The sequence below is a fragment of the Geomonas oryzae genome (assembly GCF_004117875.1).
GTDB classification, from domain to species: Bacteria; Desulfobacterota; Desulfuromonadia; order Geobacterales; family Geobacteraceae; genus Geomonas; species Geomonas oryzae.
The window spans coordinates 1-55,795 of record NZ_RAHW01000001.1; the positions used below are offsets into that span (position 1 = coordinate 1).

58 protein-coding genes (1 of these 58 cut by a window edge) are annotated in these 55,795 nt (G+C 60.7%); 13 read left to right on the plus strand and 45 right to left on the minus strand.

Annotated features, from left to right (window positions below):
* Window positions 1-559: 559 nt before the first annotated feature.
* Entirely contained in the window at window positions 560-1,159 is a 600-nt protein-coding gene (locus D6Z24_RS00005) for a helix-turn-helix domain-containing protein (RefSeq protein WP_129124493.1), read from the minus strand.
* Between the two features lie 168 nt (window positions 1,160-1,327).
* Between D6Z24_RS00005 and D6Z24_RS00010 the strand changes: the two genes are divergently transcribed.
* The 5 genes from D6Z24_RS00010 to D6Z24_RS00030 all read left to right on the plus strand — a co-directional run bounded on the left by D6Z24_RS00010 (window position 1,328) and on the right by D6Z24_RS00030 (window position 6,114).
* Window positions 1,328-2,761, plus strand: coding sequence for a DegQ family serine endoprotease (locus tag D6Z24_RS00010; protein ID WP_129124494.1), 1,434 nt, complete (start codon window positions 1,328-1,330; stop codon window positions 2,759-2,761).
* A gap of 59 nt (window positions 2,762-2,820) precedes the next feature.
* A complete protein-coding gene (locus tag D6Z24_RS00015; protein WP_129124495.1) occupies window positions 2,821-3,084 on the plus strand; it encodes a hypothetical protein in 264 nt (87 codons plus the stop codon).
* 99 nt (window positions 3,085-3,183) lie between these two features.
* Entirely contained in the window at window positions 3,184-4,152 is a 969-nt protein-coding gene (locus D6Z24_RS00020; protein ID WP_129124496.1) for an RluA family pseudouridine synthase, read from the plus strand.
* 50 nt (window positions 4,153-4,202) lie between these two features.
* Complete coding sequence (gene pgeF, locus D6Z24_RS00025; protein WP_129124497.1) at window positions 4,203-5,006, plus strand: peptidoglycan editing factor PgeF; 804 nt, start codon at window positions 4,203-4,205, stop codon at window positions 5,004-5,006.
* 73 nt (window positions 5,007-5,079) lie between these two features.
* On the plus strand, window positions 5,080-6,114 hold the full coding sequence (locus tag D6Z24_RS00030; protein ID WP_129124498.1) for a hypothetical protein: 1,035 nt from the start codon (window positions 5,080-5,082) through the stop codon (window positions 6,112-6,114).
* Between the two features lie 72 nt (window positions 6,115-6,186).
* Here D6Z24_RS00030 and D6Z24_RS21560 read toward each other — a convergent pair whose 3' ends face one another.
* The 7 genes from D6Z24_RS21560 to D6Z24_RS00060 form a co-directional block, all read right to left on the minus strand.
* Window positions 6,187-6,351, minus strand: a complete 165-nt coding sequence (locus D6Z24_RS21560; RefSeq protein WP_198419395.1) for a hypothetical protein — start codon at window positions 6,349-6,351, stop codon at window positions 6,187-6,189.
* A gap of 1 nt (window position 6,352) precedes the next feature.
* Entirely contained in the window at window positions 6,353-7,813 is a 1,461-nt protein-coding gene (glgA, locus tag D6Z24_RS00035) for a glycogen synthase GlgA (RefSeq protein WP_129124499.1), read from the minus strand.
* Between the two features lie 83 nt (window positions 7,814-7,896).
* Window positions 7,897-10,089, minus strand: a complete 2,193-nt coding sequence (locus D6Z24_RS00040; RefSeq protein ID WP_129124500.1) for a glycoside hydrolase family 57 protein — start codon at window positions 10,087-10,089, stop codon at window positions 7,897-7,899.
* A gap of 42 nt (window positions 10,090-10,131) precedes the next feature.
* Entirely contained in the window at window positions 10,132-12,642 is a 2,511-nt protein-coding gene (locus tag D6Z24_RS00045) for a mannose-1-phosphate guanyltransferase (RefSeq protein WP_129124501.1), read from the minus strand.
* A gap of 144 nt (window positions 12,643-12,786) precedes the next feature.
* A complete protein-coding gene (locus D6Z24_RS00050; RefSeq protein WP_129124502.1) occupies window positions 12,787-13,161 on the minus strand; it encodes a response regulator in 375 nt (124 codons plus the stop codon).
* Between the two features lies 1 nt (window position 13,162).
* Window positions 13,163-14,785, minus strand: a complete 1,623-nt coding sequence (locus tag D6Z24_RS00055; RefSeq protein WP_129124503.1) for a sensor histidine kinase — start codon at window positions 14,783-14,785, stop codon at window positions 13,163-13,165.
* Between the two features lie 215 nt (window positions 14,786-15,000).
* Complete coding sequence (locus D6Z24_RS00060) at window positions 15,001-15,684, minus strand: Crp/Fnr family transcriptional regulator (protein ID WP_129124504.1); 684 nt, start codon at window positions 15,682-15,684, stop codon at window positions 15,001-15,003.
* A gap of 99 nt (window positions 15,685-15,783) precedes the next feature.
* Between D6Z24_RS00060 and lptF the strand changes: the two genes are divergently transcribed.
* From lptF to D6Z24_RS00075, 3 genes are read left to right on the plus strand one after another with little or no spacing between them, the layout of a single operon-like run.
* Window positions 15,784-16,947, plus strand: coding sequence for an LPS export ABC transporter permease LptF (lptF, locus tag D6Z24_RS00065; RefSeq protein WP_129124505.1), 1,164 nt, complete (start codon window positions 15,784-15,786; stop codon window positions 16,945-16,947).
* Entirely contained in the window at window positions 16,944-18,026 is a 1,083-nt protein-coding gene (gene lptG / locus D6Z24_RS00070) for an LPS export ABC transporter permease LptG (RefSeq protein WP_129124506.1), read from the plus strand. The genes lptF and lptG overlap by 4 nt, the downstream gene beginning before the upstream one ends.
* A gap of 57 nt (window positions 18,027-18,083) precedes the next feature.
* The gene (locus tag D6Z24_RS00075; RefSeq protein ID WP_129124507.1) at window positions 18,084-18,974 is read left to right on the plus strand and encodes an IPT/TIG domain-containing protein; all 891 of its coding nucleotides are present in this window, start codon (window positions 18,084-18,086) and stop codon (window positions 18,972-18,974) included.
* Between the two features lie 4 nt (window positions 18,975-18,978).
* Here the strand turns inward: D6Z24_RS00075 and D6Z24_RS00080 are convergent, their stop codons facing one another.
* The 7 genes from D6Z24_RS00080 to D6Z24_RS00110 all read right to left on the minus strand — a co-directional run bounded on the left by D6Z24_RS00080 (window position 18,979) and on the right by D6Z24_RS00110 (window position 24,499).
* A complete protein-coding gene (locus tag D6Z24_RS00080) occupies window positions 18,979-19,383 on the minus strand; it encodes a VOC family protein (RefSeq protein ID WP_129124508.1) in 405 nt (134 codons plus the stop codon).
* Window positions 19,380-20,096 (minus strand): cytochrome c biogenesis CcdA family protein, encoded by a 717-nt coding sequence (locus D6Z24_RS00085; protein WP_129124509.1) that lies wholly within the window; start codon window positions 20,094-20,096, stop codon window positions 19,380-19,382. Before D6Z24_RS00085 ends, D6Z24_RS00080 begins: the two co-directional genes overlap by 4 nt.
* 55 nt (window positions 20,097-20,151) lie before the next feature.
* A complete protein-coding gene (locus D6Z24_RS00090) occupies window positions 20,152-20,667 on the minus strand; it encodes a TlpA disulfide reductase family protein (RefSeq protein WP_129124510.1) in 516 nt (171 codons plus the stop codon).
* The gene (locus D6Z24_RS00095) at window positions 20,667-22,028 is read right to left on the minus strand and encodes a sigma-54-dependent transcriptional regulator (RefSeq protein WP_129124511.1); all 1,362 of its coding nucleotides are present in this window, start codon (window positions 22,026-22,028) and stop codon (window positions 20,667-20,669) included. The genes D6Z24_RS00090 and D6Z24_RS00095 overlap by 1 nt, the downstream gene beginning before the upstream one ends.
* Before the next feature lie 289 nt (window positions 22,029-22,317).
* The gene (locus tag D6Z24_RS00100) at window positions 22,318-22,578 is read right to left on the minus strand and encodes a hypothetical protein (protein ID WP_246014521.1); all 261 of its coding nucleotides are present in this window, start codon (window positions 22,576-22,578) and stop codon (window positions 22,318-22,320) included.
* A 229-nt stretch (window positions 22,579-22,807) separates the two neighbouring features.
* Window positions 22,808-23,776, minus strand: a complete 969-nt coding sequence (locus D6Z24_RS00105; protein ID WP_129124512.1) for a polyprenyl synthetase family protein — start codon at window positions 23,774-23,776, stop codon at window positions 22,808-22,810.
* A 252-nt stretch (window positions 23,777-24,028) separates the two neighbouring features.
* Complete coding sequence (locus tag D6Z24_RS00110) at window positions 24,029-24,499, minus strand: hypothetical protein (RefSeq protein ID WP_129124513.1); 471 nt, start codon at window positions 24,497-24,499, stop codon at window positions 24,029-24,031.
* A 368-nt stretch (window positions 24,500-24,867) separates the two neighbouring features.
* Between D6Z24_RS00110 and D6Z24_RS00115 the strand changes: the two genes are divergently transcribed.
* From D6Z24_RS00115 to D6Z24_RS00125, 3 genes are read left to right on the plus strand one after another with little or no spacing between them, the layout of a single operon-like run.
* Window positions 24,868-26,463, plus strand: a complete 1,596-nt coding sequence (locus D6Z24_RS00115; protein WP_129124514.1) for a glucose-6-phosphate isomerase — start codon at window positions 24,868-24,870, stop codon at window positions 26,461-26,463.
* A 31-nt stretch (window positions 26,464-26,494) separates the two neighbouring features.
* A complete protein-coding gene (gene ltaE / locus D6Z24_RS00120; protein WP_129124515.1) occupies window positions 26,495-27,514 on the plus strand; it encodes a low-specificity L-threonine aldolase in 1,020 nt (339 codons plus the stop codon).
* 1 nt (window position 27,515) lies between these two features.
* Entirely contained in the window at window positions 27,516-27,851 is a 336-nt protein-coding gene (locus D6Z24_RS00125) for a tRNA-binding protein (RefSeq protein WP_129124516.1), read from the plus strand.
* A gap of 19 nt (window positions 27,852-27,870) precedes the next feature.
* On the opposite strand, the gene rsmI is transcribed toward D6Z24_RS00125, so the two are convergent.
* The 15 genes from rsmI to D6Z24_RS00200 form a co-directional block, all read right to left on the minus strand.
* Window positions 27,871-28,701 (minus strand): 16S rRNA (cytidine(1402)-2'-O)-methyltransferase, encoded by an 831-nt coding sequence (gene rsmI / locus D6Z24_RS00130; protein WP_129124517.1) that lies wholly within the window; start codon window positions 28,699-28,701, stop codon window positions 27,871-27,873.
* A 96-nt stretch (window positions 28,702-28,797) separates the two neighbouring features.
* Window positions 28,798-29,619, minus strand: a complete 822-nt coding sequence (locus tag D6Z24_RS00135; protein WP_129124518.1) for an NAD+ synthase — start codon at window positions 29,617-29,619, stop codon at window positions 28,798-28,800.
* Window positions 29,619-30,470: a nitrilase-related carbon-nitrogen hydrolase gene (locus D6Z24_RS00140; protein ID WP_129124519.1), complete on the minus strand. Its 852-nt coding sequence runs from the start codon at window positions 30,468-30,470 to the stop codon at window positions 29,619-29,621. The genes D6Z24_RS00135 and D6Z24_RS00140 overlap by 1 nt, the downstream gene beginning before the upstream one ends.
* A 68-nt stretch (window positions 30,471-30,538) precedes the next feature.
* Complete coding sequence (locus D6Z24_RS00145) at window positions 30,539-30,979, minus strand: DUF4149 domain-containing protein (protein WP_129124520.1); 441 nt, start codon at window positions 30,977-30,979, stop codon at window positions 30,539-30,541.
* Between the two features lie 92 nt (window positions 30,980-31,071).
* On the minus strand, window positions 31,072-31,449 hold the full coding sequence (locus D6Z24_RS00150; protein WP_129124521.1) for a YraN family protein: 378 nt from the start codon (window positions 31,447-31,449) through the stop codon (window positions 31,072-31,074).
* A gap of 88 nt (window positions 31,450-31,537) precedes the next feature.
* The gene (locus tag D6Z24_RS00155) at window positions 31,538-32,227 is read right to left on the minus strand and encodes a ribonuclease HII (protein ID WP_129124522.1); all 690 of its coding nucleotides are present in this window, start codon (window positions 32,225-32,227) and stop codon (window positions 31,538-31,540) included.
* 203 nt (window positions 32,228-32,430) lie between these two features.
* Window positions 32,431-32,787, minus strand: a complete 357-nt coding sequence (gene rplS, locus D6Z24_RS00160; RefSeq protein ID WP_129124523.1) for a 50S ribosomal protein L19 — start codon at window positions 32,785-32,787, stop codon at window positions 32,431-32,433.
* Window positions 32,788-32,881: 94 nt separating this feature from the next.
* The gene (locus D6Z24_RS00165; protein ID WP_129124524.1) at window positions 32,882-33,451 is read right to left on the minus strand and encodes an RNA methyltransferase; all 570 of its coding nucleotides are present in this window, start codon (window positions 33,449-33,451) and stop codon (window positions 32,882-32,884) included.
* Window positions 33,448-34,200 carry a tRNA (guanosine(37)-N1)-methyltransferase TrmD gene (trmD, locus tag D6Z24_RS00170; RefSeq protein WP_129124525.1) on the minus strand — a complete coding sequence of 251 codons (753 nt, stop codon included), beginning with the start codon at window positions 34,198-34,200 and terminating at the stop codon, window positions 33,448-33,450. The genes D6Z24_RS00165 and trmD overlap by 4 nt, the downstream gene beginning before the upstream one ends.
* Window positions 34,197-34,715 carry a ribosome maturation factor RimM gene (gene rimM, locus D6Z24_RS00175; RefSeq protein ID WP_129124526.1) on the minus strand — a complete coding sequence of 173 codons (519 nt, stop codon included), beginning with the start codon at window positions 34,713-34,715 and terminating at the stop codon, window positions 34,197-34,199. Before rimM ends, trmD begins: the two co-directional genes overlap by 4 nt.
* 3 nt (window positions 34,716-34,718) lie before the next feature.
* On the minus strand, window positions 34,719-34,949 hold the full coding sequence (locus tag D6Z24_RS00180; RefSeq protein WP_129124527.1) for a KH domain-containing protein: 231 nt from the start codon (window positions 34,947-34,949) through the stop codon (window positions 34,719-34,721).
* A gap of 51 nt (window positions 34,950-35,000) precedes the next feature.
* Window positions 35,001-35,267 carry a 30S ribosomal protein S16 gene (gene rpsP / locus D6Z24_RS00185; RefSeq protein ID WP_129124528.1) on the minus strand — a complete coding sequence of 89 codons (267 nt, stop codon included), beginning with the start codon at window positions 35,265-35,267 and terminating at the stop codon, window positions 35,001-35,003.
* A 107-nt stretch (window positions 35,268-35,374) separates the two neighbouring features.
* Entirely contained in the window at window positions 35,375-36,739 is a 1,365-nt protein-coding gene (ffh, locus tag D6Z24_RS00190; protein ID WP_129124529.1) for a signal recognition particle protein, read from the minus strand.
* 151 nt (window positions 36,740-36,890) lie between these two features.
* A complete protein-coding gene (yedF, locus tag D6Z24_RS00195) occupies window positions 36,891-37,487 on the minus strand; it encodes a sulfurtransferase-like selenium metabolism protein YedF (RefSeq protein WP_129124530.1) in 597 nt (198 codons plus the stop codon).
* On the minus strand, window positions 37,484-37,747 hold the full coding sequence (locus tag D6Z24_RS00200) for a DUF3343 domain-containing protein (protein ID WP_129124531.1): 264 nt from the start codon (window positions 37,745-37,747) through the stop codon (window positions 37,484-37,486). Before D6Z24_RS00200 ends, yedF begins: the two co-directional genes overlap by 4 nt.
* Before the next feature lie 92 nt (window positions 37,748-37,839).
* On the opposite strand from D6Z24_RS00200, the gene D6Z24_RS00205 reads away from it, so the two are divergent.
* Together D6Z24_RS00205 and D6Z24_RS00210 are read left to right on the plus strand one after the other, a co-directional pair.
* Window positions 37,840-38,103 (plus strand): hypothetical protein, encoded by a 264-nt coding sequence (locus tag D6Z24_RS00205; RefSeq protein WP_129124532.1) that lies wholly within the window; start codon window positions 37,840-37,842, stop codon window positions 38,101-38,103.
* On the plus strand, window positions 38,093-38,566 hold the full coding sequence (locus D6Z24_RS00210; RefSeq protein WP_162605050.1) for a DUF721 domain-containing protein: 474 nt from the start codon (window positions 38,093-38,095) through the stop codon (window positions 38,564-38,566). The genes D6Z24_RS00205 and D6Z24_RS00210 overlap by 11 nt, the downstream gene beginning before the upstream one ends.
* A gap of 13 nt (window positions 38,567-38,579) precedes the next feature.
* On the opposite strand, the gene D6Z24_RS00215 is transcribed toward D6Z24_RS00210, so the two are convergent.
* From D6Z24_RS00215 to D6Z24_RS00285, 15 genes are all read right to left on the minus strand, one after another.
* Complete coding sequence (locus D6Z24_RS00215) at window positions 38,580-39,320, minus strand: tRNA1(Val) (adenine(37)-N6)-methyltransferase (protein WP_129124533.1); 741 nt, start codon at window positions 39,318-39,320, stop codon at window positions 38,580-38,582.
* Window positions 39,321-39,647: 327 nt separating this feature from the next.
* On the minus strand, window positions 39,648-40,028 hold the full coding sequence (locus D6Z24_RS00220; protein WP_129124534.1) for a GxxExxY protein: 381 nt from the start codon (window positions 40,026-40,028) through the stop codon (window positions 39,648-39,650).
* A 177-nt stretch (window positions 40,029-40,205) separates the two neighbouring features.
* A complete protein-coding gene (locus D6Z24_RS00225; RefSeq protein WP_342782598.1) occupies window positions 40,206-42,617 on the minus strand; it encodes a YfhO family protein in 2,412 nt (803 codons plus the stop codon).
* Between the two features lie 172 nt (window positions 42,618-42,789).
* Window positions 42,790-44,013 (minus strand): glycosyltransferase family 4 protein, encoded by a 1,224-nt coding sequence (locus D6Z24_RS00230; RefSeq protein ID WP_129124536.1) that lies wholly within the window; start codon window positions 44,011-44,013, stop codon window positions 42,790-42,792.
* Window positions 44,010-44,966, minus strand: a complete 957-nt coding sequence (locus tag D6Z24_RS00235) for a glycosyltransferase family 2 protein (protein WP_129124537.1) — start codon at window positions 44,964-44,966, stop codon at window positions 44,010-44,012. The genes D6Z24_RS00230 and D6Z24_RS00235 overlap by 4 nt, the downstream gene beginning before the upstream one ends.
* Window positions 44,960-46,147, minus strand: a complete 1,188-nt coding sequence (locus D6Z24_RS00240; RefSeq protein ID WP_129124538.1) for a glycosyltransferase family 4 protein — start codon at window positions 46,145-46,147, stop codon at window positions 44,960-44,962. Before D6Z24_RS00240 ends, D6Z24_RS00235 begins: the two co-directional genes overlap by 7 nt.
* A 2-nt stretch (window positions 46,148-46,149) precedes the next feature.
* A complete protein-coding gene (locus D6Z24_RS00245; RefSeq protein WP_129124539.1) occupies window positions 46,150-47,325 on the minus strand; it encodes a glycosyltransferase in 1,176 nt (391 codons plus the stop codon).
* 1 nt (window position 47,326) lies between these two features.
* On the minus strand, window positions 47,327-48,517 hold the full coding sequence (locus D6Z24_RS00250; protein ID WP_129124540.1) for a glycosyltransferase family 4 protein: 1,191 nt from the start codon (window positions 48,515-48,517) through the stop codon (window positions 47,327-47,329).
* Window positions 48,514-49,569 carry an ATP-grasp domain-containing protein gene (locus tag D6Z24_RS00255; RefSeq protein WP_129124541.1) on the minus strand — a complete coding sequence of 352 codons (1,056 nt, stop codon included), beginning with the start codon at window positions 49,567-49,569 and terminating at the stop codon, window positions 48,514-48,516. Before D6Z24_RS00255 ends, D6Z24_RS00250 begins: the two co-directional genes overlap by 4 nt.
* A 28-nt stretch (window positions 49,570-49,597) precedes the next feature.
* Window positions 49,598-50,959: a DUF362 domain-containing protein gene (locus tag D6Z24_RS00260; protein ID WP_129124542.1), complete on the minus strand. Its 1,362-nt coding sequence runs from the start codon at window positions 50,957-50,959 to the stop codon at window positions 49,598-49,600.
* Between the two features lie 55 nt (window positions 50,960-51,014).
* Entirely contained in the window at window positions 51,015-52,349 is a 1,335-nt protein-coding gene (locus D6Z24_RS00265) for a flippase (RefSeq protein ID WP_129124543.1), read from the minus strand.
* A gap of 13 nt (window positions 52,350-52,362) precedes the next feature.
* Window positions 52,363-52,968 carry a winged helix-turn-helix transcriptional regulator gene (locus D6Z24_RS00270; RefSeq protein WP_129124544.1) on the minus strand — a complete coding sequence of 202 codons (606 nt, stop codon included), beginning with the start codon at window positions 52,966-52,968 and terminating at the stop codon, window positions 52,363-52,365.
* 323 nt (window positions 52,969-53,291) lie between these two features.
* Window positions 53,292-54,470 carry a glycosyltransferase family 4 protein gene (locus tag D6Z24_RS00275; RefSeq protein ID WP_129124545.1) on the minus strand — a complete coding sequence of 393 codons (1,179 nt, stop codon included), beginning with the start codon at window positions 54,468-54,470 and terminating at the stop codon, window positions 53,292-53,294.
* Window positions 54,463-55,407, minus strand: a complete 945-nt coding sequence (locus tag D6Z24_RS00280) for a glycosyltransferase family 2 protein (RefSeq protein ID WP_129124546.1) — start codon at window positions 55,405-55,407, stop codon at window positions 54,463-54,465. The genes D6Z24_RS00275 and D6Z24_RS00280 overlap by 8 nt, the downstream gene beginning before the upstream one ends.
* A gap of 157 nt (window positions 55,408-55,564) precedes the next feature.
* On the minus strand, window positions 55,565-55,795 hold the 3' end of the coding sequence (locus D6Z24_RS00285) for a glycosyltransferase (protein WP_129124547.1). The gene runs 756 nt beyond the window's last position; the window shows 231 of its 987 coding nt (coding positions 757-987); its start codon lies beyond the right edge, outside the window — the gene reads right to left on this strand; it ends in the stop codon at window positions 55,565-55,567.

Below are 55,795 nucleotides of genomic sequence, written 5' to 3' on the forward strand. Positions count from 1 at the left end.
CCGGAAAATCCGATTCTAGTTTGAAACAACTGACTTACTTAAAAACCTACATTACTGTTTCGTCTACTATTTAGTTTTCAAAGACCAAGCCGCCGTTTGCGACAGACTCAGCACCCTACCTGAACCGTTCCAACCTGTCAAGACTTTCTTTTCTTAAATCTTTCTCAGATTCGCCGCCGCCGCAACTTTCCCGCGGTGACTGCCGGTTCAAATATTCGGTTGAAGAGAACGTCGTTGCTGCGGAGTCCAGCTTTATAACAAAGCGCACCCGACCCGTCAACGACTTAATGAATAATTTTCTCTAACCTGTCATGCATATCAGGCACAGCCAGAAAGAGCACTGTAGCAACCTGCCGAGGACACTCTTCTATTTCGGGAACGGAAGACAGACAGGAAATGGGCAGTTGTCTTTAGCGGGGAGGGGTGACAGTTTCAAATACTAACCGCACCAGAGAGTTTGTCAAACGAAGAAAGCGCTGCCAGTCGTCCCGTCAATGGATCACGGATCCGGACGATTCGAGGGCAGCGCTCTCTTTTATACAGTTACAGTAGAAGATCGTCAGCTCTTCGTATAGAGAACGGCGACGGCCCGGGCCCGAATCTCACCGACAGAAACATAACCATGCGGCTCGGAGGACTCATAGTATATGCTGTCCCCGGGGTAAAGGCGCATCACCTCGTCCGCATAGTGGAACTCCAGCTCGCCATCGAGCAGATAGAGGAACTCCACCCCCTCGTGACTATAGAAGAGGCTGCTGTCCCATTCACGTTGCTCGAACTCGATCAGGAAAGGCTCCACCTTTTTCTGGCGCATGCCAGGTGCGAGCGGCTTGTACATGTAGCCCTGCTGGACATTCTCCTTGCCGGGGCGACGCTGGCTTCCCAAGGGAGACTGGTCTCCGCGGGTCAGCATGAACTTCTGCCGGTCTCCCGCCTCCTCAAAGAAGTAGTGGATCCCTACTTTGAGTCCTTTGGCGATCTTCAGCAAAGTGGCAATGGGCGGAGTGACCTGATCGTTTTCGATCTGAGACAAGAGCGGCTTCGACAACCCGGTCATGTCAGCCAGGGCCTGGAGGGTGAGCCGTTGTTCCTGGCGCAGTCCACGCACCTTCTCACCCAGCTTCATCTCTTTGATTTCCTGCTTGATCTTCTCTTGCACGCAGCACCCCCGTTCAGCATATATATTCAAATAGCGATCTGCCGTCAAGGGGTAATTAGTTATTCTTACAGTGTCTGTATGACGAGGTGGAAGGGGTTGACATCAATCTGGTTTTTGGCTAGGCTTTTCCCTTCCTTCTACCAGTTTTCTCCAAAAGGGAGGGACTAAATGAAAAGCCTAAGACTACTCGCCGTACTCCTCATCCTTTCAACCGTCCTCACTTCCTGCAAAAAGAAAGAAGGCGCCATGCTTTACGAGTCGAACAGAAAAGAATCTGTTCCGGCTCCGGTCCAGGAAGTCCCCAAGGACATACTCGTCACCCAGCAGGCCTTCACCACCCTTGTCAAAAAGGTCACCCCGTCCGTGGTGAACATCTCCACGATCGGGAAAAAGAAACTGGTGCGTCCGTTCTTTGAAGGCTCCCCCTTCTTCGAAGACTTCTTCGGCGACATGGGGCGCCCGCAGTACAGAAGGGAAAGCAGCCTAGGCTCAGGCTTCATCCTGAACCAGGAAGGGTACATCGTCACCAACGACCACGTGGTCAGGGACGCGGAGACCATCCAGGTGAAGCTCTCCAACGAAAGCGTATATACCGGCAAGGTGATCGGCTCCGACCCGAAGACCGACATCGCCGTCATCAAGATCAACGCGAAGGAACCGCTGCCGGCGGCGGTCCTCGGCGATTCGAACAAGCTGCAGGTGGGACAGTGGGCCATCGCCATCGGCAACCCCTTCGGCCTTGACCGCACCGTCACCGTCGGGGTCGTCTCGGCGACCGGCCGTTCCAACATGGGGATCGAGACCTACGAGGACTTCATCCAGACCGACGCCTCCATCAACCCCGGCAACTCGGGCGGACCGCTCCTCAACATCTACGGCGAGGTGATCGGGATCAACACCGCCATCGTCGCAGCGGGACAGGGGATCGGCTTCGCGATTCCGGTGAACATGGCGAAGCAGGTGGTGACCCAGCTCATCAGCAAGGGGAACGTGAGCCGCGGCTGGCTCGGCGTATCGATCCAGTCGGTCACCGAGGAGATGGCCAAATCCTTCGGTCTGCCCCGGGCAAGCGGAGCCCTCGTCAACGAGGTGATCCCCGGCGGCCCCGCCGCGAAAGCGGGCATCATGCAGGGGGACATCATCACCGGTTTCAACGGCACGGCCGTAAAGGACGTGCGTCAGTTGCAGCGGCTCGTCGGGGAAACCCCGATCGGCAAGAAGGCGGAGGTGGAGCTCTACCGCGACGGCAAGCAGCTGAAGGTCCAGGTCACCACTGCACCGGCGGAAAGCGCGCAGGCCCAGCCTCAGGCGCAGAGGCCGGATCGCGAGGCGGGGGTTTTGGGCCTCTCGGTTGAGGAATTAGGCCCCGATGCCCGACGCCGCGGCATAACCGGCGTGGTGGTGAGTGACCTCGAACCGGGGGGAATCGCCGAGGAAAGCGGCATCCAGCGCGGCGACGTCATCGTCTCGGTGAACCAGAGGAAGGTGCGCAACCTCGCCGAGTACCAAAAAGCCATGAAGGATGCCGCCAACCGCGGCGCCGTGGCATTGCTCGTGCGCCGGGGCAACGCCAGCATCTATTTCGCCTTAAAATTAAGATAGAATCTTCGGCAAAAACTGCGTATAGTGTCGCCTGACATTTGCCCCCCCGGGAGAGATCGATGAGTCTCATAGAAAACCCAGATCAGGCCAGAAGACTTGCCAGGGCCATCATTTCCGATGTAGCTCTGTACAACCGCGAGAAGGTCGAACAGGGCATCAAGGATGACAACATCTTCGAGCTCTTGCAGGATCAACTAAACGAGGGAAGGGAGCACTTCCAGTCCCGAGTGACCAAGGATCTGGCGGAATCGAACATCTTCGACATTGCCGTAGTCGACGTACTGATCAAACGGGCGGGAAAGATCGAATCATCCATCTGGTAGGCAGGTCAATACAACACTAGACAGTCCCGGGCGCGCTTCCTTTCGAAACGCGCCCGCGCTTTTTTTACCGAATCTCTCTTCCGGGAAACAGGGCCTTATATGCAACACCCAATCGAACTAACTTTCCCCATGGACACCGATGCCGAGCGGCTGGACAGCTTCATCTCCCGCAGCGTCCCCGAACTCACCCGCTCCGCCGCGGCAAGGCTCATCGATAACGGCTGCGCCACGGTGAACGGCCAAAAGCAGAAGGCCTCGCTCAAGCTGAAGGGAGGCGACGCCGTCACCGTCGTCGTCCCCCCTCCCACGCCGGCCGAGCCGCAGCCGCAGGAGATCCCGCTCGAGGTGCTGTACGAGGATCCCGACGTCATCGTGATCAACAAGGGGGCCGGCATGGTGGTGCACCCGGGAGCCGGCAACGAGGACGGCACCCTTGTCAACGCGCTGCTTGCCCACTGCAAGGACCTCTCCGGCATCGGAGGCGAGCTGCGTCCGGGGATCGTGCACCGCATCGACAAGGACACCTCAGGCGTCCTCGTCATCGCCAAAAGCGACCGCGCGCACACCTCCCTGTCCGACCAGTTCAAGGTGCACAGCATAAAGAGGATATACCTGGCCCTCGTGTACGGGAACCTGAAGGAAGACAAGGGGCGCATCGAGTCGGTCATCGGCCGGCACCCGGTGGACCGAAAGAAGATGTCGGGCAAGGCGCGGCACGGCAAGAACGCCATCACCCACTGGCGCGTCGAGGCGCGTTTCCCCGGCATCACGCTGGTGCGCCTGAGGCTTGAAACCGGCCGCACGCACCAGATCCGGGTGCACCTATCCGAGGCGGGGCACCCGCTTCTGGCTGACGAGGTCTACGGCGGGGGAAGCAGGGTCGCCCAGGTGAAGGACCCGGTACTGAGACAGATGATCAAGACGATGGGGCGCCAGGCCCTGCACGCGAAGACCCTCGGGTTCCTGCACCCGGTGACCGGGCAGTACCAGGAGTTCGACACCGAGCTCCCCGCAGACATGGCTGGGATCATCGCCTATATGGAAGAAAAATTCGGGGTTACGGAGTAAGGACGGGAGGCTGTTCGACAGCTCCCATATACATACAAGAGGTGCCATTCATGGAAATGCAGAAGGCAGGAAAAATCCAGTATCTGAAGCCGCGTTTCGCGGCAGCGGGGGGTGCCGTCGCCGGTTTCACCACCCGCCACGAAGGGGTCTCGCGCCCTCCGTACAACTCGCTCAACCTCGGCAGCAACACGCTGGACTCCTCGCACAACGTCGAGGGGAACCGCAGCCTGCTCGCGAGGAGCCTCGGCTCCACCCTGGACCGTTTCCTCACCGTGAACCAGGTGCACGGCACCGACCTCCTGGTGATCGACGCGCCCAACCCCGAGCTCTCCCACTTCCTTAAGCTCGAGTGCGACGGCATCGTCACCAACCAGCCCGGCATCATGATCGCCGTCTGCGTGGCGGACTGCGTCCCCATCCTGCTGCACGACCCGGTGCGCAAGGTGGTAGCCGCCCTCCACGCCGGGTGGCAGGGTACCGCCGGGAACATCGCCGGAAAGGGTATCGAAGCGCTGGTGAACCTCTTCGGCTGCGACAAGAAGGACATCCAGGCCGCCATAGGTCCGCACATCGGGGCATGCTGCTACGAGGTGGACGCCCCGGTGCGAGACGCCTTCAAGAAGGCGGGGATCCCGTGGGAGCTCTGCACCACCGAGAAGGGCGAAGGAAAGTGGATGCTCGACCTCGGCGCCGCGAACCGCATGCTTCTTACCGACGCAGGGCTTTCCGCCGACCGCGTCCAGGTGAGCGAGCACTGCGTGAGCTGCAACCAGGAGCTCTTCTTCTCCTACCGCCGCGACGAGGGAGACACCGGCAGGCAGGTCGGCTTCATCATGCTGGATGACGAGCAATAAGCTGTAGCGCTCGCCCCAAGCTTCTGATATAAGACGGCAAACAGTTAGAATCCTTTACAGGAGGCGTCCACAGATGCGGAACTTGTTCAGACTTGCCCTGCTCGTGATGGCGGTGAGCGCGCTTTTCGGCTGCGCCCACAACTACTACAACATCCCCCAGGAGACCCTGGAGAAAAAGGTGCGCACCATCGGTGTCGCCCCGATCTTCACCGACGCGGAATCGGACATCCGGCACCCCGACAAGGCGTCCATCGTCTCCATCGTGCGCACCTACAACATGAAAAACGAGAAGGAGCTTGTCGCCAGGCTGAGAAGCACCGGCATCTTCTACGCGGTCCGTCCGGTGGAGGGCGACGCGACGAGGCTCTTCGAGACCCTGGTCTGGAACCGCGAGCGGCGCGACGACGCGGGGATCGTCTACAACAAGTACTTCGTGAAGAAGGAAGAGCTGAAGCAGCTCCTCGCCCAAAACGGGCTCGACGCCATGCTCTTCGTCACCGTGAGCGGCCTCACGAAGCCGGGGAAGGTCTACTCGAGCAACCTACTCTCCTACCTGGAGACCGACTTCAACTACCTCTCCATGACGGCCCAGATGCTGGACCGCGAAGGGAACACCATCTGGGAGTACCCGAACTTCAAGACGAACAGGCTCTCCTACCCGATGTTCTTCGCGCTTCAGTACCCGGACTTCGACGAGGCGGCGGCGAACCTCACCGAGAAGGTCGACGTGAAGTTCAAGACGGTCGCCGGCGTGAACGCCGCGTTTGCGAAGACCGAAGCATCATCGGTCCCGAACGCACCGGAGGTTTCCACCCTTTACGTGAAGCAGTTCGACGAGATGCTTGCGCTCATGAGCACCTACAAGCCGCTCTTCGGCGGCAAGGAGAAAGAACGTGAACCCGCTCCCGCCCCGGGGGGAGGAGCTCCGGTCTACTACAACCCGCCCGCGAAACCTGCCGCGGCCCCAGTAGCTCCGGCGGCTCCCGCGGCCACGGCACCGGCAGCACCGGCAGCCCCGGCGGTCCAGGCCGCACCGGCACCGGTACCCACGACACCGGTGACCGTCACTCCGGGCGACATCGTCCCGGAACAGCCTCCCGCGAAGTAACAAAAAGGCGGCGCCAGGGTTTCCCCGGCGCCGCCTTTCTCATCCGCCCCCGCCGTTTCCCCCGGGCGGTGCCTAAAGCTCTTCAAACTCTTCCGGGTCCTCGGCCTCTTCCTCTTCCGCCTCCCCTTCCTCTTCGTCTTCGTAATCCTCGTCGCTCACCCGCTTCAGGAACTCCTTGTTGCTTTCGATGAGACGGCGGATCTCTCCGGCAAGTTCGTCAAGATCTTCGTGTTCCACCCTACGCCTCCCCTCCCTTGCGCAGCAGTGCCTTTCTGTACAGGTCCAGGTACTTGTGCACCGAGTTCTGCCACGAGTAATCGCTGCTCATGCCGCGCCGCATCAGCTTTTTCCAGAACGCCTTGTCCTGGTAAGCGGTGATGGCCCGGTTCATCGCTTCCCACAGTGCCTCCGCGCCGTACTCCTCGAAGACGAAGCCGTTCGGGGTCTTGTCGTTGTCGCGGGGATCGAAGACGCTGTCGGCGAGCCCGCCGGTCCGGCGCACCACGGGGACGGTGCCGTAGCGCATGGCGATCAGTTGCCCCAGCCCGCACGGCTCGAAGAAGGAGGGCATGAGGAACATGTCGCTCCCGGCGTAGATCTTGGGTGCGAGGCTGTGATCGAAGCCGGCGGCGAAGGCTACGTTGCGCGCGCCCGCGGCCTTGATGTCGGTGAAGGCCTTGACGTAACGCTCCTCACCGCTGCCAAGCATGACGAACTGCATGGGTGCCTTGGCGATCTCGGGCAACAGCTCGGCGATCAGGTCGAAACCCTTCTGCGCCACCATGCGCGACACCATGCCGAAGACCGGGGTTTCGGGGGCGCTGGCAAGCCCCATGAGGCGCTGCAGGCCGATCTTGTCCACCATCTTTCCGGAGAGGGAGGCATGACTGTAGTTCTTCATGATCTCCTTGTCCATGGCGGGGTTCCACTCCTCGTAGTCGAGCCCGTTCAGGATCCCTACCAGGTCATCCTTCCTCGTCTGCAGCACGCCATGCAGTCCGCACCCCATCTCCGGCGTGCAGATCTCGCGGCAGTAGTTTTCCGAGACTGTGGTGACGATGTCGGCGGCGAGGATCCCCGCCTTCAAAAGGTTGATCTTGCCGTAGAACTCAAGCCAGTCGATGGTGAAGCACTCCTTGGAGAGCCCCATGGTGGAAAGCTCCTCGCGGGGGAAGAGCCCCTGATAGGCGAGGTTGTGGATGGTGAAGATGATCCCTGTCCTTGCGAAGAAGGGATCGTTCTTGCGCTCGTGCTTCAAGTAGTGCGGGATGAGTGCGGTCTGCCAGTCGTGGCAGTGGATGATGTCGGGCCTGAAGTCCATCTTCTTCAGGAGCTCCAGGACGCAGCGGCAGAAGAAGGAGAAACGCTGGGCGTTGTCCGGGTAGTCGCCGCCGGGGGTGCCGTAGAGCTCGTCGCGTGAGAAGTACTCCTTGTTCTCGATGAGGTAAACCGGTATCTCGCCGAGCGCCGCCTGGCGCAGGAAGCCCTTTTTCTCGACGCCGTCCACCATGACCGAGGCGCTCTTGCGCCCCTTGCGCACCGCCATCCCCCCCCGCTCGACCACCGAGTAGAAGGGCATCATGATCCGTACGTCATGGCCGAGCGTCCTGAGGGTCTTGGGAAGGGCGCTGGCAACATCCGCCAGACCTCCCGTCTTGGCAAAGGGAGTGACCTCCGACGCAACAAACAAAATCTTCATGTAAAACCTCTAACACCCTGGAATTATAGGGACATTCTAGATTAAGAGCGCCCCCGGGTAAAGTTTTTTTGTAGAAGAAAAATTTAAGAACCTTCGGGTACGCCCCCATCCACCCCGAGCCCCGGGCCTGCGTAGGCAATGGGGAGCGGGGCCTCGGCGGGCCATCGCCCGAGCGGACTGCCGACCCTCGAGAGGGTAAGGTAGCAGGAGAGCCGGTCACCGGCATCGAGCCCGAGACCGGTTAGCGGGACGCGCAGTTCGGCGCTGCGCCCGACCGCGTAGCGGGCGAGGGCACCGCAGGGGAGCCAGCGTCCCTCTTCGAGCAGCTGCAGCTCCCCCTCCCCGGTACCCGGCCGCATCTCGACACGGTACTCGCGCCCCCGGATCAGGTGCAGCGACAGGGCGTCGCCCGGCTGAAGCACCTTTTCCATGGATTGCACGCCGTCGATGCGGAAGTAAAGGTACTCGAGGTCGTAGCCGTAGAAAAAGGACTGCAGCACGCTCTCGGCGGCATGCATCGCGCCTCCCTGGCGGGTCAGGTCGTAAAGTCCGGCGCAAAGCCACTCGAGGTAGTCCCCGGCCGCGGTCTCGAGCGACGGGGTGATGAGCCGCGACGGGGCCCGCACGAAACCGGCCGGGCGCTGGCGCTTGATCGGCTCGTGCAGCTCCCCCGGCACTTCCAGCGAAAGGAGGCTGTAGACGCTGATCAGATGGCTTCGGAACAAAAGATCGAAACTGCCGGAGTGGGCTGAACTGTGATCGTCGCCGTACCACCAGAACCAGTCGCTCCCCTGCGCCGCGTAAAGTGCCCGGCAGGCGCGCCGCGCCGTATCGTCCGAGCTCTCGCCGCCGGTTAAAAGACGCGCCGCTTCCGGACTCCCCTTGGCCGCCGCCTCCCTCGCCCGCGCCAGGTACTCCCACCCCTTGTTCTCCTCGGGATGCCCGATCCAGATGCCGTAGTCGGCGTTGATCCAGGAGCCGGGATGGATGTGACCGATGGAACGGCGCTCCGGGACCCGTTCCAGCACCTCGGCGAAGGTGGCGAGCTCAACCCCGGCGGTCTGGGTGAGTGCCGCGTAGAGCCTCGAGAGGAACGGGAGCCCGTTTTCCTGGTAGTGCTCCCAGGCGTTCTCGCCGTCGAGGATCACCGGGACCACCCGGGCCTCGGGACAGTGCCGGCGCACCTCCTTGACCCGCGTCACGAAGTCCGCCGCGGCGCGCTCCGGGTCCCAATCCGAGTAGGTGAAACCGATCTGGTCCGAGAGGACCTGGTCCCGGAAGAAGAGCGCGACCTCCCGGTCCCCCTCCTGGAAGAGGTAGGGGTGGTAGAGCGCCTCCCGTTCGCGCCCAAGTCCCCCGGGGAGGGTGCGGGAGAGGAGCCGCTCGTCGGAAGCGGTCCACGAGAGCCCCCCCTGCGCCATGATCCCCAGTACCTCGTCGCTCAAGGCCCCCTCCGAGGGCCACACCCCCGCCGGGTCGAAACCGAAGAGCCTGCGGAAGCTCTCGATGCCGTGCCTTAGCTGACTCTTCGCGTCTTCGGGGCAGCGAAAGGGGATGCCCGGGAGGTTCACCCCCGGCTGCGCGATGCGGGCGACGCGGGAGTCGCAAAGAAGAGGGAGGATCGGGTGAAAATAGGGGCTCACCGAGAGCTCGGCTTTCCCCTCGTCGTGCAGCTTGCGGTAAAGCGGGATGATCCCGGCGATGAGGCTGCGGTGGGTATCGAGCAAAAGCGCCTTGTCCGCAGCGTCGAACCCCTCACCCTTGCGGATCAGGTCGCGAAAACAGGGGAAACGGTTGCGGGCCGCCTCACCGGTCCAGGCGAGGTAGAACCAGACCTGCAGGTCGAGGAGGTCCCTTTCGGTGAAAAGCGAGACGCGGGAGGCGACGCTTCCGGGAACGCCCTCCCCCGCCATGCGGTACAGCTCGCGGTAGCGTGGGTAGGGCTCGATCATGCGCCGCCGGTTCGCCGAGAAGAAGTTCTCCAACAGGAAGAGGCGCTCGGCGAGCGTCAGCTCCGCGGGGGAGCGGCGCGCGAGGTCGAGGTACGGGTCGACCGCCTCCCCCGAGGCGTAATCGAGGATCTGCTCCAGCAGCGAGGGGACCAGGTTGAAGACCACCTTCACGCCCGGGGTCGCGTCCACGATGGCCGGCATGTCGTAGTAGTCCTTCACCGCGTGGAGGTAGGCCCAGGGGAGCAGGTACTCTCCCCGGACCGGCTCCTTATAGAAGGGCTGATGCATGTGCCAAAGCAGCGTGAGGTAAATCGGTTCGGTCATGCTCTCCCCTTTTGGCGGCGGATGAAGGGGCCGCCGGGTCCGCTACAGGGTCAGCTCCTTTTTCCAGTGTTCGACCTTCTTCATGTAATCCTCCAAAAGCCGCTGCGCCGTCCTTGGATCCTTCGCCTCGGCGACCACGTGGATCACCGGCTGGTACTGGTCCGGCAGGACGAGCACCCAGTCCTGGCCGAAGGAGACCTTGATGCCGTCGATGAAGGACGCCTCTTTGTCCAGGCTGTCCTCGCTCATCTTGCGCATGATCCCCCCCTTCTTCTCCCAGACGCAGGGAACCCGCCCCTGCAAGAAGGAACTCTTCGGCACCTCCTTCAGCACCCGCGAGATAGGAACCCCGGCGGCGGTGGCAAGCTCGATGGTCTTCGCGATGGTGAACATGCCGTCGAAGGCCGCCTGGAACCTCGGGAAGGCGAAGCGTCCGGCCATGGAGCCGGCCATCACCACCTCGGGGGATATGGCCGCCTCGATCATGGAGCGGTCCATGCTTTTCGTGCGGCGCACCGAGCAGCCGTTTTCCTGGGCTAGCTGCTCGATCACGGAAGGGGCCGACACGGGGATCGCGAAGGCGCCCCGGGCGCCGCTTTTCAGCATGAGCGCGGTCATGAGGCTTAAGTACTCCTCGGGCTGATAGATCCTCCCTGTCTCGTCCACCAGCACCACCTCTTCGGCGGTGGGGTCGAGCCAGAAGCCCGCCTTCGCCTCGAGGGTGACCACGATCTTCGCGAGCTGCTGGAGGCTGTTCGGCTTCTCGTCCACCGTCTTCGAGCCGCGCTGCTCGTCCAGGTAGGTGTTTAGGCCGATCACCTCGCATCCCAGGTCGTTCAGGATCTGCGGGAGGATCTGGCCGGCGGGCGAGTGGTTGAAGTCGATCACCACCTTGGGGGTCGCGCTCTTGATGATCTGCTGCTCTACGCCGCGGAAGAACCCCTCGCGGTAGAAGTCCATCACCTGCGGGAGTTCGGTGATCCCCCCCGGCTCCATGTGGTGCGCGCGCCGGAAGTTTTCCTTGTAGAAGATACGCTCGATGTTTTTCCCCATGGAGGAGGAGAAATCGAGGCCGTCGGCGTCGAGAAAGACGATCTCGGTGGTCGCCGGGTCCTCGAGCGACTGCCGGAAGTGCACCCCCCCCACCTCGCCGAAGGTGCGCAGCTTGTAACGCAGGATGGGAAGCGAGACCATCCTGATGTCACGCACGTTGACCCCCGCCGAGAGGATCCCCCCGAGGAAGCTCCTCTTCAGCATGCGCGAGGAGAGGGTCGCGTCGCGGCCGACGAGAACGTGGCTCCCCTTGGGTAGCGAGGTGCCGTAGGCGCAGCCCAGCTTGGCGACGAACTCCGGGGTGAGCTCGATGTTGGTGAGCCCCTTGATCATCTCCCCCTCGAAGAGCGACTTCTTCCAGCGTTCGCCCCAGATGAGGTTGCCGGTCACGGTGGAACCACCCTCGATCACCTTGCGGGGCCAGATCTTCACGTCGCGCTTTATGTAGCTCTCCTCGCCGATGGAGGTGTCGTCGGCGACCACGCCGCCTTCTTCCATGATGGTGGCCGCACCGACACTTACGTTGTTGCAGACCACGCAGTCGTTGATCTTCGCTCCCTTCTTGATGTAGACGTTGTCCCAGATCACGGCCCGGGTCAGCTTCACCCCCGCCTCTACTATGCAGTTGCGGCCGATGACGGAATCCTTGATCTCGGCCCCCGCCTGGACTTGGGAGTTGTCCCCCACGACCACGGTCCCCTCCACCACCGTCTTCTCGCCCAGTCTCACGTCGGACCCGACCCGAAGGTCCACCCCCGCCATCTCGCGCCGGGCCTCGTCCACCTTCACCCCCACCTTCCCTTTCAGGATGTCGTGGTGCGCCTCGCGGTAGGAATCGGTGTTGCCGATGTCGCGCCAGTACCCCTTGACCGGGAAGCCGAACAGGGGGGACTTCTTCTTCAAAAGAAGCGGGAAGAGGTCCTGCGAGAAGTCGAAGTTCTCCCCCTCGGGGATGAACTTGAAGATCTCCGGCTCGAGGACGTAGATCCCGGTGTTGATGGTGTCCGAGATCACCTCGCCCCAGCCGGGCTTCTCGAGGAACTGGGTGATGCGCCTGTCCTTGTCCGTGATCACCACGCCGAACTGCAGCGGGTCCTTGACCGAGGTGAGGGTGATGGTGGCGAGCGCCTTGGAGCTCTCGTGGAAATCGATCACCTTCTGGAGGTTGAAGTCGGTCAAGAGGTCCCCGCTGATGATGAGGAAGCGCTCGTCCAGGTACTTCTCGGCGCACTTCACCGCACCGGCGGTCCCCATGTCCTCGAGCGGCGTTACGTAGGTGATGCGGACACCGAGGTCCGCGCCGTCACGGAAGAAGTTCTTGATGACGCTCGGCTGGTGATAAAGGAGCATGACCAGGTCGGTCACCCCGTACTTCTTCAAAAGCTCGACGATGTGCAGCATGATGGGGCGGTTCATAAGCGGAACCATCGGTTTGGGGATGTTGCAGGTGAGCGGCTGCATGCGGGTGCCGAAGCCGCCCGCCATGATGACTGCCTTCATAGGTGAAGCCTCCAAAGTCAAAGATGAAAATCTACGGAACAGGGATTAACAGTCCGCTGAGCTACCGCCTGATCTACTCGGGAATAAAATTCTTCCATTTAGCCACGAACAGAGTAGGTGAAGGTGTTCGGCTCGGACACTTTTCTAGGTGTAGGCCGCCTTTTGCCTCTTCGCGAGGACGCGGGCGATCTCGTCCTTCAGCTCCTGGAGGTCGCTCGACTTGACCACGTAGCCGTCGGCGAGCCAGGCCGAGAAATCGTCCTTGTAGCAGGAAAAGGCGGTGCACAGGATCACCGGAACGGTGTGACGCTCCTTGACGATGCGCTGCAAGAGCTCGATGCCGCTTTCGTTTTTCAGCTTGATATCTATCACCGCGAGGTCGAAGCTCTCCGATTCCAGCTTCTCCACCGCCTCGAGCGCGCTCCCGGCGGTGACCACATCGTACCCCTCGTCGCTCAGTTCCGCGGCGTACAAAAGCCTTATGTTCGCCTCGTCATCCACAACCAACAGTTTCGCCATGTCAGATGTTCTCCTTTTTCGTCAAAAGCCTGATGCTGTATGTGTTTCCGCCGCCGGGACGGCTCGTTATGGTGAGGGTGTTTCCCTGCCGCTCCAGGATCGATTTGCAAAGGGAAAGCCCCACCCCCTCGCCGAGCTCCTGGGTCTGGAAAAACGGGGTGGTGAGCGCCACCTGTGCCGTTTCGCTCAAGGGCTTGCCGTCGTCGGTCACGCGCAAGAGCACCGCTTCGCCCTCCTTGAGGCTCTCCACGTGGAGCTCTCCCCCAAGCTCCATGGCGGAGAGGGCGGTGGTGGTGATGGTCTTCAGGCAGTAGCTGATCTGCTTGTAATCGATGCGCACCACGGGGAGGTCGGGGGCGAGCTCCATGCGGCAGGCCACTCCGGCCCCTTTCATCACCCCCTCCAGCTCCCCCATCGCCTTCGCCACCAGTTCGTTCAGATCCCAGTAATCGGTGACCGGGAAGAGCGACTCCGAATAGTCGAGCACCTCGCTTAAGACCTCCTCGAGCTGCCGGGTCTCGCGCACGATCGATTCGAGGTAGCTCCGTTTCTCGTCGTCGGCGGGGCTCCCCTTCAAGAGCGTCCGGGCGAAGCCGCCGATCACCATGAGCGGGTTTCTTATCGAGTGGGCGATGCTGGAGGTGATCTTGCCGACCAGCGCCATCTTCTCCATCTTCACGATAAGTTCCTGCTGTTCCCTGAGCTTCAGGTTCGCCGCCTTCTGCTTGGCCACCTCCTCCTGGAGGCGCTCATAGAGGGAGGCGCGCTCGAGGGCGAAGGCTACCGGGAAGGCGAAGGTCTCAAGCGACTGCATGTCCTGCAGGGTGATCGGCTTGTGGGTGATGCAGTTGTCGGCGATGATCACGCCGATGCGGCGGTTCCTGGAGATGAGCGGCATGACCAGGAAGGTGTCGACGCCGAGGATGCGGGCGAGCCCCCGGTCGAGGTCGGGGTTGTTCAGGGCGTTCTCCACGAGGATCGGCTTTTTGCCGCGCAGGGCGCGGTTGAAGATGTGCCCCTGGTCGGACAGGGGTACGGTGAGCCGCTGCAGGATGTCGTGGAACTTCACCTTCTCCGAGGTGAGCTTGGTCTTCTGGAAGTCGCGCGCGAGCTGTCTCAGGGTGAAGTTGCTGCGGCTTATGTCCTCCCAGGTGCGCCACGCCTCCTCGTAATCGCGCGGCCCGACGCCCAGGTAGCCGCGGATGTTGCGCCGCTCCTTGTCCGTCATCAGCAGGAAAGCCCGGTTCATCCCGAACCCCTTCCCCGCCGTGATCGCGGTCATGGCGATGGAAAGGACCTCGTCCAGGTCTATGGAAGTCTGCAGTACGAGGCCCACCTCGCGCAGGAACTTGATCTCGCGGGTCCTGCTGTTCAAAAAGCTCAGCATGGCCCCCATCTGGGCCTTTTGCTCCTGGAACTCGGTCAGTATGAAGGGGAGTACATCCGAAAGCGGATAACCTGCGCCCTTCATCCGGGCCAGGTCGTTCTTGAAGCGGGGGCACTCTACGCACTTCTCTACGATCCTGCGGCGCTGGGAGGAAAGGAGGTCCTCCTCCCCCTCGCCTACATACGGGCAATGATCGGCCTCAATATGGTCCCTACTCCAACAGCATTCCCAATCCAAGCGCCCTCCAGGGTCCGGCTTCATTTTATGGCAAACGAACGCGGCAAAGTATAGCACCCCGCATAACCATTTCAAGTGCATGGTGAACATTTTCTTAAAATTATTAATTAACAATTTGCACGGAAGGACTTGCGAGGCCGAGGCGAAAGGACGCAAAAAAGGGCCCCGCGGTGGTAACCGGGAGCCCTTCGTCGTGCGGTTTGTGTTTAAGCGGTCTATTTTCCCGCTATCATCCTCAACTTTTCCATATTCATGATGGTCACCTTGTTGCCGTCCAGCTCGATGACCCCCTCGTCCTTCATCTTCTTGAAGGTGCGGGAGAGCGTCTCGCTCACCGTGCCGAGGCGGGAAGCGAGTTCCCCCTTGCGCATGTCGAGCTCCAGGTAGGTCTTCCCCTGATAGCTCGTGCTCTTGCGCGCGGCGAGATCGAGCAGGTAGGAGGCGAGGCGCGACGGGGCGTCGGCGAAGGAGAGTTCCTCGATCTGGCGCGCAAAGCGGCGCAAAAGCAGCGAAAGCGAGGCGATCAGGTTCATCGCGAAACGCGGGTTGCGCTCCAAAAGCCCCATGAAGGCGCCCCTGGGGAAGAAGATGACCTCTCCCCTTTCGACACCGCGGGCCTCGGCCGGGTATTTCCCGTCACCGAAGAAGGCTGCCTCGGCGAAGGTCTCCACCGGGTGCACCATGTGCAGCACCTTCTCGCGTCCGTCCGGAGAGATCTTGCAGAGCTTCAGCGCCCCGGAAGCGAGGAGGTAGAACCCCTCGGCCTTCTCCCCCTCGGTGAAGAGGGTTTCCCCCTTGGCGAAGGGACGTCTGACGGCGATGTCGGCGACTTCGACGAGGTACTCGTCCTCCAGTCCCGAAAAAAGCAGCGCTTTCCTTATGATGTCCTTGTTTTCCATGCCGTCCTTTTTACAGCAAAAAGAAAAGGGAGGTCAAGAGGTTGTTGACCGCGCTCCTGCCTTTACTTCGCCGGTCATCTCATGTAAGATCACGAATTCATGAAAAAGACCCTGTACCGCTACATTTTCAACGAGATACCGCCCCCTTTCCTGGTCGGCATGGTGACCTTCACCTTCGTGCTGCTCATGGGGCGTTTTCTCAAACTCGCCGAGATGGTGGTCGAGAAGGGGGTCCCCTTCACCGACGTACTGCGCATGGTGAGCTACCTGCTTCCGTCCTTCTGGCTCTTCACCATACCGATGGCCCTGCTCCTTTCCATCCTGCTCGCTTTCGGCCGCCTCTCCGGCGACAGCGAGGTGACCGCCATGAAGAGCTGCGGCATCAGCCTCTACGGCCTGCTCCCCCCGCCGCTGCTGTTCTCCGCCTTCGCAAGCCTGCTCTGCATGTGGGTCACCGTGTACGCCGTCCCCTGGGGGAACAGCTCCTTCAAGTCGCTCATGCTGGAGATCGCACAGAGCAGCGCCGGCATCTCCATCAAGGAGAAGGTCTTCAACAACGCCTTCCCCGACATGGTGATCTACGCCGACACCCTCGACGCCAAGGCCCAGAACATGGCAGGGGTGATCGTCCACGACGAGCGGGACCCGAAAACCCCCACCACCATCTTCGCCGAAACCGGCGCGCTCTACTCCGACCCGAAAAGCCATTCGATGGAATTCCAGCTCAAAAACGGTTCCATCCACCGCACCGAGGACAAGGGTGGCTACCGGATGGTGCAGTTCCAGGAGTACGTGCTGCGGGTGGCGCTGGCGGACACGGCCCCGAAGGGGCCCAAGAAGGCAAGCGAGATGACCATCGACGAGTTGCTCCACCCGCCGAAGGGTACCGACAAAAAGGAGGTGCTGGCGCGCAGCCTCGAGTTGCACGGCCGGCTGGCACTCCCCTTCTCCTGCATCGTCTTCACCTTCATGGGGGTGCCGCTCGGGATCCAGAACCGCCGCTCGGGGAAGGCCTCCGGTTTCTCGCTCAGCATAGCGGTGATCCTTTGCTACTACGTCGCCCTCTCGGCCTTCGACACTTTGGGTGAGCGCGCCATCCTGCCGCCGTTTCTTTCCGGCTGGGGCCCGAACCTCCTGTTCCTCGCCGCAGGGGTATATCTGTTCATGAAAACAGCTGCCGAGGAACCGCTTCCGCTGACCGGCCTCTACCCGCAAATGAAGGAGTTCGTGCGGGCCCGCTTCGGCAAGGGGGGCAAGCGATGAGGATACTCACCCGATACGTCGCCAAGGCGTACGTGAGGATGCTGGGGCTTTGCATCGGCTCCTTCGTCACCATCTACCTCGTGGTCGACTTCATGGAGAAGATCTCCCGCTTTTCCCGTGCCGGCGCCTCCTGGCGCCACATGGCGCTGTACTTTTTACTCAAGGTACCGGAGATGCTGAGCGACGCGGCCCCCTTGGCCGTGCTCATGGCCACCCTGCTCACCTTGGGCGCCCTCTCGCTCAGCTCCGAGCTCACCGCCATGCGCAGCTGCGGCGTGAGCCTCGCCCGCATCAGCGCCCCCATACTTTCCATATCCATTTTGGTGAGCATGCTGGTGCTGCTCCTGGCGGAGTTCGTCATCCCCAAGAGCTACGCAAAGCGCAGCTACATCCAGGAGGTGCTGATCATGAAGAAGGCGGAGAAGGCCTACTTCAGGCAGCACAACATATGGCACCGCGAGGGGACCATGGTGCTGAGGGCGAGCCTCTTCGAACCGGCGCAGAACCAGCTGAAGGGGGTCACCATCTGGGAGGTCCAGCCGAAGACGGGTCTGCCGCTCAGGCGCACCGACGCGGCGAGCGGACAGCTCGGGCCGAAGGGGTGGGTGCTGGACGACGTGGTGACGCGCGACATCGTGGCGGGGGAGGTGGCACACACGGCAAAGATCCCGCAGCTTGTCGTGCCGCTCAAGCTGAAGCCCGCTGACCTCAAGGTGCTCGGCAAGTATTCCGACAGCATGACGCTCAGGGAGCTGAACCGCTACTGCAGGAAGATCCAGGCGGGGGGGTACGACGCGACCCGCTACATCACCCAGTTCCACAGCAGGATCTCGCTCCCGTTCGGTTGCGCGGTGATGGCCTTTCTCGGGATACCCTTCGCGCTGCGCGGGGGACGCTCCAGCGGCATCGCCTTCGGCATCGGCATCTCCATCGGCTTGGGCTTTCTCTACGTGATCGTGAACTCGGTGATCATCTCGGTCGGGCAGGTCGGCCTGCTCCCACCGATCGTCGCAGCCTGGGCTACCAACTTCATCTTCTTCGCCGCCGGCGGGTGGTTGTCGCTGACCATTGACAACTAGCCTTAGAGCGCCGAAAATTTGAAACGTTGCTATGAACCTCTCATGGGAGGGCAGATCATGCTCCGCACGCTTACCATCACCCTGCTGGTCCTCCTCGCTTCTCTCACCGCGGCAATCGCTCAGCAAGCGCCGGTTCCTGCTCCGTCAGCGCGGCTCGCGCCGCTGAGCGTGCTCAGCATCCTGCCGGCCCAGGGAGAGCCCGGCGCCACGGTGACCCTGAACGGCACCGGCTTCACCACGGCGACGACGGTGGCCATGGGGGCGCGGGACATCCCCGCAGCCGTCGTCGGGAGCCGGATCATCACCTTCGAGCTCCCCGACCTTCCTCCGGGCGCCTACGCCCTCTTCCTGAAGCGGGAAGACGGCGCCACCACGCGCCCGTTCAACTTCGTGCTGCTCGCCCAGAAACCGGTCATCTCCGCACTCTCCCCCGACACGGTGACCGCCTGCGCTACCGGCCGGGAGCGCGAGGTGCTCGTGAACGGCGCGAACTTCCGCAACGGCACCCGCGTCCTGCTCGACGGCGCGGCCCTCAGCACCCGCATCATCTCCCCCACCTCTTTGGCCTTCATCGCCCCCTCGCTTGCCGCCGGGATGCACCAGGTGCAGGTGAGAAACCCGGGCGACGCCACCTCCGGCGCAGCCGCGCTCTTCATCGATGCGAAACCGGAGATCGCCTCAGTCTCCATCGGCAGGGAGTTCGTGAATTATTACGAGCTGGTGGTGACGGGACGTAATTTCCAGCAGACATCGGTGCTGGTAGTGGACGGCAAGAGGCTTTCGACGGGAAAACAGTTGGTGGGAGAGCGTGAGCAGCTCGTCTACGGCGGGTGCAACCAGATGGTCTACCAGAGGTTCCCCTACGACCCGACCCCCAAGCAGATCACCCTGCAGGTGGTGAACCAAAACGGCGAGGAGAGCCCTCTTTTCACCATCAGTGCCCCCTGAGGTCTCAGTCGACCGGCTCCTCCAGGACGACCAGGTAGCCGTCCGGATCGAAGCACCAAAGCTCATAGGTGCCGTACGGCTTGCGCTCCAGGGGGTACAGGATCTCCAGGTCCTCCTCGAGGAGTTCCTGGTAGATGTCGGCAATCCCCTCCACGGCGAGATGAATCGTCATCCCCACCCCGCGCGGGAACCCCTCGAGGCGCGCCTGCAGAATCGGATGCAGTTGCGCCACCGCGGCATCCTCCACGAAGATGATCTGAAATTCCTCCGTCTCCAAAAGCAGGTGCTCCGGAGCGCCAAGCGTGGTGATCGGCCGTTGCAGCGGCAGGTCCAGGATGCCGGCGTAGAAGGCCTCGGTGGTCCCGAGGTCGGAGACGCAGAGTTGGATGGCTATGGCTGCGCCGTTCACTCGCCGAACCAGGCGCTCGTGTAACTGCTGATCAGCACCATGGAGTTCGTGAAGATCAGGATGCCGATCACGATCATGAACACGCCGGTGATGACCTCGAAGAGCCGGATGTGCCGCTTGAAGCGCCTGAAGAAAATCAGGAACTGGTGCAGGGCCAGCGACGCGAGGAAGAAGGGGATGGCAAGCCCCATGGAGTAGGCGAGCAGAAGCCAGACGCCGCGTCCCTCGGTGGCGGCGACGGCCAGGATGGTGGCGAGGATCGGGCCGATGCAGGGGGTCCACCCCGCGGCGAAGACTATGCCGACGACGACGCTGCCGAGGTAGCCTGCGGGTTTTCGGTGCAGGGTCAGCTTCTTCTCGCCGAGGAGCATGGTGATGTCGAAGAAGCCCGCAACGTGAATGCCGAAGACGACGATGAGGATGCCGCCGATGCGCCGGATGGCGGTCTTGTGCTCGTGCAGGAAGTCGCCGACCAGGGTGGCCGAGGCCCCCAGCAGGACGAAGACGCAGGTGAAGCCCGCGATGAAGAGCAGGGAGTGGATGATGGTCTGCTGCCGCACCTTGTGGCTTGGGTGCTCCGCGTTCAGGTCCGCGAAGGAAAGGCCCGTGATGTAGGTGATGTAGGACGGTATGAGCGGCAGCACGCACGGAGAGAGAAAAGACAGCAGGCCCGCCACGAATGCGCCGATCATGCTGATGTTGGTTGTTTCCATGTTTTTTCCTCCTCGCGTGGTACGTAACGCCCCGCGCTGCCGCGGGACGGTCCTGCTACTTGCCTGCCATCAACTGCTCGAGGGCCTGGATCACCTGGGGTTGGCTCCAGTCCATGCCGCCGACCACCTTCTTGACGATCACCCCCTTGGTGTCGACGACGAAGGTCTCGGGGACCCCGGTGGTCCCGTAGAGGCGCGCGACCTTTCCGTCGGTGTCGAGGAGGGCCGGGAGCGTGACGCCTCCCTGCTTGAAGAAGTCCTCGACGGCCCCCTTGCCGCCTTCATCGATGGAGATGGCGAGCATCTGGAAGTTTTTACCCTGCATCGCCTGGTTCAGCTTGACCATGGAGGGAATCTCTTCGCGGCAGGGGGGGCACCAGGTGGCCCAGAAGTTGACCAGCACCACCTTCCCCTTGAGGGAGGAGAGCTGCACCGACTTTCCGGAGAGGTCCTTAAGCGTGAATTCCGGAGCGGGGTTTCCTTCCGTGGCCGGCAGCGCGGCCTCCTTCTTGGTACACCCGACACCGGCAAAAAGTACGACCAGCAACAATAAACCGAACAAACGCCTCATCATTTCCTCCCCGGTTGTACGATACTGTATTTTTCCATTCTGTAAATCAGCGTGTGGCGCGGGATGCGCAGGAATTTGGCCGCCGCGGTCTGGTTCCAGTCGCAGCGGTTGAGCGCTTCCACGACCGCCTCCATCTCGAGCTGCTCGAGCGAATACCCGCCGGCCGGGAGGCGCAGCACCCCCCCTTCGGCAGGAGGTGCGACGGCGGAGATCTTGCCGGGGAGCTCGTCCACCCCGATCTGGTCCCCCTCCCGCATGATCAGCAGGCGCTCCACCGTGTTCTCCAGTTCGCGCACGTTGCCGGGCCAGGCGTACTCCTTGAGCCGCGCGAGCGCCTCCTTGGTGAAGGAGACCCCTTCGGCCCCGAACTTGGCGCAGAAATACCGGATCAGGAGCGGGATGTCCTCGACGCGCTCGCGTAACGGCGGGAGCTGGATCGGGATGACGCAGAGGCGGTAGTAGAGGTCCTCGCGGAACTTCCCCTCCGCGATGGAGCGCTCGACGTCGGCGTTGGTGGCGGCGACCACCCTCAGGTCTATCTTCTGCAGCGAGGTGCCGCCGACCGGCTCCACCACGCGCTCCTGCAGCACCCTCAAGAGCTTGGGCTGCAGTTCGAGAGGGAGATCCCCCACCTCGTCGAGGAAGATGGTGCCGCCGTCGGCCAGCTGGAACTTCCCTTCCTTGTCGCGTATGGCGCCGGTGAAGGCGCCTTTCACGTGCCCGAAGAGCTCGCTTTCCAGGAGGTCCTTCGGAATGGCCGCGCAGTTCACCGCGACGAAGGGGGCTTCCCGGCGCGAGCTGCCGGAGTGAATGGCCCGGGCCACGAGCTCCTTCCCCGTCCCGGACTCGCCGGTGATGAGGACGGTGGCCTCGGTATCGGCCACCTTGCGCACCACGGAGAAGACCCCTTCCATGGCACGGGAGGTCCCCACGATGCTGTTGAATTCCGTGCGCCCCGAGAGCTCCTCCTTCAGCAGGCGGTTCTCCTCGGAGAGCCCCTGGAGCTGAAGCCCCTTCAGCACGGTGATCTTCAGTTCTTCGCGGTTGAACGGCTTGGTGAGGTAGTGGAAAGCCCCGAGTTTCATCGCCTCCACCGCGGTATCGATGGCGCCGAAGGCGGTGAGCACGATCACCACCGTTGCCGGGGCCCGCTCCTTTACCGCCGAGAGCACCTCGAAGCCGGTGATCCCCGGCATCTTCAGGTCGGTGATCACCAGTTGGGGCGACTTCTCCTCGAAAAGCCTCAGGCCGGCCGCCCCGTCCTCGGCGGTGTAGACGTGGTACCCCTCCTGCTCCAGGTTGTACTCGAGAACGCGCCGCAGCGAACTGTCGTCGTCGATGATGAGGATCTTTGGGGGCATGGGATTCCTGACGATGGTGACGGGATATTAATGGAACGCCAACGTCAATTTGTAACCGATTTGCCGGGGCAGGGCAACCCTTTTTATAATGAGCACCCCCCCGCCGACCTTCTCATCTCGGACGCGGGACAGCGGGGCTTGGGAGTCAAGCGGCGGGGAAGCGGGCGTGGGCGGCGCGAAAGGGGGCGCGCATCTAATAAGGCGGGAAAAAGAAAAAAGAAGGCCGAGCACCACCTAAAAGGTGGCGCAGGAAAAGGGGCCGTTCCGCCCGAAGGGGCACGGCTTTTCGTTACGGGCGGCGCATTCTGGGCCTGCGCGGGTTGCCCAGGTAGCACTGGGTCAGCTCGCGGGTGCCTACCGCGAGCGGCAGCAGATCCTCATGGCGCTTCAGGGTCTCCGTCAGCGAAGGGCCGTCGGTGATGATGAAGTCGTCCTCTCCAAGGCAGGTCTTGGCGAAGAAGCGGCCGGCAGCGCTGCAGAAGACGCTTATGCTGAAGGTTTCACCGTTAACTTCCAACTCAGACGAGTGCAGCAACATCTCTTCGTCCACATCTCCCCCCGAAAAACAGTTCGCATAAAATGAAGTCAGGCTCAGAGAGCAAGAACCGCACCAAGGAGCGGGGCAGATGCACGGCAACGGCAAAAAGCCCGTGATGCCTTGAAAACACAAATGAGCGCCGGGTAACCGGCGCTCATTAATGGTGTGACAAAGCGGAAGGGGTATGTCTTTTTTCGAAATTCGGGCTCGCGGCGCCGCTAAATGGCGGGGCTTGAGACGGTTATTTGACCCTGGTGACCACGTAGTCGGCCAGTTCCGCCAGGGCCTCGCGGACCGGGCCGGCCGGGAACTTCGCCAGGTGTCCCTTGCAAAGGGTGACGTGCTCTCTCGCGGACTCGATGGTGTGCTCGATGCCGCCGTAGCGTTGCACGAGGGCCAGCACCTGCTCGAAGTCCTCGTCGGAGAGAAGCTCCTTCTCCACCACCGAGGCGACCAGGTCGCGCTCTTCTTCGCTGCAGAGCTTCAAGGTATGGATGAGCGGCAGGGTGATCTTCCCTTCCTCGAGGTCGTGGCCGATGCTCTTGCCGAACTGCTCCTCGCTGGCGGTGTAGTCGAGGGTGTCATCCATGAGCTGGAAAGCGATGCCGAGGTCCATGCCGTAGTCAGCCAGCGCCTGTCTGAGTTCGGGAACGGCGCCCCCGAGGATGGCACCCACCTCGCAGGCGGCGGACAGCAGTATCGCCGTCTTGCTCCGCACCACGTCGATGTAGCGCTCGATGGTGATGTCGAGATCGCTGGTGCAGACGAGCTGGAGCACCTCGCCTTCGGCTATGATGGTGGTGGCGTCGGCCAACACCTTCAGGATGTTTAGGTCGCCGTCGGCGACCATGAGCGAGAAGGACTTCGAGAACAGGAAGTCGCCGACGAGAACCGAGGCCTCGTTACCCCAGAGGGTGTTGGCGGAGGCCTGACCGCGTCTCAGGTTCGCGTTGTCCACCACGTCGTCGTGCAGAAGCGTCGCGGTGTGGATGAACTCCACCACGCTGGCGAGCGGGACGCTGCGGTCGCCGCCGTAGCCGCACAGCTTGGCGGCCAGAAGCACCAGGGCCGGACGGATCCTCTTCCCGCCGCTGGAAAGTACATATTCACCCACCTTGCGTATCAGCGGGACATCCGACTGCAGGTCTTTCTTGAACTGCAGTTCCACGTTTTTCAGGTCTTCCCCGATGAGGGCAAGCGCTGCATCCATATCAGGCCTCGGTTCTGCGACTAGCGCTACGGCGTATAACGCTCAAAAATATGAACGGCACGAATTCGCGCCGTTTTCAGTGCCAGTGGGCTGGCAATTTTAATGGGAAACGACGCAGCACTCTAACAAAATCGCACTCATTATTCAAGGCATTTCGTCTACGGGAAAGGGGCTGAAAGAACGGAGGGATGAGGAGATAGGGTTGAAAATAAAGGCAAAAAAGAAGGCGAGCCTTTCGGCCCGCCCCTTGTTTCACGCCGCCTGCTGATCCTGCGCCAGCAGTCCGCAGCGTCTCAGTTCCTTGTCCAGTTTCGTCCTGGTGAGCCCCAGGGCCCTGCAGACCTTCTCGCGGTTACAGTCGTAGCGCTCCATCGCCATGAGCAGCAGCGCCTTTCTGAGCGAGGCGGAGAGCTTGTCCATGACGTGCTCCTTCGCGGTCGCGGAGATGAGGGTGAAAAACGGCTCGAGACTCCCCTGAAAAAGCCGTGCGTTCTCGTCTACATGTATCCTTTTTTCAGTGTTCATCTTTCGTACCCTCATAAGATTGGCAGCGATCTCGTCCATATCCTCGTTCACCAGTCGCCAGACATCCGGGTCGCAGGCCAGGGTGAGCACCACGGCGACACGCTCCCCCCGAGGAGGGTGCTGCCGTTTGACCAGTACCACCTCCATCGCGCCGAACCCGTCGCCTTCCATACACGCGCCAGCATGTTTGTCCACCATGGTCCACCTCCCAGTGACGGTATCAAGCTCCGTTGTACCCTTTGCCCTACAACAGCCGTACCAATTCGGCGCCCCGCCGACAACTCCGCATAAACCACCGTAACTCCGTCATTTTTCACACCGCCAGACACAGCACGCCCCCGTGTACGCGCCCTTCCCCGTTGTTCACACCTTGCACAAAGAGGGGCTCGGTGTGCAAAGAGCGACAACTTGGGGCGCGTGCTCACGCCTGGCGTCAGGCGCGGAAAGCGCCCCCCCCCGGGACTCCCTCTCCGCTTTGCTTGAACAAAAACTAATCTATGATATGATGCCCCGACGCACATGAGAGAGAAGCCCCCTTCACACTAACGAACGCCGCAGGAGGGTACATGCAGAAGAAGCAGCTTTGGGAACTGTACAAAGGCCGCCTCTACCACGATGCCGGGCTCGAGCTTTCCGTCGACACGAGCCGGATGAATTATGCCGACACCTTTCCAAGCGAGATGGAACCGCGCATGCAGAAGGCCTACCAGGAAATGGCCGAACTGGAGAGAGGGGCCATCGCGAACGCCGACGAGCAGCGCATGGTGGGGCACTACTGGCTGAGGGCGCCGGAGCTCGCACCGACGGCTGAGCTTCGCGAGGAGATCCGCGGTGCCCTTGCGTCGGTGAAGGCGTTCGCCGCCTCGGTGCACCAGGGAAACATCGCCGCGCCGGACAACCAGAAGTTCGTGAACCTGCTGGTGATCGGCATCGGCGGCTCGGCCCTCGGCCCGCAGTTCGTCGCCGACAGCCTCGGGACTACCCGCGACCGGATGCGCGTCTTCTTCTTCGACAACACCGACCCGGACGGGATGGACAAGGCCGTCGCCGAGATCGGCGCAGGCCTCAAGCACACCCTTGCCGTGGTGATCTCGAAAAGCGGCGGCACCAAGGAGACCCGTAACGGCATGCTGGAGGCGCGCCGGGCCTTTGAGAAAGCGGGGCTGCATTTCGCGGCCCAGGCCGTAGCCGTCACCGGCTGCGACAGCGAGCTCGACCGTACCGCCTCCCAGGAGGGGTGGCTCGCCACCTTCCCGATGTGGGACTGGGTCGGCGGTCGCACCTCGGTCACCTCGACGGTAGGTCTTCTCCCGGCGGCCTTGCAGGGGATCGACGTGGACCGTCTGCTCGATGGGGCCAGGCTTTGCGACCAGAGCACGAGGAGCCGCTCGACCCGTGAGAACCCGGCGGCGCTTCTTGCCCTGTCGTGGTACCACGCAACGCAGGGCAAAGGGGCGCGCGACATGGTGCTCCTTCCCTACAAGGACCGGCTGATCCTCTTCTCCCGCTACCTGCAGCAGCTCATCATGGAATCTCTGGGCAAGGAGCTCGACCGGGACGGCAACCTTGTATTGCAGGGGATAACGGTCTACGGCAACAAGGGCTCCACCGATCAGCATGCTTACGTGCAGCAGTTGCGCGAGGGGGTGCCGAACTTCTTTGCCACCTTCATCGAGGTGCTGAAGGACCGGGAGGAGGCCTCGTTCGAGGTCGAACCCGGAGCCACTTCCGGCGACTACCTCTCCGGATTCCTGCAAGGGACACGCAGCGCCCTCTATGAAAAGGAGCGGGAATCGCTTACCATCACGATCCGCGAAATCACCCCGGCCACCGTCGGGGCGCTGATCGCCCTGTACGAGCGCGCCGTAGGTTTTTACGCCTCGCTCATCAACGTGAACGCCTACCACCAGCCCGGCGTCGAGGCGGGGAAGAAAGCGGCCGGAGTGGTGCTGAAGCTGCAGGGGGAGATCCTGGAGATGCTGCGGCGCCAGCCGAGCCGCGAGTTCACCTGCGAGGACCTGGCCATGACGCTCGCGCGTCCCGAAGAGGTGGAGACGGTGTTCAACATCCTGCGCCACCTGGCGGCGAACCCCGACCACGGGATCGAGATGACCGCGGCGACGCCGATCTGGGAGAGCCGCTTCAAAGCGCGGCGTAAGTAGAGCAATTCGAATAGGGAGGAAGCAGGAGCAGATGAAAACGGTAGATCTTAGAAGCGATACGGTGACGCGCCCCTCCGAGGCGATGCGCCGGGTGATGGCAGCGGCCGAGGTAGGCGACGACGTGTACGGGGAGGACCCGACGGTAAACCGGCTCGAGGGAATGGCCGCCGAGCTCCTCGGGAAGGAGAAGGCGATCTTCGTCCCCAGCGGCACCATGAGCAACCTGACCGCCCTTTTGTCCCACTGCGGACGCGGGGATGAGTACATAGCCGGGCAGGACGCCCACATCTACCGCTGGGAAGGAGGAGGGGGCGCCATCTTCGGCGGTGTCCAGCCCCAGCCCCTGGACTTCGAGGAGGACGGCACGCTCGACCTCGACAGGGTACGCCGCACCGTGAAGCCCGCCGATCACCACCATGCCGTTACCAGGCTCCTCTGCCTGGAGAACACCCAGGGCGGCAGGGTGCTCCCCCTTTCCTACCTCGAGAAGGCATCCGGCGTCGCCAAAGAGCTGGGGCTCGCGATGCATCTGGACGGCGCCCGTGTCTTCAATGCGGCCGTCTACCTCGGTGTGCCGGTGCGCGAGGTTGCGCGCCACTTCGATTCCGTATCGGTCTGCTTGTCCAAGGGGCTCGGCGCCCCGGTGGGCTCGGTCCTTTGCGGCAGCGCCGAACTGATCAACCGGGCGCACCGCTGGCGCAAGGTGGCCGGCGGCGGGATGCGGCAGGCCGGGATACTCGCCGCTGCGGGGATCCACGCGCTGCAACAAAACGTTGAACGCTTGGCCGATGACCACGAGAACGCAGAGCTTTTATCGAACGGGCTCTCCCATATCGACGAGCTTCTGGTAAGCCAGGCCCGCACCAACATCCTCTTCGTCACCCCACCCGCCGGAAGCGCCGACGCGCTGCGCGAAGCGCTGGCCGCCGAGGGGATCCTGATCGGCGGAGGGGACATGATCCGCCTGGTCACCCACCTGGACGTGGAGCGCGCCGACGTAGAGCGGACCGTTGCCGCGTTCAAGCGCTTCTTCGCTGGAAGGGGGAAGTGAGATGGCCGAGATAACGTGGGGGGATTTCGAGAAGGTGGAGCTGCGGGTCGGGACGGTGCTCGAGGTGGAGGAGTTCCCCGAGGCGAGAAAACCGGCCTACAAGCTGCTGATCGATTTCGGCGAGGCGGGGGTCAGGAGGTCGAGCGCCCAGATCACCAAACACTACACCCGCGAGGAACTGGTCGGGAGGCAGGTGATCGGCGTGTGCAACTTCCCGAGGAAGCAGATCGGGCGCTTCTTCTCCGAGGTCCTCGTGACCGGCTTTGCCGACGAGAACGGCGACATCGTTCTCGCCTCCCCGGAACGCCCGGTCCCGAACGGCAGCAGGCTCTGCTAAAAGAAAGGCTCCGCCAATACTACCCCTTGATGCGCAGCGCCTCCGCGTAGACGGCGCTTTTATGAAGACCGGTTTCCCGGGTCACCCTTTTCACGGCGTCCTTTAGCGACATATCCCCGGACGCCAGGTACTTTTGCAGCAGTTCTTCCATCCCCGGCCCGTCGTCGGAGCCGGACTCCGGCGCCGGGCTCACCAGGATAGCCACCTCGCCCCGCACCTCCCGCCCGCGCACCTCTTCGATCAGTGCGGAAAGGGTTCCGCGCAGAAATTCCTCGTACATCTTGGTCAATTCCCGCGCCACCACCACATCGCGGTCACCGAGCGTTTCCAGCATCTCCTCCAGGGTCGCCAACAGGCGCTTGGGGGACTCGTAGAAGATCAGCACCGCCCGCTCGGAGGCGAGGGACTGCAGCCGTTCGCGTCTTTTCCCCTGCTTGTTGGGAAGAAAGCCCGCAAAGCTGAAGTAGTCGGTGGGGAGGCCCGAGGCGGAGAGTGCGGTGATCGCGGCGCAGGCGCCCGGGATCGGGACGACGGAGATGCCGTCGGCCGCCGCGTCGCGCACGAGTTGGTAGCCGGGGTCGGAGATGCAAGGGGTGCCGGCATCGGTTATGAGGGCGACGCTCTTTCCCTCCCGCAGCCGGTCCAGGATCTGGTCCCCCTTCAATTCCTTGTTGTGGTCGAAATAGGAAGTGAGCGGTTTGGAGATGCCGAAGTGGGTGAGGAGCTTGCGCGAGTGGCGCGTATCCTCGGCCGCGATGAGGTCGACTTCCTTCAGGATGCGCAGGGCGCGCAGCGTGATGTCCTCGAGGTTGCCTATCGGCGTGGCGACGATGTAGAGAGTTCCGGACATAACGGCAGAAGCCGTTCTACGTTCTACGTTCTACGTTCTAGGTTTAAAAGCCAGGCCTTTAACGTAGAACGTAGAACTTAGAACGTAGAACTCGTTCTATTTCCCCCAGTCCCGCGCGTAGCGGAAGTCGCGGTCGATGGTGCGGTTGGATACCTTGGCGATGATGGGAAGACGGCGTTTGAAGTGGGAGCCCTGCACCTTCCTCGCTACGTTATCGATGAACTGCGCGTCGAAACCGACGGCGATCAGTTCCTCGCGGCTCATGCGCTGGTCCACCATGCGGTACAAAAGCTCGTCGGCCTCGCGGTAGGTGAAACCAAGCTCCTGCTCGTCGGTCTGCCCCGCCCACAGGTCCGCGGAGGGCTTCTTCTCGATCACCTCGCGCGGCACGCCCATCGCCTCGGATAGTTCCCACACCTGGCTCTTGTAGATGTCGCCGATCGGGTTCAAGGCGCTCGCCATGTCGCCGTGCAGGGTGCCGTACCCCAGGAGCAACTCGGTCTTGTTGCTGGTGCCCAAGACGAGACCGCCCACCGAAGCGGAGTGGTCGTACAGGATGGTCATGCGCTCGCGCGCCATCTTGTTGCCGCGCCTCATGTTGTCGGCGTCCGGGGTGATGTTGAAATAGGCGTCGATCATCGGGGTGATTTCGATGACCTTGAAGTTGATCCCGAGGCTCTCCGCAACGAGCCGCGCATGCGCCTCGCTCTCCGGGTTGCTGGTCCGGTACGGCATGCAGTAGGCGTAGACGTTCTCCGGCCCCAGCGCCTCGGCGGCGATGTAGGCTACCAGCGCGGAATCGATGCCGCCGGAAAGACCGAGCACCCCCTTGCGCACCCCGACCTTGCAGACCTCGTCACGCACGAACCCCACCAGGATCCGGCGCAGAAGATTTGTATTAACCGTCAAGCCCGCCATTAGCAGTCTTTCTCCTTGTCGATGCGTTTCAGCTCTTTCACGGTGATGGCAAGGTTCTCGTCCCGCATCATGGGGGAGAAGATCCTCTCGCGCCTGAGCGCCCCGCCGTCCACCTTGGCCAGCACGAAGTCCTCCTCGAGAAGCGCGCCGCGGTCGGTGACCTCTCCGGAAGGTGAAATGGCCTCGGAGCCGCCCCAGAAGTTGATGCCGTCCTCGTAGCCGACTCGGTTGCAGTAGAAAACGCGGCAGTTGAGGAACATGGCGCTCGTCGAGGTGAGTTTCTGCCACGCCGCCGCCGAGCCGAGACCTTCCGACTCAGTCACCCCGCGCCCGGGGCTGGAGGAGAGACAGATGAGCGTCATGGCGCCGTCCATGGCGAGGATGTAGGGGGCGGAGAGGTGCCACATGTCCTCGCAGATCAGCATCCCGACGCGGCCGAAACGGGTATCGAAGGCGCGGAAGCGCTCGCCGCGAGCCATGTAGCGCTGCTCGTCGAATAGACCGTAGGTGGGAAGGTAGACCTTGCGGTGCACGTGGCGGATTTCCCCGGCTTCAAGGTAGACCGCGGAGTTGAAGAAGCGGAAGTCGGAGGAGACCTCGACGAAACCGATGGCGATCGAGATGCGTTCGGAGAGCTTTTTCAGCCTCTGTATCTGGGGGGAGTCCAGGCTCAGCGCCACTTCGGGCACAAGATCCTTCAAGAAGTAACCGGTGAGAGCCAGCTCGGGAAACACAACGAGGTCGGCACCTGCGGCGATCCCCTTCTCGATGGCGGCCTCGGCCAACGCCATGTTGTCGTCCAGGCAGCCCAGCTTCGGTTTGATCTGAGCCAGGGCAACGGTAAAATCCATGAGCTTCTCCGCAATTTTTTCTCTCTTTTCTAGCACAGCGGCAGAGGCTTTGTAAACCGCTTCATGAGTTAAAGCAGGATCACCAGCACAACGCCGCCCGCTATGACAGAGAGATTGCAGACCGCGGAGACTCCGTGCAGCTTGGAAAACTGCCTGCGCATCGGGTCATCCTTCGGGGTGGTCTCGAAAGAGACGATCTGCTTCTTGATCTCGGCGGCCTTCGGCTCGATGTAAAAGGCCTGGAACGAGGAGAGGGTGAGCATGAGGGCGATGATGACGGCGGCGGGTGCGGTCCATTTCCCGCCCATGACGAGGCGGCAGACGATGGCGATCACGCCGCAGGCGATGCCCCAGCGGAAGTATCCGGGGAAGAAGAGGCCGACGATGCGCCCGGCAACGTCGCGGCTTTCCGAACGGAACAGGATGGGTGTGAGCACGAAGGTGAAGAGTGCGGCGCCTCCGAGCCAGAGAGCGATGGCCAGACGGTAGATAGCTGCTACGACCTGCATGTAATTTCCTCCTTGTGGTTCCAGTTCATACAATCCCACCCCGTAGGGGGAGGAGTCATGGTGTGGCCTGGGCAGTGGCGATAGCCACCGCTTTAATATGCCAGATCGAAGGCGTTCCTTATATGCTCGATGTCCGGCACGTCATGGTCATGCAGCATGATGGCGATGACATCGAAGCGCGCCTCGGCATCGTAGAGCTTCTTCCGCGACAGCCAGACGAGTGCCGCCTTCGATATCTGCCGCTGTTTGAATGGCGTCACCGCCAGTTGCGGCGGACCGTAGTTGTCATTGTTCCTGCACTTCACCTCGACGAACACGATGGTACGCCCATCTCTCGCCACGATATCTATCTCCCCGCAGGAAGCGCGAAAGTTGCACTCGACGATCTTGAAACCCTGTCCTTTGAGGTAGGTCACGGCGATCGACTCGCCCACTCCGCCTAGTGCACTGTTACCGCTTTTGACTGGCATAGTCGCCCCTGTTGAGACAGCGCGTCACGCAAACAAGACAACAGTGTAGCAGCAAGTTCTGTGGGCGTGTAGCTTGGCTGGAAAAATACTAGAAAGAAAAGAGGCCGGTTTCACGCTCACGCGAAACGGTATCCTGGTCGGAGAGACAATGTTCCTTCACGCCGCTGAAGCTTTTGCGGTGGATCGGGCAGGGCCCGAGTTCCGCAATGGCGGCCAGATGCGAGGCGGCGCCGTACCCCTTGTGGCTCGCGAAGCCGTATCCGGGATAGCGGACGTCGTACTCGAGCATCATCCGGTCCCGGGTCACCTTGGCGATGATCGAGGCGGCGGCGATGGAGAGGCTCAGAGAGTCACCTTTTTTCACGGTGCGCTGGGGGATGTTCATCGGAATGCTGGAGATCCCGTCGATGAGAATGAAGTCGGGGGTGACACTCAGGGAGCGCACCGCATCGCTCATGGCGCGCAGGGTCGCCTGGAGGATGTTGATGCTGTCGATGAGGGCGTGATCGCCGATGCCGACGCCGACGGAGACCGCCTCACGGTGGATGACGTCGAAGAGTTCTTCCCGCTTCTCCTCGGAGAGCTGCTTCGAGTCGTTCACCCCGGGGAGGAGCACCCCCTCCGGCAGTATGACGGCGGCAGCTACCACCGGTCCCGCAAGCGGACCACGCCCCGCCTCGTCCACCCCGGCAATCCGGGCGTAGCCGCGCCGCAACGCCTGAGCCTCGAGGGCGAGCATGTCGATGGGAGAGTCAGGGGTGTCGAAGAGACCGGTCATGATAAAACCTAAAACCATTAGCCACGGAGAAAATCTGAGGACTTCGGAGAAAACCTTAAAAGCAAAAGAATTTGGGGTTAACCTCAAAGCCTTTAGCCTTTCTCGGATTTTCTCAGTTTTTCTCCGTGGCCAGCGGTTTGCCGTTTTGGGTTTAAATAAAAAAAGCCCCGGTCGCTGGACCGGGGCTTTTAACTGCGAGCCTGTTACTGGCCTGCGACGTACTTCCTTTCCTTGATCCTGGAAGCCTTGCCGCGCAGCTTGCGCAGGTAGTAGAGCTTCGCGCGACGTACCTGGCCGCGGGTCACTACCTCGATCGCCTCGATGGACGGGGAGTGCAGCGGGAACACCCTCTCCACGCCGACGCCGTTGGAGATCTTCCTCACGGTGAAGGACTCGCGAATGCCGCCGTTCTGACGGCCGAGGCACACGCCCTGGAAAGCCTGGATACGGCTCTTGTCACCCTCGACGATCTTCACCTGCACCTTGATGGTGTCGCCGGGAACGAAAACCGGGATGTTCTTCTTCATCTGCGCCATTTCAATCATGTCAATCTTGTTCATTTGGTACTTCCTCCCTTATCTGGAACCTCTAGCATAAGACTTAATACTGACAGTTAACCTGCATTACCTCGACTGCTCTCTATCCATGCGGCGCCTAGCGCCCGAAAAGCCTGTCCAGCATGATCGACGCCGCGGAGCGTACCGAGAGGTGGTTGTAATCCCCAGCTCCCTTGATCGGCTCCAGCACCAGATCACCCTTGTTGAACACCTGCTCGATCATCCCCCAACCGGTGCCGAGAAGCAGCAGATAGGGCTGCTCGGGGTCGGCGTCGATGAGATCCTTCAGCTCGGCAAAGCTCACGCTGTTGGGCCTGCCGGAGGCGCCGGTCACGACCACCTTGGGTCTGCGTCCGGTGCGGCTCTCGATGTCGGCGATGGTCGACTCCAGAGACTCTTCGCACTGCAGCGTCTCGAGCGCCATCTTCCGTTTGGGGTTGTAGGTGGAGCCCCAACCGGAGAGCCAATGCTCACGCACCTTCTCAACGAGCTTTATCTGTTCCGCAACCGGGGTCACGATGTAGTAGCGGGCGAGACCGAAGGTCCGGGCCATGCGCGACATGTCGTGAATATCCAGGTTGGTGACCGAGGTCGCCACCACGTCCTTGTGCTTGTCGTACACCGGGAAGTGGATCAGCGCCATGCTGAAATTAGCTGCCGAGGTCATGCGAGCCCCTTAGTCATATGGGGGTCCAGCCCCAGCTCTTTCAGAAGTTTCTTGTCCTGCTTGCTCCACTCGATCCCTTCGAGGAGCTCGGGACGTGAGGCGAGCGTTCTCCTGATCTGCTCCTTCCTGCGCCACTTGGCGATCTCGGCGTGGTTGCCGGAAAGGAGGATGTCGGGAACCTTCTCACCCCTGAATTCGGGGGGCCTCGTGTACTGCGGGTACTCCAAAAGCCCGTCTGCAAAAGAATCGTACTGGGCGGACTCTTCGCTTCCCAGCACACCCGGCACGAGCCGGGACACGGCGTCGACTACCACCATGGCGGCGAGCTCTCCGCCGGTGAGGACGAAGTCCCCCAGCGAGATCTCGTCATCGACGAACAGGGCACGCACCCTTTCGTCGACCCCTTCATAGCGCCCGCAGATGATGATGAGCCCCTCCTCGCGGGAGAGCTCCTCGGCCACCTGGTGCGTGAAAGGACGACCGCCCGGCGTGGTGAGGATCACCCTGGAAGCCGGACGCACCTTCTTGACCGCCTCGATGGCGCCCGCGATCGGCTCGACCTTCATCACCATGCCGGCACCCCCTCCGTAGGGAGAGTCGTCGGCAGTGGCGTGCTTGTCGAAGGCCCAGTCGCGGATGTTGTGCAGGGCCACCTCGATCAATCCCTTGTCGCTTGCGCGCTTCAGGATGCTCTCGGTCATCGGCCCTTCGAACATCGCCGGGAAGAGGGTCAGGATGTCGAACTTCATAGATCGAGCAGCCCCTCGGGAAGAGAGACCGTCATCCGTCCTGCCTTCAGGTCAACAGACAATACGACGTCCTCGAGTGCGGGGATAAGCACCTCGCGCCCGTTGTGTTTTACCACGTAGACGTCGTTGCTGCCGGTTTCGATGATATCGACCAGCTCTCCCAGCTCTTCCCCATCCGACGTAAAAACCTGGAGCCCCAGGAGGTCGGACCAGTAGAACTCGTCGTCGGGGAGTTCCGGGAGCGCCACCCGGTCGGCATATATCTCGCTGCCGACCAGGTGCAGCACCTGGTTGATGTTGTCAAACGGCTTCAGGGTCAGGATGATCCGTTTGCCGTTGTTTTTGGCGGAGACCACGGAGAATTCCTCCATGGCCCCTTTCGGAGACTTGAGAAAAACGCTTTTAAGCTGCGAAATGCTCGAAGCATCCCCCGCGAAGGGGATGACCCGCAACTGTCCCCTGATCCCGTGTGGTCCCTGGATCTTGCCGATCAATACTTTTTTACTACCGGACATCTATCACTCTACGATTTTAAGGATGGCTTTCTTGTTGTCCTTTGTTGAGACAGCGTTAAGCAAAGTACGGATCGCTTTTGCCGTGCGACCCTCCTTGCCGATGATACGCCCCATGTCCTCTTTTGCGACGGTCAGCTTGATTACGTTGGTCTCTTCTTCCAACTCCTCGGTTGCTTTCACCTGGGTGGGATCGTCTACGAGTGCCCTGGCGATGGTCTCAACAAGCTCTTTCATGTCGCTATCCTCTGTAGTGTGGGATATCCGGCTGGCCGGTACTAAGAGATATTAAGCGGCAGGGGCTACGAACTTCTCCCAGATGCCGGTCTTCTTCAGGATCTGCTTGACGGTGTCGGTCGGCTGAGCGCCCTTGCCGAGCCACTCAAGGGTCTTCCCTTCTTCCAGGTTGTAAACCGCCGGCTCCCTGTTCGGGTCGTAGGTACCGACGTTCTCGATGAAACGCCCGTCCCTGCGGCTGCGGCAGTCAGCAACTACTACCTGGTAAAAGGGTTTCTTTTTAGCGCCCGCACGTGCAAGTCTGATCTTTATTGCCATTTCTTCCTCCTGGTATTCTCGGATCCTTGAGATCCGCCATTGCGTGTATTGTTTTTGTGAGTCTGGTAACTGTATCTATAGTTGGTGCAATAGTCAAAGGCGACAGGTTAAAAGGGGAGCATCCCTTTACCCATTCCTTTCATCCCTTTCATAAGGCCCTTCGGACCCATCTTCTGCAACTGCTTGACGACCTTCTGAGCTTCGGTGAAACGCTTCAGGAGTTGGTTGACCTCTTGAACGCTGGTCCCGCTGCCGTTGGCGATCCTCAAACGACGGCTGCCGTTGATGATGGTGTGGTTCGCGCGTTCCTTGGGCGTCATGGAATCTATGATCGCCTCGATCCGCTTCAGCTCCTTCTCCGAAGGCTGGGCGCCCTGCATCTGCTTCATCGCCTTACCCATGCCGGGGATCATGTTCATGATCGATTCGAGCGAACCCATCTTCTTGATCTGCTGCAGCTGGTTGCGGAAGTCCTCGAGATCGAACTGACCGCCGCTCTTCTTCATCTTCTGCTGCAGGCGGGTCGCTTCCTTCTCGTCGAAGGTAGCCTGGGCCTTCTCGATCAGGGTGAGCACGTCGCCCATGCCGAGGATGCGGGAGACGAGACGGTCGGCGTGGAACACGTCCAGCGCGTCCAGCTTCTCGCCTAAGCCCACGAACTTGACCGGCTTGCCGGTGACCGCCTTGATGGAAAGAGCCGCACCGCCCTTGGCGTCGCCGTCAAGCTTGGTGAGGATCACGCCGGTGATGCCGAGGCGGTCGTTGAAGCCCTGCGCCACGTTCACCGCTTCCTGGCCGGTCATGGCGTCGGCAACGAACAGGATCTCGCGTGGTGCGAGCTCGTCGCGGATCCCTTCCAGCTCCTCCATCAGGTAATCGTCGATCTGATGGCGGCCGGCGGTATCGTAGATGATGACGTCGAAGCCGTTCAGGGTCGCGTAGCGATGCGCCTCGCGGCAGATGTCGAGCGGCTTCTGGGTCGCCAGCGAGTTGAACACCTCGATGTCGAGCTGGCGTCCGAGCACCTTCAACTGTTCGATCGCCGCCGGGCGGTAGACGTCGGCCGGCACCAGGAGAGGCTTCTTCCTTTGCGCCTTAAGGAACTTGGCGAGCTTGCCGCAGGATGTCGTCTTACCGGCGCCCTGCAGACCGACCAGCATTATGGCGACCGGCGGCTTCGCGGCGAGATCGAGCGAATTGTCCTCGCTGCCCCCCATGAGAAGCACGAGCTCGTCATGGACGATCTTGATTACCTGCTGCCCGGGGGCGAGGCTTTGCAGCACCTCGGTGCCGACGGCGCGCGTGCGAACCTTTTCGACAAAATCCTTGACGACCTTGAAATTAACGTCGGCCTCGAGGAGCGCAAGACGCACCTCACGCAGCGCGTCCTTGACGTTGTCTTCGGTCATCACACCCTGACCACGGAGCTTCTTGAAAACCAGGTCGAGTTTATCGGAAAGAGTCGCGAACATCTATGAACCCATAAGTCATCGAAATGACGAGTTAATTTTTCTCAAAAAACCGCGCGTGCCGACAAAAGCGCACAGGTATCCCGCGGCAAGAGAGTCACTTTAGTGGATAGAAGCGCAAATTGTCAAGCGAAATTATCGGCCACGACGTTAGTTACAGCCGCACCACCGAGCGTGCTTTCAGCATGCTTTCCGCGATGGTGAACATGTTGGTGACGCCTCCGGCAGCGAGGTGCTCCTTCTTCTTGTAGAAGTCGAGACAGATGCCGCAGGAGAGAACTTCGACGCCGCGGTTGCCCAACTCCTCCAGCGCCTCGACCACCTCGGACCCTTCGGCGGCGAGAAGGACTCCGGAGTTGACGAAGAAGATGCGGTCCGGCAGTTCGTTCAGATCGAGGAGGGTGATGATGAAGTTCTTCATCAAAAGGCGCCCCAGCTCCTCGGCCCCGTCGCCCATCCGATCCGTGCCGATCAGCATCACGGTCGGGCCGGCTGCCGCAGCGGGGGCGGCCTCGCGCGCCGGGGTCGCCGCACCTGCGCCTGCACCGGTGATGGTGAAGGCAAAGCCGTCTTCCAGTTTTTCCTCCTGCACCTGGTAGCCGCGTCCCTGAGCGAAGCGCTTCACGTTCTCGCGCGGTGCGCCGTCGTCGAGAAGAACGTGGAGCTCCTCCCCCTGGGCCGCCTCGAGCGCCCTCTTCACCTGCACCACCGGCAGCGGACATGCCATGCCCCTGACGTCGAGCTTACTCATTGCTTTTCTCCTATCTTTTCGAAGTTGTCTCCGACTTTTCTGTACAGGTCGCGCGGTAAAAGGCCGGCCTCGGAAAGGACCGCTTCCACCTCCGGCCTCACGTCTTCCGCGTAGCGGATGGCGAGCCCGCAGTCCGCGGCAAGGGTGCGCGGTGCCGGAATGAGCAGGATCTTCAGCCCCTGGTCCTTGAGCAGACGCTCCGCCTCCATGACACGATGGATGGAGTTGAAGATGGCGATGAAGTCTCCGTCTTTTATCACAAGTGCTCCTTTTTCAGATAAAAACCAGTGCTATAGAAGCACATTGACAAAGAGAGGTCAAACCCATAGTATTACCGACCCAAGAGGTCAACATGGAAACCGTACTCAAAGCCGCCACCCTCATGGTGCTGGCTACCTTAGTGAACATCCCGCTGGGTTACCAGAGGCAATCCTACCCGAAGTTTTCCTTCGCCTGGTACTTCTACGTCCACATCTCCATCCCCGCCATCATCTACTTCAGGATCAAGACCGGTCTGGGGTGGGGCTTCATCCCCTTCAGCATCTCGAGCGCCGTGCTTGGCCAGGTTATCGGCGGCAGGACGTACCGGAAGAGACATCCCGTCAATGAAGACTAGCCGCCCCAGGATGCGCCGGCCGGCATCCGTCACCGACCTTTTGGGCAGCATCCTCCGGGGCACCCCGGCGGAGCTGCGACTCAAGGAGGGACGCATCTGGGAAGTCTGGGACGAAGCGATCGGCAAAAAGATCGCCGCGCACGCCCAGCCCGTAGCCTTCCGCGAAGGGACCCTCACCGTTCACGTCGACAGCGGGCCGTGGCTGCAGCAGCTCACCTACCTGAAGAAAGACCTCATCGCCAAGGTGAACGAGGCCCTCGACGAAGAACTGGTCAAGGAGCTGCACATGAAGGCGGGCAAGGTCAAGTCCGCCGCGCCGAAGCCGCAGCAGGCCGTGAAGCGGCGCAAATTGAGCGAGGACGAGCAGGCCTGGATCAAGGAACAGGCGCAGGCCGTCGACGACCCGGAACTGCGCGCCGTGTTCGAGAGACTCATCAAAAGAGACCGGGAACACCAGGTATAAACAGGGTCCGGAACTATTCCAAGCCTTTATAGATTCGCAGCTTCTCGCTGCTGTACCCGCCATCCTCGCCGCGCACGAAAAGCGGCGGCTCCACCTTCAGCTCGCCCGTCCTTCCCTTTGCCAGCTCGATCATGAACATCCGGGCATCCATCCGCGTGTTGCCGTGCACCATGCGCAGCCGCAAGGGTGCCAGCTTCTGCACCGCCGCCTGCGCCATCAGTTCCGCCAGGCGGCAGGTGTGGTAGATGAGGCAGATCCGCCCGGAAGGCTTCACCAGGTACTTGGCCGCGGCGAGAAAATCGGCGAGCGTCGCGCTCGTCTCGTGTCGTGCCTCGTCGCGTCCCCGTCTCGGGCTCACCTTTCCCGTTCCGGGGCGGCGATAGGGAGGGTTCGACACCACCAGGTCGAAGCTGTCCACGGGGAAATGCGTCTTCAGCGACAGAACGTCATCCTCGACAATCCGTACCCGGTCCGAGAGGCTGTTCAGTGCGACGTTGCGGTTGGCGATGTCCGCCATCACCTGCTGGAACTCGATCGCCGTCACCGACGAGTTTTGTGCCAGGCGTGCCAGGAGCAGCGCGATCACCCCGCACCCCGTTCCGAGGTCCGCGCAGGACTCCCCGTCCCTGACCCTTGCAAAGTCCGCCAAAAGCAGCGGGTCAACCGAGAACCGGTATCCGTGCCGCGGCTGTATGATGCGCAGGTCATACCCGGATAACTCGTCCAAAGTTTCATGTTCAGCAGTTACGACCATAAAAACCTATAAAAAACGCAAAGGACAAAACCCGAAAACTCAAAAACCAATTTGTAACGCAAAGCCGCAAGGACGCAAAGAAACCCATAAACCCAAAAGCATTTAGTTTTACCCCAAAAAAGCTTTGGGTTTACTCCAGAAGTTCGTTGCGCCTTTGCGTCTTTGCGTTAATAAAAGGCTTTGGCTTTGGGTTCACCCCAGAAGTTCTTTGCGCCTTTGCGTCTTTGCGTTAATAAAAGGCTTTGGCTTTGGGTTCACCCCAGAAGTTCTTTGTGCCTTTGCGTCTTTGCGTTAATAAATGGCTGTTGCCTCTTCCATCGACTACCGTCACAAACCGTTCACTACTCTATGAACTCCGTCCTTGACCAGCTTTTCACCAAAGTTGATGACCATCCCCAACTTCAGGTTCAGCATGCGCAGGTAGGTGAGTGTCTGCGATTCAAAGATGGTGTTGTACTGACTCACGGCCTTCACTTCGACTATCACCAACTCTCCGACCAAAAGATCCAGCCTGAGCGGAACTGCCAATTCGTGCCCTTTGTAAATTACAGGCACCTCCAACTGTCGTCCGACATGAAATCCGCGTTGTTTCAATTCCCAGGCAAGGGCCTCCTCGTACACACATTCGAGAAGGCCGGGGCCACCCAAGTTTCTGTGAGCCTCTACAGCACAAGCGAGGATGTGAGTGCTCAACTCATTTTCCGTCATTTCACACCTCCAGGACATGAAGCGAAAAAGAGGAGCATAACGGTAAAAGGAATTTAATCAAAACTCACGTAACGCAAAGCCTCAGAGAAAAATGGATTGGGTCTGAAGTCTTGGTTTCCCCCCAAAAAAGGTTTTCTTTGCGCCTTTGCGTCTTTGCGTTAAAAAAATGCTTTGCCTTTAAGCCTTTCCAGCCTTTAGGCCTTCCTGTGTTTTCCTCGCCCAAACCTCCCGCCCGAGGAAGAGCGCGAAGATCGCGAAGGAGGCGAGGGTCAGATACTTACCGACCTTGAACGGTGTCGGATCGAAGACGAACTCCACCTTGTGCGAACCGGGGGTGAGGTAGATGCCGCGCAGGACATGGTCTACGGGGTAGATCTCTGCCGCCTTGCCGTCGACGGTCGCCTTCCACCCTTTGTAATATTTCTCCCCCAATACCAGCATCGAATTCAGCTTCACCGCCGCGTCGACGTCGATCCGCTCGGCCTCGTACCTGGTGACGCGCGCCTGCCCGGCCGCGTCGGGGGGAGCGTTCCATTTCGGATCTTTCGCGACCGGGATGGGAGCGGGCGTCTCCACGAGTGCCATGGTGCGCGGGTTGAACTGCGGACTTTGCAGCGCGCCCAGCATCTCCTCCGGCTTTTCCACCTGCAGCGCCACCGGCGCAAGCCACGCCTTCGGGAGCACGGTCGGATTCTCGAGGACGACCAGGCCGCCCGGCGTCGTATAAACGGGACGGTACTTGCCGGCAAGCCCCGTCTTGTCCTGTTCGAACTGCTCCTTCGTCATCACGAGATACTTCACGTTGAGGATGTCGGGCATCCCGGAGATCAGGTTGAAGTTGTCGAGATACTCCTGCCAGCGACGCTGCTGCACCGCGTTCGAGGTGAACATGACCGGAACGCCCGAGGCTGCGTAAGGCATGGGATCGCCGCCAAGCGGCAGGGTGCGGTACTCGGTCCCCGCCCCCTTCACGTAGGCGATCTCAGGTGCCTTGGCGGTCGCCTCGCGGTGCGGCTCATCCACCACGAAAAGGAACTTGGCGTTAACGCGCCCGGTGTCCAGCAGGAAGAGCCCGATCAGCACGAAGGGGAGCGCCTTGGCGGCCAGTTTGCCTCGATGGTAGAGGAAGAAGGCGACGGCGAAGAGGGTCGAGAGCCCCGCGGCGATCCAGGTCTCGGTAAGGATGTTGCGCCAGCGCTGCAGCACGAGCTGCTGGCTCTGCGCCTCGTAGCGGGTGGGGCGCGCCAGGATGTCGATGAAGTGGTTCACCCAGAAGTTGCCGGTGGCAAGCTCCACCACCGCGAGCACCATCAAAAGCAAGGGAAGCATGATTACCCCGGCGACGTAGTGCTTGAATTCGCGCCGGGAACGGACCGCGGGATCTAGCAGCAGGTCGAGGCCGAAGGCGGAGAGGACACCAAGCCCCAGCACCGGGATGAACATGATCATCTTGGGTACCCGGAAGCGGTTGATCCCCGGGAAGTAGTCGAAAAGCAGGTTGTAGAAAGGGGTGTATTTCCCCATGGAAAACAGGATGCCGACGACGACCGCCGAGAGCGCGAGCCAGGTGTAGCGGTCACGCCGGAAGATGAGCGGCAATGGGAGCAGCAGCCAGGGGAGAAGACCCATGTAGCTCACCGTCTGGGTGAAGTTCATCCGCCCCCAGTAGTAGGAGTCGATGTTAGCGGGATTGGGCCCCGCCTCCTGGCGGGAAAAGCCGAAGAAGCCCGGGATGATGAAGGCGGCAGCCTCTTCCGGCGGCATGGACCAGGACATCGCCTCCTCGCGCGCGAGCCCCCCCTTCGCCTCGGTCTGCCCCGCCGAAGCGCTAACGTTCGCTCCGCTGTTCACGCCGCGGTTGGTCTCCTTGGACCAGTTGGCCAGGGGAACCAGCGACATCGCCACGGTGGTGAGAAAGAAGAAAAGCAGCGCGAGGTTCAAGACCAACAGGCGACGGAACTCCTTTTGCCCCCCCTGGTCGCCCAAAACTACCATAAGCGAGCGCGCAATGCCGTAGACCCCGACGGCGAGACAGGTGTAGTAGGCGATCTGCCAGTGGGTGTGGAAGAACTGGTACGCCAGAACGAAGGCCGTCGTGAGGAAGTAGAAAAGTCGTTTCGTTCTGAAGCCTTTTTCCAGGAAGTAAAAAGCCCAAGGGGCAAAGGTGATGGTGGCGATCTTCATCACGTGCCCGGCGTTGATCAAAGAGGCGTTTTCCGGTGCTATCGCAAAGACGAGCCCACCAACCAATGCCCCCCAAGCCCCGACACCGAGGAGCCTGCAAAAGCAGTAGACACCGGCGGCGCCGATGAAAAGCTGGAGCACGATGTACCAGGCCACGTTGGCCGGAGCGGGAAAAATCCAGAAGACGAGGTTGCGGAAAAAGAGGAACTGCTCCGAGGCCATCCCCCCTTCGTTGGTGTGCCCGGAATTTATGAACGGATTCCACCCGGCGCTGGAGAGGTCCACTCGGAAGATGGACCCAAACGGCCTGTTGCCGAAATCCTTCACCCCCCAGTAAAACTCGTTGAGAATATCCGGAGCTCGGATTATCTGCGTGGTGAAGAGGATCTTTGAAAAAAGGATCAAGAGAACTGCCAGGAGTCCTGAGAGAATGAGCAGATCTTTCTTGCGGGCGGTCATCGCGATTTACACTCCATGATCAGGGCAAAAATCGGCCTCACCTTTTGTTGAGAGACCGTAGCCAGCGTCGCATTATCCACACATTTGCGAATTTGTGCAATTGTTAAGGCAGGTTCCGTCATCCCCTCGCTTGGGTATGTGCCGGTGAGCCTGCGTGCATCGTGGACAGATAAAACCGGTGGAGGGACCGGGCGGCCGCCCCCCAGTTGAAGTTTTCCTGAAGATGTGCACATCCGGCCCCACCAAGACTTTGCTGCAGCGCCGGCGCTTTGAGCAATTCAACGGTACGGTCCACCATTTGTCGCCAATCGTCAGGATCGCAGAGAACGCCTGACCTGCCGTCATCGATATACTCGGCGATCTGCCCCACCCGGTCCGCCACGACCGGAACCTGCGCCAAAAGGATCTCGGTCAGCTTCGCCGGGCACTTGCAACGGTTGACCAGCGTATCGGCAAAGGGATAGACGGCGACGTTCGCTGCCGCAAGGTAATCCGGTATGGCTTCAGGAGCAACCCACCCTGCCATCACCAAGGCGGCATCGAAACCGGACTCTCCGGCCGATTGCAGCAGCAGCCCCTCCTCCCCGCGTCTCCCCTTCCCCACGACCAGGAAGCGGACCCCGGCTACCTGCCTGTGGATCTCGGCGAAGATGAAATGCAGCTTTTCCTGACTGAACTCGAAAAAACGGGTGTACAGCAAAAGAACGGGCGCATCGGGTGCGATCCCGAGCCCGGCGCGAACCGCCTGCCCGTCACCGGCCGTCGCCGCGGCAACGCAGTTCGGCAGGTAGAGCAGGTGATCCCGCTGCACCTCCATCTGACCGACCAGGTGCTCGAGACCGCGGCTTGCGACGGTCACCCCGAGGGCGCGGGGGGTGATCCACTGCTCCTGTAAGCGGTAAAAACGCTTTTCGACAGCTGAGTAGTCATGAAGCTCGTTCATGCCGCCTTCTCCCTCCCAGTCATCGGTATCCAGAAAGAGCGGCGGAGTCCTCAGGCCGAGGGTTTGCAGCGCAATGAGGAGCATCGCCGCGATCCCCCCGTATCCCTTCGGCTTGAAGAGATGGATGAGGTCGGGCTTCTCCTTCAGCGCAACCCGAAGCATGCGCCAGGCAAGAAACGGTGCGGCCAAGGCCTTTTGCTTCGGCCCCAAGTCGACGTTGACAAGCCGTACCCCACGGACCACCTCGGTCTTCCCGGAATCTTCCGGGTTGGTGTAAGGGGGCGCCACGATGACGACTTCGTGCCCCGACGCTTGAAGTTCAGCGGCCAGCGGGACCATGCGTGCAATGACGGTCCCCTTGGGACGTATCCCGAACGGTGCCCAAAAGATGATCTTCAAGGTGCGCCTCCTGCGGCGGCGTCCTGCGGCGGCAGCCCGGCCGCGTTCCTTTTCAGGGCATGAGCCAGCAACACGGCGAAATTGAGCTGAAACAAGACGAAGCAAAGCTTGTTAAAAGGGGCCGCCAGGAAGCCGTTTTTCAGCAGCCGGTCCGCCGCCGTCAGTAGCGGAGCCGGCACGGATTCCAGGAAACGGACCAGTTTGCTGACGGCCGAAGCATGGAAAGCCTCCGGGCAAAGCTCCTTGAGCAGCAGATAGTTCCGCACCGAAGCACGCATCTTTTGGTAGACCGTCGCCTTCGATGACAGCCCAAGATGCGAGGCCGTGTTGTCTATGTGCAGGATCCGGTATCGTTTCGAAAGCCGGATTCCCCACTCGATGTCTTCGTACCCATAGCCGATGAAGCGCTCGTCGAACGAGGTGCCCTGAAAGACGCTTTTCCTGACCATGATGTTCGAGGTCAGGATGTGGCGCCAAGGCTCCCGGCTCCTCAGGGCGGCGGGCTTGACCTCTTTGCGGTTGCCGAGGTAGGCGTGGTAATCGAACTCTGCGCCGGACATCACCCTTGTGCGGTAACTGATTCCGCCGCATACGACGTCATGGCAGTCCTCCTTCGCGCAGGAGAGGTAGTTGCCGATGAAATCGGCGGCATCGGGGAGCACGTCGCAGTCAAGGAACAAAAGAAAGCGCCCGGAGGCTTCGGCGGCCAATCGGTTGCGCACCCCGGCACGCCCCAGGTTCCGCTCGGCGGGAAGGTACCGTAGAAAAGGGCGGGAATGGCTGCCCAAAAAGGCGCTGTTTGCCGAAAGAAGCGCAGCGTCCGTGGATGCGTCGTCAACCACGATGACTTCGACGACTCCCTCCGAAGCAATGGCGTCTATCTCCGTCAAAAGGGAGGTGATCAGCCGGGATATGTCCCAGTTGAACACAGGCACGAGGATTGATATCAGCATCTTTCACCCATAAGAAGCCTGCGGTAGGCGGCGCAAAACGATTCCCCGCTGAAATTCTCTTTTGCATACGCATAGGCGTTTTGCGACAACTTCTCGAGCAGGTCGCGCTCCTCGCACATGGCGGCCGCGAACCGGCACATCATGGCCACGATCTCCTCTTCGTCAGCGGTATCGGGAACCAGCCAGCCGTTCGTCCCTGACTGCACGTGGGCGGGTATTCCCCCGACCGTGGTCGAGATGGGCACCACGCCGAACGCCATGGCTTCCATGATGACCATCGGGAACCCTTCGCGGCTGGAGGTGAGGAGCAGCAGGTCCGCATCGCGGTACACCGACTGCAATTGCTCTTCATCGGAGATCTCGCCAAGGAAGGTGCAATCGGCACGATCCCGCTCCTCTACGGCGTGGAGGGCATCCCCTACGATGACGACTTCAACGGGTATCCCTTGCTGCCGGCAGCGCGACGCGATCCGCCCCACCAAGTGCACCCGCTTTTCCTCCGATCCCCTGCCGACGTAAAGCGCCTTCAACTTCTCACCCCGCGCCTTGTGTGGCAGTTCAGCCGGCACTTTCACGCAGTTTTCGATCAGGACGATCCGGTCCGCCAACGAAGCGGACACCGCCTCGGCTTGGTACTGGGCCTTCAGGTCGGCAACGGTCCTCGCGTTGATGGCCACACGTGCGTCGAGCCGCTCCGCGGCAGCAAGGCTGAAATGTTCGGAGCCGCCGCCGAAGGCATGCATGAGGTCGATGCAGCGGGCCTCCTTCTTCAGGTAGGGGAGGAGCAGGTAAAAAAACAGGCTGTTGCAGCCGAAGACGACCGGTCGGCGGTGGCGGTTGATAAACCCGGCCATGATGCCGACGCTGAGAGGATACCCGTATTTCAACAGTTGCCAGAGGTTGCAAAGCCGCGCGTCGGTTCCGAACAAGGAAAGGAAGCACTGATTTGCGGACTTCTTGGTGAAAAAAACCCACGGCTGTTCCCCGGTGAAGCATCTGACGATCGCCGCATGCACCTTTTCCGCGCCCCCCACGTGAAAGAACGGGAAGAAAAAGAACAGCGGAGCCCCTTTGCCGACCGGGAGCAACCTGCCAAGCAGCATGCCGCAGGCCGCAACCAGCCGCACGAACCGGTTTTCATTCAACCGTACCGCAAACATATCTTTTTCAAGGGGCGTCATGTTCACCCGTTCTCCACGGCCGCAGCCTTGCTTAGGCATCCAAGAAATGCATCGGAAATGATTTCCACCGAACTCCGGCACATGAGGTCAAGGGAGAAGCTCTGCTCGGCCCGCTCCCGCAAGGCTTGTCCCAAGCGCCGCCTGGAGGGTTCATCCCTCAATAACGCCACTATCCGCTCGGCCATCGCGTCGCCATCACCTACCGGGGTGAGGTATGCCTCCCCCTCAGTTCCCACCGCCTCCCGGATGCCGGGGATATCGGTGCCGACCACCCCCAACCCCGATGCCATCGCCTCCAGCACGCCGTTCGGGATCCCTTCACTTTTCGAGGAGTATGCGAAGAGATCGAGCGCCTGAAGCAGGCCGGGCACATCGTCGACGCCCCCCACGATCTTCACCAGTTCGGAAATTCCCAGCTCGCCGGCAAGATTTTTCAGCCCCTGCTCGGTACCGTCGCACCGCCCGGCAAGTACCAGCACGGGGGGGTGTTCCCATCCGACAGCAACGACCCTGCCCCACGCCCTGATCAGGGTGTCGTGATCCTTGTAGACGCTTAGGTTGGCAACCATGCCGACGACAGGGACCTGCGAAGAGACGCCCCACTGCCGACGCCACTCATCCCTTCCAATCCGCGGCGCGGACATCGCCACGCCGTTTGGCACCACCTTCACCATTTCCGGGGGGAGACCGTAGGTCCCGATCAGGAAAGCACTCCCCCCCTTCGAATTGGAAATGAAGCAGTCCGGCGCCCGAGCCGCGAGGCGAAACGCCGCGGAACCGTTCAGCAGCAACCCCTCGTCGGCCTGGTTCCACACGAGGAGTTTCGCACCGAGCCATCTTTTTCCCCAGGCGCAGACAAGGTTGGGAACGCGCGTATAGGAAAGGACGACATCGGGTCTCGTTCGGCGAATCACCCGGAGCGCCCTCAGGAAAGAGGCAACGCGACGTCTCAATCCCCAATGAAAGGAGACGCCGCTCCATGGGATTCCGAGCTGATCGCACAGGGCGGAGAGCCTTCCGGGGGTATCATTGAGCCCGACCACCCGAACAACGGCTCCGACGTTTTTTTGGAGGTGCTCCGCCAACAAGAGCCCGCGGCGCTCGGCGCCTCCTAAGTCGAGGCTTCCGAAGACGAAAACCACCCTCTTCCCGCGCAGGGGTTCGTGCGAACCGGCCACTCTACTTCACCCGCCCTATCACATCCTGGTAGTAGGCCAGCAACTGCTCTACTATCCTTTCCGGCGACAGCTCCATGGTGCGGCGTGCGGCCCGCGCTCCCATCTCCCGCAACTCTTCCTCCGACAAGCCAAGCGCCTTCGTCACCACCGAGAGCAGGCTCCGCGGATCATCGGGAACGGCCAGCAGCCCGCTCACGCCGTCATCTATCAACTGCTCGAAACTCGCGCCTTTTGTCCCGACCACCACCTTCTTGAAAGCCATGGCCTCGACGCAGCAGTTGGGAAAGTTGTCGATCCTCGAGGGCAACAGGACGAGCTTTGCCCCTTCTATGACGGGATAAAGCTGCTCATGTTTCACCCGGTCGTGCCAGACGACCCTGTCGGCATGTTCTCCCGCTTTTGCGCGAACGTAGTCCATGATGGGGCGGCCGTTGTAGCCCATGTCCTTACCTACGAACACCACCGCCAGTGCCGGATGCCTTTCGAGAAGTTCATGCACCATGTCGGCTATGGTCTTGACCCCCTTCGCGAGTCCCAGCGACCCGAAAAACAGGAGATAATCACCGGGCACTTCCGTGCGTATCTCGTTGTAGAGGCCGGTGTCTAATGAGCTGCATTCCTGAACGAACGGAGTCTCGATTATTTGGATGTCGAAATGGTGATTGGCCTTCAGGTAATCGGCGATGACCCTGCTCGGACCATAGAGCGAGTCGGCGCGCGCCAAGCCCTCGATCTCGAGGTCCTGGTAGACACGCTTCTTTCGGGACGGCGCCTCCTCGTAAGCGATATCCCAAAGTTTCTGGTTCCCGGAAATTCTCACCACTGAGGGGATGTCCCCGCGCCGTGAAAGAACGGTGGCTCCAACGCTCGCGTACTGAACCACGTCGAATGGGTTCTCCTTGTGCAGGGCCTTGATTTTATCATTCAGCTGCCGGCTGACGATTTTCCAGTCGAGCCCGGGCAGGAACTGGAGGATCTTCATCCACCTTTTGCGGTAACACAGGGCCTTCACCCTGTTGACCTCAATTCCGTTGTGCCGAAGCCTCCCGTCGCGTGACGATGCAACGATCACGACCGGCTCGTGCCCCTTATCCCTCAACGCGAGACAGATTCTGCTCAGGTAATTGGCGAGCCCCCCATCGTAGTTCTGCTCTTCCGTCACGTATTCCGTGGTGACAAAGCCGATCCTCATGACGCTGTTCTTCCCCTGCGGATTGTCTCGACGAAATCGATGATCTGGGCATCTTCCGGCCACATCTGCCCTTCATGCCAGTTGAGGTTGCCGTCCCAGTGCCCGGGACAGGAATGGATGGCATGGTCGGCGAAGGTGTAGCTGATTTCGCAAACCACAGGTTTCCCGTCCTTGTAAAGAAAGTCGTATGCCATGCACGTGAAGCCTGCGCCCCTCGAAGTCTCGAACGCTATCTTTACCATCTCGAGATCGATGCCGGCCGGATCGTAATCTATGTTGCCGCTGCCGGACGCCCTGAAATCGTTGGGCCGGTTATATCTTCTGAACCCGAAAGCCCTGTCGCCTATGACGGTTATCCTGGTGTCGTAATCGTTGCCGGGGAGAAATTCCTGGAACAGTGCGTACCCCTTTTCAGGCTTCCACCATTCCGCGTCCAGCCGGGGGTACTGGTTCAGCATCAGGTAACCGAAAGTATCGGTGCAGCGATGGAAAGCGTTCTTCGCCTCGCGACGGCTGGCAGGAATGATCCGGGGACGGAACTCGTTCATGGTCATGGGGAAGATCCCCCTCTTGAACATCCTGTCTATGAAGGCCTCAGCCTCGGCGCAGGAATCCACCTTGGCCACGCTCGAGGCTCCGGCACCTACCGAAAGCTTGAAGACGACGGGATACCCGGCTTGGCTCCCGGCCCATTCCGACGCCTCTTCCTGGCTCCAAAAGACCCACTGATCCGGCAGCGGCACATTCAGCGATTGCAGGAGGTATTTCTGCGCCACCTTTTCATCGAAGTGCCAAGCGCTTTTGTTATCGGGAAAGACGGGGAGCTTTAGATACTGCTCGATGACGTACAGGATCATCTTCGCCGATTGCTTGTCCTGCGCCCGGTGCGCCCAGCGCCACATGACGCCGTCGCATCCTTTGACCTGGTCAAGCGCGTCCTGTCGAAGCAGATCCAGGATCTTCACTTCCACGTCGAGAGTCTTCAGAAACGGTATCCATTTGTCGGAAAAGCTGGTCCCCCAGGCATGATCCGGATGTATCCCTATCAACATTCCCATCTCCTTAGCGTCCTTGCAGGAGCTATAACTCAATGTGTCCTTGCCACCCTCTCGCAGGGGTCGCCCTTCGTCCGAATTCGGCTGCGGCTTCCTCCGGCCGGTAAAGCCTCTGCCGTGCCGCCACCCGGCAGGACGCCGCATCCCCGGGAACCAACGGGAATCGGAAATCCCCGAAAGCCTCCCTCACCAGCGGGATCTTCCTGAAGTCCAGCCCCATGAGGTAACTGTGAACGAGGTCCGCGTAGGCGGACGAAGCTGCCAGGGTGCAGATACCAAGTTCCAACGGCTCCGGCGCCAAAGGCCCTTCCCCCTGCCCCCCGATGATCCCGTCCGCAATGGAATAGATGTGCCTTTGCTTTTCATCAGACATGGTGCCGTCAAGCCTGCCGTAAAGCGCGATTCTGTTCAGGTCGAGCGCCATCCGCCAGACCGTATCGTTGCCGTACCAGCCCCCCTCGATTTCGGTGTCGCCGAACCGGGAGCGCAGCTTTATGATCTTCTCGAACCCTTTCATCCATCTGGAACAAGCCTGCGTCCCGATGTTTCTATTCGCCTCGTCCAGGCAGTATTCCGCAACCCTTTTCAGGGGAGAGAGCTGACGGTAGCAGTCTCCTCCCTCGAGCCGGCTTCCGACACGGTGATGGGGCAGATATTCCTTGTTCCCGTTGATACCCACCAGATTTTTCAGTGCCGCGGTCAGCCCGGCTTTCTTGTGCGTTTTCACTTTCGGGAGATTGATGATGACGTCGCTTTCAAAGGGTTCTTTACACAGCAGGTACTGGTGTCTCCCTTTGTGGTGACGCTTGGCGAGGATGTCAGGGTCGTAGCAGGTTATCCGGAAGGCAACGTCCTTCTTGCTTACCGGTTCCAAAAGACTGTCCTCTTTGAGGTCAAACAGAAGGAACCTGTCCTCGGGACGCGCATCGGTCACCTGCCCGGCTGCCAGCCCGCCTTCTTTGAGGACGGTCCTTCTGAAGTCGACGATTTCATACGGGCAGGTTGCTATTTTTTCGACCTCTTTGCGCCAGCTCTCCGTGACGATGTCATCAAAGACGCAACCCTGCACCGGCGCATCCCCTATGACCACTTTCTTTGGAGAGCAGCTGAATACCTCCTTCAGCACCGCAAGGACGAAGTTGGGATGCGTAACGAGGCAATCGTTTCCTTGGCCGCTGAAATTCCGGTGAAGCACCCAGTTGGGCTTCAGGAGGACCGAGCTCCCGGGTTTTACGATGCCGGCCAGAGGCAGATCAGGTGCTGCGTTTGCAAGACAAACCTCATGCGACACTTGCCGCAACAGCTCCCGTATCCCATCCAGGTCGCGATAGTCTAATTTCTTCCCCGTCATCGAGGCGAGGCCGACGATGGACTCATCGAGGTTCATTTCCTGCGATCTCCTTTCGGACCTTTCCCTTCGGTCCGCAGTATCGGAAGCCAGGCTACCAGAAGCGCGGGTAGATCAAGGCCCGAGTCAACATGCCGCCGGTTCTGCGCAAAGGCTTGTAAAGAAAGCAACCGCCGTGCGCCGCGAACCAATAGGAAATAAGCGAGGCGGCTGCCGCACCGACACCGCCGTACTTCGGCACCCACCAAAAGTTCAACGCGATGTTCACCATGGCCCCCAGAAAGGTCATGACGAGGAGGACCCTGGTCCAATTCATCGCCATCAGGAAGGTGTTTCTTGCGACGGCGAGATTGGCGAAAACGTCGCTCCAGATGAGAAGCACCAGCATAGGCGCCGCACTTGCGTATGCCTCACCGTAGAAAAGATAAACGACGACGCTGGCCAAAAACGTGGTCGGAATCGCGATGGCGTACCCGAGGAAGGCAAGGAGGTTGTAAAGCTTTTGCAGGCGGCTGTAAAACTCCGTCTCGTCAACGTCCCTCGCCCGTACGATATTGGGAAAAACCGAGGATACTATTGCTGTCGGGATGAAAAACCAGATTTCAGCTATCTTCACTGCTGAGGCATAAATGCCGAGTTCATGCGAGGTGCCCATCTGCCCGAGCATGATCTGGTCTATACGCAGATAGACCATGAAGATAACGCTCGACAATACGAGGGGCCAACAGTCAGCCAGCAGTCTGCGTGCTATATCCCATCTCGCCCTCAGTTTGCTGATCGCTTGTCCGTTACTGCGATACACATAGCAGAGGCCGATTGCTGCGAGGCCGAACTCCAGTGAATTCGCTGCCGCAAAAGCGGCGACAGGCGCTTTAGTTACAACGAGGACCACCCTGACTATGGAGGCGATCAGAAAAGCGGAATTTTTCGCGTAGACGACGAACTTTGACAGAACCTTTGACTGGAACCAGAGATCAATCGTGTCAAAGGCACCGAAGATCATCGCCCATCCCATGATGGCAACTAGAAGCTGGGACAAGCGGTCATCAGGGCGCAGGAAGAAAGTGGCGGCAACGGTCAAGACGTATGCGCTAAGGCTGGCCAACAAGCGCAAGGTGAGGACGGTGCCGAGTATCTCCCGTTCCCTCTCCGGTTCTCTAACCACTTCGCGAACTACGATGGCGTCGAGGCCCAGCACTGCTATCGCCGAGAACACCGCTATCATCGAGGCGGCATAGCTCAACACGCCGTACTGGGTCGGCCCAAGATAGCGGGCGATCCAGATTCCGACAAAAAGGCCTACCCCCATTCGGAGCAGTCGATCGCCGAAGAGCCAGCCTGTATTGCTGAGAACCTTCTGTAGTTCGTGCCTACCTTCAACCCTTCTCCGTAGGAAGGAGGGGAGGTAGCTAACCCATGCCTGATTCATAATTCCCTTGTAGTCAGATCCGACCTGCCTGGTGAATCCGCTCGGGTTCGACGCCCATGCGCAGCAGCTCCTCGCGCAGGGCGTCCCCGCGCTTCAAGGAGGTGATGACGATATTGTGGTTGCCCGACAAGAGGCCGATTGCCGGAGTGACTACGGCCTTTTCGAAGAACCTGCTCCCGGCCGCCTGTGTGTCCATCGCGACTGTCAATTCCAGCCCGGCTTCCTTCAATGAGAGATAGGCGATCTCGGCAACTTCGTCTATGCCGCAGAAGGCGACCTTGGTCACCCCGTGTGCCGAGAGGGACTTGAACAGCTTCAGGTAGTCTTGACGGGCAACGGTGTAGAGGCCGGAGAAGTAACTCAGGTGCTGGTAGGCGAGCCGGCTTTTCTCGGCGAAGCCTTTGGGGGTGAGGAGGTAGGCGTAGCGATTTCTTGGGAAGTTGGCGACCCGGACAAACCCCTTGGCTACGAGGTTCTTCAGGTAGGAGTTCACCAAGCCGAGCGCGATGCCGAGGCGTTTCGCGAGCTCGCGTTGCGAGAGTTGCTGGTCTCCTGAGATCTCCGAGAGGAGGAGAAAAGAGCGATAAGTATCTAAAACCTTTTCGTCGTCACCGTTCATGAAGTGAACAGTAGTTGATAGTCAATCCGAAATCAACAAAAAACTAACCGACGGCGTGCCATCCAAAAGAGAAGGCGCCACACCGACTGTACTCGCACCGCAAACGCCATATCGCATCCGGATTTGATGAATTTGAATTTAATTCGACGAATCCGCACCGGATTCATCAAATCTGAACGGGATTCAACGAATCTGAACGGGATTCGACGAATCAGAACCGGATTCGACGAATCAGGACGGGATTCGACGAATCTGAACCGGATTCAACGAATCTGAACCGGATTCAACGAATTTGGACGGAGCCTGCCTTCTTCCCCGTTTCGCTACCGGTTCCCAACCAATTCGCGGTAGATCTCGGACAGCTCCCTTCCACGGGTCTGCCACGAGTGTAGATTGACCGCCCGCTCGCGGCCTTCAGCACCGATCTCCTCACGCAACTCGCTGTCACCTGCGAGACGCCCGATGGCTCCGGCCAGATCGACCGGGTCTCCGAACTTCGCGTACAGCGCGGCTTCTCCCAGGATTTCGCGATTGACGGGTGTATCGAAGACGACGGTGGGCAACCCGCAGGCAATGTAGTTGAAGAGCTTGCCGTTGGCTTCGGTGAGGGAGACCTTCGGGGACACGGCCAAGTCGCCGGCGTTCAGGTAAAGCGGCGCCTCGTCGTAAGGGATCCTGCCGGTGAAGGTGAAGATATCGGCTATCCCCATCGCTTCCGCCTTCTCGCGATACGGCGCGTCGGGAAAGCCCATGATAAGATAGTGGATCTTCGCCCCTTGCCCCTTCAGATAAGCGGCAGCCTCCAGCAGCAAATCCATTCCCTGATAGCTGTTCATAAGACCGAGGTATGCGACAACGGGACGCTTCTCGGGTAGCCCGAGCTTGGCACGGATCTCATCTTTCGGTTGCGGCGCGAACGTCCCGGTGTCAACGCCGTCAATCAGAGCACGAACCCGCTCCTTGGGCACGCCGTCCTTCAGGAGCAGTTCGAGTGTCGGGCTTGCGCTGGTGACGATGAAATCGGAACTGCGATTGATCCAGCGTTCGAGGGTGGCGAAGAAGCGCTGCAGGAGGGACCCCGGCTTCACGAAGCCATGGTCGGTGATTTCCGCGGTAAGACTCCCTTGGCAATCGAAGAGCATTGGGATGCGGAGCACCATCTTCAGGAAAGCTCCGAAGAAGGCCCCCTCGTGGAGGTGGGCGTGGATCACCTGTGGCTTGAACTCGCGTGCAACCTTCCATGCCTTGAAGAAGAGTTGCACGTCGAGGAAGGGCTTCACCCAGGAGGGACCGGCTTCAAGCTTCTTGTACCAGGAGAATCCGGGAATGCGCTCGGTTGGGATGCCGGGGACGTCACGGCCGATATGGTAGGTCACCAGACGCAGTTCGACGCCGCAAGCCATGGCGGCGCGGGCCTCTTCGAGGATGCGCACGTGGCAGCCGCGATCCGCGAAGAAAGGTGTCGGCGCCAGCACCAGAACGCGGATCGGTTCGCTAGCCAAAGTTGAGCTTTTCCTTGATGTTGTAGATCGGCTTGCGCTGTGCCTCGTAGTAAGTGCGAGCATTCAGCTCGGCCAGAAGTCCCAGAACGATGAACTGCACCCCCATGAAGAGCAGGAAGGCGGTGAGGATGAGGAGCGGGTTGCGGTTCATGCTCGTGCCCTCGAAAAACTTCATGTACAGGGTGGCCGCGCCGCTCAGCATACCTGCGGCGATGGTGTAAATCCCCCAGCGCCCGAAGAGCTGGATCGGCTTCGTGGAGTAGCTCAGCAGGAATTTCACCGTCATCAAGTCGAGGATGACTTTCATGGTGCGCGAGATGCCGTACTTGCTCTTGCCGTGCAGCCGCTCGTGATGCCGCACAGGCATCTCGGTGACACGAGCCCCGACCTGGTGCGCGAGCGCCGGTACGAAACGGTGCATCTCGCCGTACAGGTTCACGTCCTCGAGCACATCGCGACGGTATGCCTTCAAGGTACAGCCGTAGTCGTGAAGGTGGACCCCGGTCATCTTCGAGATCATGGAGTTCGCGAGTATGGAAGGAAGCTTGCGGTTCACGAAGGTGTCTTTGCGGTCCTTGCGCCAGCCGGAAACCACGTCGAACCCTTCGTCGATGCGGTTCAAAAGCAGCGGTATGTCGAGCGGATCGTTCTGCATGTCGCCGTCCATCGGGACCACGACCCTCCCGCGTGCCGAGTCGAAACCTGCCGACATGGCGGCGGTCTGGCCGAAGTTGCGGCGCAGGCGGATCACCTTGACCCGGTGGTCCTTCGAAGCGAGGCGCTTGAGCGCGGAGTACGAATTGTCGGAAGAGCCGTCATCGACCAGGATGAGTTCGTACTCCAGCCCCGTGTCTACCAGCGCCTCGCTGATGCGGTCGTGCAGGACCGGGATGTTGTCTTCCTCGTTGAATATCGGCACCACTATGCTCAGATCCACTATCTTCTCCCGGAACGGCCGTTCAACGTTCAACGTTCAACGTTCTACGTTCTACGTTCCATTTATTGGTGTGTTTAAAAGAGGCGGTAGTCCCGGCGGCAGGAGCAGCAGGACGTCCTTCGGCTCGTATGAGGTTGCAGCGCCGAAAAAACCGGCGCTACGATTGTGTCTGGCGAACGTTGAACGTTGAACGTTGAACGTCCGTTGACACCCGCCGGATCTCGACGTCCCAGTGCGTCTGTTTCCCGCCGCGGTAGCGCGGTGATATCAGGCCCCGCAGCACTCCCGCGCCGTAAACCAGGTGCAGCGTCGGATAGACGAGCAAAAGCCGCGGGAAAAGCGCGACATCACGTCCGTCGATGGCTCCCCTGATCGACGCGGCCAGGAC

Excerpts from the sequence above, each read along its gene's own strand:
- rplS (WP_129124523.1), bottom strand. The coding sequence starts at position 32,787 with ATGAACAAGATTGACATGATTGAAATGGCGCAGATGAAGAAGAACATC.
- rimM (WP_129124526.1), bottom strand. The coding sequence starts at position 34,715 with ATGTCCGGTAGTAAAAAAGTATTGATCGGCAAGATCCAGGGACCACAC.
- D6Z24_RS00265 (WP_129124543.1), bottom strand. The coding sequence starts at position 52,349 with ATGAATCAGGCATGGGTTAGCTACCTCCCCTCCTTCCTACGGAGAAGG.
- D6Z24_RS00090 (WP_129124510.1), bottom strand. The coding sequence starts at position 20,667 with ATGAGGCGTTTGTTCGGTTTATTGTTGCTGGTCGTACTTTTTGCCGGT.
- D6Z24_RS00220 (WP_129124534.1), bottom strand. The coding sequence starts at position 40,028 with ATGACGGAAAATGAGTTGAGCACTCACATCCTCGCTTGTGCTGTAGAG.
- D6Z24_RS00205 (WP_129124532.1), top strand. The coding sequence starts at position 37,840 with ATGGAAACCGTACTCAAAGCCGCCACCCTCATGGTGCTGGCTACCTTA.
- D6Z24_RS00140 (WP_129124519.1), bottom strand. The coding sequence starts at position 30,470 with ATGGATTTTACCGTTGCCCTGGCTCAGATCAAACCGAAGCTGGGCTGC.
- lptG (WP_129124506.1), top strand. The coding sequence starts at position 16,944 with ATGAGGATACTCACCCGATACGTCGCCAAGGCGTACGTGAGGATGCTG.
- D6Z24_RS00075 (WP_129124507.1), top strand. The coding sequence starts at position 18,084 with ATGCTCCGCACGCTTACCATCACCCTGCTGGTCCTCCTCGCTTCTCTC.
- D6Z24_RS00235 (WP_129124537.1), bottom strand. The coding sequence starts at position 44,966 with ATGCTGATATCAATCCTCGTGCCTGTGTTCAACTGGGACATATCCCGG.
- D6Z24_RS00115 (WP_129124514.1), top strand. The coding sequence starts at position 24,868 with ATGCAGAAGAAGCAGCTTTGGGAACTGTACAAAGGCCGCCTCTACCAC.
- D6Z24_RS00260 (WP_129124542.1), bottom strand. The coding sequence starts at position 50,959 with ATGAACCTCGATGAGTCCATCGTCGGCCTCGCCTCGATGACGGGGAAG.
- D6Z24_RS00045 (WP_129124501.1), bottom strand. The coding sequence starts at position 12,642 with ATGAAGGCAGTCATCATGGCGGGCGGCTTCGGCACCCGCATGCAGCCG.
- D6Z24_RS00165 (WP_129124524.1), bottom strand. The coding sequence starts at position 33,451 with ATGACCTCGGCAGCTAATTTCAGCATGGCGCTGATCCACTTCCCGGTG.
- D6Z24_RS00095 (WP_129124511.1), bottom strand. The coding sequence starts at position 22,028 with ATGCCCCCAAAGATCCTCATCATCGACGACGACAGTTCGCTGCGGCGC.
- D6Z24_RS00060 (WP_129124504.1), bottom strand. The coding sequence starts at position 15,684 with ATGGAAAACAAGGACATCATAAGGAAAGCGCTGCTTTTTTCGGGACTG.
- D6Z24_RS00250 (WP_129124540.1), bottom strand. The coding sequence starts at position 48,517 with ATGAGGATCGGCTTTGTCACCACGGAATACGTGACGGAAGAGCAGAAC.
- rsmI (WP_129124517.1), bottom strand. The coding sequence starts at position 28,701 with ATGTCCGGAACTCTCTACATCGTCGCCACGCCGATAGGCAACCTCGAG.
- trmD (WP_129124525.1), bottom strand. The coding sequence starts at position 34,200 with ATGAAGTTCGACATCCTGACCCTCTTCCCGGCGATGTTCGAAGGGCCG.
- D6Z24_RS00105 (WP_129124512.1), bottom strand. The coding sequence starts at position 23,776 with ATGGATGCAGCGCTTGCCCTCATCGGGGAAGACCTGAAAAACGTGGAA.
- ltaE (WP_129124515.1), top strand. The coding sequence starts at position 26,495 with ATGAAAACGGTAGATCTTAGAAGCGATACGGTGACGCGCCCCTCCGAG.
- rpsP (WP_129124528.1), bottom strand. The coding sequence starts at position 35,267 with ATGGCAATAAAGATCAGACTTGCACGTGCGGGCGCTAAAAAGAAACCC.
- D6Z24_RS00210 (WP_162605050.1), top strand. The coding sequence starts at position 38,093 with ATGAAGACTAGCCGCCCCAGGATGCGCCGGCCGGCATCCGTCACCGAC.
- D6Z24_RS00155 (WP_129124522.1), bottom strand. The coding sequence starts at position 32,227 with ATGACCGGTCTCTTCGACACCCCTGACTCTCCCATCGACATGCTCGCC.
- D6Z24_RS00010 (WP_129124494.1), top strand. The coding sequence starts at position 1,328 with ATGAAAAGCCTAAGACTACTCGCCGTACTCCTCATCCTTTCAACCGTC.
- D6Z24_RS00255 (WP_129124541.1), bottom strand. The coding sequence starts at position 49,569 with ATGTTGATAGGGATACATCCGGATCATGCCTGGGGGACCAGCTTTTCC.
- glgA (WP_129124499.1), bottom strand. The coding sequence starts at position 7,813 with ATGAAGATTTTGTTTGTTGCGTCGGAGGTCACTCCCTTTGCCAAGACG.
- D6Z24_RS00240 (WP_129124538.1), bottom strand. The coding sequence starts at position 46,147 with ATGACGCCCCTTGAAAAAGATATGTTTGCGGTACGGTTGAATGAAAAC.
- D6Z24_RS00215 (WP_129124533.1), bottom strand. The coding sequence starts at position 39,320 with ATGGTCGTAACTGCTGAACATGAAACTTTGGACGAGTTATCCGGGTAT.
- lptF (WP_129124505.1), top strand. The coding sequence starts at position 15,784 with ATGAAAAAGACCCTGTACCGCTACATTTTCAACGAGATACCGCCCCCT.
- D6Z24_RS00135 (WP_129124518.1), bottom strand. The coding sequence starts at position 29,619 with ATGGCGGGCTTGACGGTTAATACAAATCTTCTGCGCCGGATCCTGGTG.
- D6Z24_RS00150 (WP_129124521.1), bottom strand. The coding sequence starts at position 31,449 with ATGCCAGTCAAAAGCGGTAACAGTGCACTAGGCGGAGTGGGCGAGTCG.
- D6Z24_RS00180 (WP_129124527.1), bottom strand. The coding sequence starts at position 34,949 with ATGAAAGAGCTTGTTGAGACCATCGCCAGGGCACTCGTAGACGATCCC.
- D6Z24_RS00125 (WP_129124516.1), top strand. The coding sequence starts at position 27,516 with ATGGCCGAGATAACGTGGGGGGATTTCGAGAAGGTGGAGCTGCGGGTC.
- D6Z24_RS00020 (WP_129124496.1), top strand. The coding sequence starts at position 3,184 with ATGCAACACCCAATCGAACTAACTTTCCCCATGGACACCGATGCCGAG.
- D6Z24_RS00040 (WP_129124500.1), bottom strand. The coding sequence starts at position 10,089 with ATGACCGAACCGATTTACCTCACGCTGCTTTGGCACATGCATCAGCCC.
- D6Z24_RS00085 (WP_129124509.1), bottom strand. The coding sequence starts at position 20,096 with ATGGAAACAACCAACATCAGCATGATCGGCGCATTCGTGGCGGGCCTG.
- pgeF (WP_129124497.1), top strand. The coding sequence starts at position 4,203 with ATGGAAATGCAGAAGGCAGGAAAAATCCAGTATCTGAAGCCGCGTTTC.
- D6Z24_RS00030 (WP_129124498.1), top strand. The coding sequence starts at position 5,080 with ATGCGGAACTTGTTCAGACTTGCCCTGCTCGTGATGGCGGTGAGCGCG.
- D6Z24_RS00015 (WP_129124495.1), top strand. The coding sequence starts at position 2,821 with ATGAGTCTCATAGAAAACCCAGATCAGGCCAGAAGACTTGCCAGGGCC.
- D6Z24_RS00110 (WP_129124513.1), bottom strand. The coding sequence starts at position 24,499 with ATGGTGGACAAACATGCTGGCGCGTGTATGGAAGGCGACGGGTTCGGC.
- D6Z24_RS00050 (WP_129124502.1), bottom strand. The coding sequence starts at position 13,161 with ATGGCGAAACTGTTGGTTGTGGATGACGAGGCGAACATAAGGCTTTTG.
- D6Z24_RS00270 (WP_129124544.1), bottom strand. The coding sequence starts at position 52,968 with ATGAACGGTGACGACGAAAAGGTTTTAGATACTTATCGCTCTTTTCTC.
- yedF (WP_129124530.1), bottom strand. The coding sequence starts at position 37,487 with ATGAGTAAGCTCGACGTCAGGGGCATGGCATGTCCGCTGCCGGTGGTG.
- D6Z24_RS00145 (WP_129124520.1), bottom strand. The coding sequence starts at position 30,979 with ATGCAGGTCGTAGCAGCTATCTACCGTCTGGCCATCGCTCTCTGGCTC.
- ffh (WP_129124529.1), bottom strand. The coding sequence starts at position 36,739 with ATGTTCGCGACTCTTTCCGATAAACTCGACCTGGTTTTCAAGAAGCTC.